At 70.2% G+C, this 55932-nt stretch carries 55 protein-coding genes and 4 pseudogenes (1 of these 59 only partly in view); 30 read left to right on the top strand and 29 right to left on the bottom strand.

Annotated elements, in window-relative coordinates; all coding sequences use genetic code 11:
• The first annotated feature begins 601 nt into the window (after positions 1-601).
• On the top strand, positions 602-1123 hold the full coding sequence (locus ACWDAK_RS27780) for a hypothetical protein (RefSeq protein ID WP_344638738.1): 522 nt from the start codon (positions 602-604) through the stop codon (positions 1121-1123).
• A gap of 201 nt (positions 1124-1324) precedes the next feature.
• Here ACWDAK_RS27780 and ACWDAK_RS27785 read toward each other — a convergent pair whose 3' ends face one another.
• The 5 genes from ACWDAK_RS27785 to ACWDAK_RS27805 form a co-directional block, all read right to left on the bottom strand.
• The gene (locus ACWDAK_RS27785; RefSeq protein WP_427395142.1) at positions 1325-2398 is read right to left on the bottom strand and encodes a glycosyltransferase family 4 protein; all 1074 of its coding nucleotides are present in this window, start codon (positions 2396-2398) and stop codon (positions 1325-1327) included.
• Between the two features lie 173 nt (positions 2399-2571).
• Positions 2572-3678, bottom strand: coding sequence for a radical SAM/SPASM domain-containing protein (locus ACWDAK_RS27790; RefSeq protein ID WP_344638740.1), 1107 nt, complete (start codon positions 3676-3678; stop codon positions 2572-2574).
• Complete coding sequence (locus ACWDAK_RS27795) at positions 3678-3938, bottom strand: hypothetical protein (RefSeq protein ID WP_344638741.1); 261 nt, start codon at positions 3936-3938, stop codon at positions 3678-3680. Before ACWDAK_RS27795 ends, ACWDAK_RS27790 begins: the two co-directional genes overlap by 1 nt.
• Positions 3920-4291: a hypothetical protein gene (locus tag ACWDAK_RS27800; RefSeq protein WP_344638742.1), complete on the bottom strand. Its 372-nt coding sequence runs from the start codon at positions 4289-4291 to the stop codon at positions 3920-3922. The genes ACWDAK_RS27795 and ACWDAK_RS27800 overlap by 19 nt, the downstream gene beginning before the upstream one ends.
• 315 nt (positions 4292-4606) lie before the next feature.
• Positions 4607-4984 carry a winged helix-turn-helix transcriptional regulator gene (locus ACWDAK_RS27805; protein ID WP_344638743.1) on the bottom strand — a complete coding sequence of 126 codons (378 nt, stop codon included), beginning with the start codon at positions 4982-4984 and terminating at the stop codon, positions 4607-4609.
• A gap of 140 nt (positions 4985-5124) precedes the next feature.
• On the opposite strand from ACWDAK_RS27805, the gene ACWDAK_RS27810 reads away from it, so the two are divergent.
• The 10 genes from ACWDAK_RS27810 (at position 5125) to ACWDAK_RS27855 (ending at position 13660) form a co-directional block, all read left to right on the top strand.
• Positions 5125-6093 (top strand): NADP-dependent oxidoreductase, encoded by a 969-nt coding sequence (locus ACWDAK_RS27810; RefSeq protein WP_427395141.1) that lies wholly within the window; start codon positions 5125-5127, stop codon positions 6091-6093.
• Positions 6094-6123: 30 nt separating this feature from the next.
• On the top strand, positions 6124-6444 hold the full coding sequence (locus tag ACWDAK_RS27815; RefSeq protein WP_344638745.1) for an NIPSNAP family protein: 321 nt from the start codon (positions 6124-6126) through the stop codon (positions 6442-6444).
• Positions 6445-6850: 406 nt separating this feature from the next.
• Positions 6851-7294 (top strand): GlcG/HbpS family heme-binding protein, encoded by a 444-nt coding sequence (locus ACWDAK_RS27820; RefSeq protein WP_427395140.1) that lies wholly within the window; start codon positions 6851-6853, stop codon positions 7292-7294.
• 542 nt (positions 7295-7836) lie between these two features.
• Entirely contained in the window at positions 7837-8694 is an 858-nt protein-coding gene (locus tag ACWDAK_RS27825; RefSeq protein ID WP_344638747.1) for an alpha/beta fold hydrolase, read from the top strand.
• 490 nt (positions 8695-9184) lie between these two features.
• Positions 9185-9367: an aldehyde dehydrogenase family protein gene (locus tag ACWDAK_RS27830; RefSeq protein WP_344638748.1), complete on the top strand. Its 183-nt coding sequence runs from the start codon at positions 9185-9187 to the stop codon at positions 9365-9367.
• Entirely contained in the window at positions 9331-9681 is a 351-nt protein-coding gene (locus tag ACWDAK_RS27835; RefSeq protein ID WP_427395138.1) for an aldehyde dehydrogenase family protein, read from the top strand. The genes ACWDAK_RS27830 and ACWDAK_RS27835 overlap by 37 nt, the downstream gene beginning before the upstream one ends.
• 88 nt (positions 9682-9769) lie before the next feature.
• Positions 9770-10687 (top strand): NAD(P)-dependent oxidoreductase, encoded by a 918-nt coding sequence (locus tag ACWDAK_RS27840; protein ID WP_344638750.1) that lies wholly within the window; start codon positions 9770-9772, stop codon positions 10685-10687.
• Positions 10688-10724: 37 nt separating this feature from the next.
• On the top strand, positions 10725-11522 hold the full coding sequence (locus ACWDAK_RS27845) for a maleylpyruvate isomerase family mycothiol-dependent enzyme (RefSeq protein WP_344638751.1): 798 nt from the start codon (positions 10725-10727) through the stop codon (positions 11520-11522).
• 396 nt (positions 11523-11918) lie between these two features.
• Positions 11919-12614, top strand: a complete 696-nt coding sequence (locus ACWDAK_RS27850; RefSeq protein ID WP_344638752.1) for a type 1 glutamine amidotransferase domain-containing protein — start codon at positions 11919-11921, stop codon at positions 12612-12614.
• A gap of 350 nt (positions 12615-12964) precedes the next feature.
• Positions 12965-13660 carry an alpha/beta hydrolase gene (locus tag ACWDAK_RS27855; protein WP_344638753.1) on the top strand — a complete coding sequence of 232 codons (696 nt, stop codon included), beginning with the start codon at positions 12965-12967 and terminating at the stop codon, positions 13658-13660.
• 35 nt (positions 13661-13695) lie between these two features.
• Here ACWDAK_RS27855 and ACWDAK_RS27860 read toward each other — a convergent pair whose 3' ends face one another.
• Complete coding sequence (locus ACWDAK_RS27860; RefSeq protein ID WP_427395137.1) at positions 13696-14376, bottom strand: DJ-1/PfpI family protein; 681 nt, start codon at positions 14374-14376, stop codon at positions 13696-13698.
• A 212-nt stretch (positions 14377-14588) separates the two neighbouring features.
• Positions 14589-15542 (bottom strand): GlxA family transcriptional regulator, encoded by a 954-nt coding sequence (locus ACWDAK_RS27865; protein ID WP_344638755.1) that lies wholly within the window; start codon positions 15540-15542, stop codon positions 14589-14591.
• Between the two features lie 348 nt (positions 15543-15890).
• On the opposite strand from ACWDAK_RS27865, the gene ACWDAK_RS27870 reads away from it, so the two are divergent.
• Together ACWDAK_RS27870 and ACWDAK_RS27875 are read left to right on the top strand one after the other, a co-directional pair.
• A complete protein-coding gene (locus ACWDAK_RS27870) occupies positions 15891-16883 on the top strand; it encodes a sigma-70 family RNA polymerase sigma factor (protein ID WP_344638756.1) in 993 nt (330 codons plus the stop codon).
• Positions 16884-17180: 297 nt separating this feature from the next.
• Positions 17181-17528: pseudogene (locus ACWDAK_RS27875) on the top strand (GNAT family N-acetyltransferase); the annotation flags it as partial.
• A gap of 289 nt (positions 17529-17817) precedes the next feature.
• On the opposite strand, the gene ACWDAK_RS27880 reads toward ACWDAK_RS27875, so the two are convergent.
• The gene (locus ACWDAK_RS27880) at positions 17818-18408 is read right to left on the bottom strand and encodes a TetR/AcrR family transcriptional regulator (RefSeq protein ID WP_427395136.1); all 591 of its coding nucleotides are present in this window, start codon (positions 18406-18408) and stop codon (positions 17818-17820) included.
• Positions 18409-18544: 136 nt separating this feature from the next.
• Here ACWDAK_RS27880 and ACWDAK_RS27885 point away from each other — a divergent pair, with 136 nt between their 5' ends.
• Complete coding sequence (locus ACWDAK_RS27885; protein WP_344638758.1) at positions 18545-19279, top strand: SDR family oxidoreductase; 735 nt, start codon at positions 18545-18547, stop codon at positions 19277-19279.
• A 103-nt stretch (positions 19280-19382) separates the two neighbouring features.
• On the opposite strand, the gene ACWDAK_RS27890 is transcribed toward ACWDAK_RS27885, so the two are convergent.
• A complete protein-coding gene (locus ACWDAK_RS27890) occupies positions 19383-21245 on the bottom strand; it encodes a peroxidase family protein (RefSeq protein WP_427395135.1) in 1863 nt (620 codons plus the stop codon).
• A gap of 229 nt (positions 21246-21474) precedes the next feature.
• Between ACWDAK_RS27890 and ACWDAK_RS27895 the strand changes: the two genes are divergently transcribed.
• The 4 genes from ACWDAK_RS27895 (at position 21475) to ACWDAK_RS27910 (ending at position 25211) form a co-directional block, all read left to right on the top strand.
• A complete protein-coding gene (locus ACWDAK_RS27895) occupies positions 21475-21855 on the top strand; it encodes an SDR family NAD(P)-dependent oxidoreductase (RefSeq protein ID WP_344638760.1) in 381 nt (126 codons plus the stop codon).
• Positions 21856-21934: 79 nt separating this feature from the next.
• Positions 21935-22702 (top strand): alpha/beta fold hydrolase, encoded by a 768-nt coding sequence (locus tag ACWDAK_RS27900; protein ID WP_427395134.1) that lies wholly within the window; start codon positions 21935-21937, stop codon positions 22700-22702.
• Positions 22703-23495: 793 nt separating this feature from the next.
• Complete coding sequence (locus ACWDAK_RS27905) at positions 23496-24269, top strand: pirin family protein (protein ID WP_344638762.1); 774 nt, start codon at positions 23496-23498, stop codon at positions 24267-24269.
• Positions 24270-24821: 552 nt separating this feature from the next.
• Entirely contained in the window at positions 24822-25211 is a 390-nt protein-coding gene (locus tag ACWDAK_RS27910) for a VOC family protein (protein WP_344638763.1), read from the top strand.
• A 653-nt stretch (positions 25212-25864) separates the two neighbouring features.
• On the opposite strand, the gene ACWDAK_RS27915 is transcribed toward ACWDAK_RS27910, so the two are convergent.
• On the bottom strand, positions 25865-26800 hold the full coding sequence (locus ACWDAK_RS27915) for a LysR family transcriptional regulator (RefSeq protein WP_427395133.1): 936 nt from the start codon (positions 26798-26800) through the stop codon (positions 25865-25867).
• A 133-nt stretch (positions 26801-26933) separates the two neighbouring features.
• Between ACWDAK_RS27915 and ACWDAK_RS27920 the strand changes: the two genes are divergently transcribed.
• The gene (locus ACWDAK_RS27920; protein ID WP_427395132.1) at positions 26934-28202 is read left to right on the top strand and encodes an MFS transporter; all 1269 of its coding nucleotides are present in this window, start codon (positions 26934-26936) and stop codon (positions 28200-28202) included.
• A 286-nt stretch (positions 28203-28488) separates the two neighbouring features.
• Here ACWDAK_RS27920 and ACWDAK_RS27925 read toward each other — a convergent pair whose 3' ends face one another.
• The 6 genes from ACWDAK_RS27925 to ACWDAK_RS27950 all read right to left on the bottom strand — a co-directional run bounded on the left by ACWDAK_RS27925 (position 28489) and on the right by ACWDAK_RS27950 (position 31579).
• Positions 28489-29253 (bottom strand): YqjF family protein, encoded by a 765-nt coding sequence (locus tag ACWDAK_RS27925; RefSeq protein ID WP_427395131.1) that lies wholly within the window; start codon positions 29251-29253, stop codon positions 28489-28491.
• Positions 29254-29337: 84 nt separating this feature from the next.
• Positions 29338-29598 carry a hypothetical protein gene (locus ACWDAK_RS27930; RefSeq protein WP_427395130.1) on the bottom strand — a complete coding sequence of 87 codons (261 nt, stop codon included), beginning with the start codon at positions 29596-29598 and terminating at the stop codon, positions 29338-29340.
• 69 nt (positions 29599-29667) lie between these two features.
• Positions 29668-29913: a hypothetical protein gene (locus ACWDAK_RS27935; protein WP_344638767.1), complete on the bottom strand. Its 246-nt coding sequence runs from the start codon at positions 29911-29913 to the stop codon at positions 29668-29670.
• Positions 29910-30149 carry a hypothetical protein gene (locus tag ACWDAK_RS27940; protein ID WP_344638768.1) on the bottom strand — a complete coding sequence of 80 codons (240 nt, stop codon included), beginning with the start codon at positions 30147-30149 and terminating at the stop codon, positions 29910-29912. Before ACWDAK_RS27940 ends, ACWDAK_RS27935 begins: the two co-directional genes overlap by 4 nt.
• Positions 30150-30626: 477 nt before the next feature.
• The gene (locus tag ACWDAK_RS27945) at positions 30627-31133 is read right to left on the bottom strand and encodes a GNAT family N-acetyltransferase (RefSeq protein ID WP_344638769.1); all 507 of its coding nucleotides are present in this window, start codon (positions 31131-31133) and stop codon (positions 30627-30629) included.
• Positions 31134-31171: 38 nt separating this feature from the next.
• Positions 31172-31579, bottom strand: a complete 408-nt coding sequence (locus tag ACWDAK_RS27950) for a lipase family protein (RefSeq protein ID WP_344638770.1) — start codon at positions 31577-31579, stop codon at positions 31172-31174.
• Between the two features lie 168 nt (positions 31580-31747).
• On the opposite strand from ACWDAK_RS27950, the gene nadE reads away from it, so the two are divergent.
• Complete coding sequence (nadE, locus tag ACWDAK_RS27955) at positions 31748-32578, top strand: ammonia-dependent NAD(+) synthetase (RefSeq protein ID WP_344638771.1); 831 nt, start codon at positions 31748-31750, stop codon at positions 32576-32578.
• 527 nt (positions 32579-33105) lie between these two features.
• Here nadE and ACWDAK_RS27960 read toward each other — a convergent pair.
• The 8 genes from ACWDAK_RS27960 to ACWDAK_RS27995 all read right to left on the bottom strand — a co-directional run bounded on the left by ACWDAK_RS27960 (position 33106) and on the right by ACWDAK_RS27995 (position 39688).
• Positions 33106-34572 carry an IPT/TIG domain-containing protein gene (locus ACWDAK_RS27960; RefSeq protein ID WP_344638851.1) on the bottom strand — a complete coding sequence of 489 codons (1467 nt, stop codon included), beginning with the start codon at positions 34570-34572 and terminating at the stop codon, positions 33106-33108.
• A gap of 141 nt (positions 34573-34713) precedes the next feature.
• Entirely contained in the window at positions 34714-34995 is a 282-nt protein-coding gene (locus ACWDAK_RS27965; protein WP_449806509.1) for an aromatic-ring hydroxylase C-terminal domain-containing protein, read from the bottom strand.
• A 112-nt stretch (positions 34996-35107) separates the two neighbouring features.
• The gene (locus ACWDAK_RS27970) at positions 35108-35392 is read right to left on the bottom strand and encodes a hypothetical protein (protein ID WP_344638856.1); all 285 of its coding nucleotides are present in this window, start codon (positions 35390-35392) and stop codon (positions 35108-35110) included.
• A gap of 49 nt (positions 35393-35441) precedes the next feature.
• Positions 35442-36860, bottom strand: a complete 1419-nt coding sequence (locus tag ACWDAK_RS27975; protein ID WP_427395128.1) for a WXG100-like domain-containing protein — start codon at positions 36858-36860, stop codon at positions 35442-35444.
• Between the two features lie 578 nt (positions 36861-37438).
• Positions 37439-38503, bottom strand: a complete 1065-nt coding sequence (locus tag ACWDAK_RS27980) for a ferritin-like domain-containing protein (protein ID WP_344638774.1) — start codon at positions 38501-38503, stop codon at positions 37439-37441.
• Positions 38504-38665: 162 nt separating this feature from the next.
• Positions 38666-38839, bottom strand: coding sequence for a hypothetical protein (locus ACWDAK_RS27985; RefSeq protein WP_344638775.1), 174 nt, complete (start codon positions 38837-38839; stop codon positions 38666-38668).
• Between the two features lie 117 nt (positions 38840-38956).
• The gene (locus ACWDAK_RS27990) at positions 38957-39280 is read right to left on the bottom strand and encodes a hypothetical protein (RefSeq protein ID WP_427395127.1); all 324 of its coding nucleotides are present in this window, start codon (positions 39278-39280) and stop codon (positions 38957-38959) included.
• A 33-nt stretch (positions 39281-39313) separates the two neighbouring features.
• A complete protein-coding gene (locus ACWDAK_RS27995) occupies positions 39314-39688 on the bottom strand; it encodes a hypothetical protein (RefSeq protein ID WP_344638776.1) in 375 nt (124 codons plus the stop codon).
• Positions 39689-40198: 510 nt separating this feature from the next.
• On the opposite strand from ACWDAK_RS27995, the gene ACWDAK_RS28000 reads away from it, so the two are divergent.
• From ACWDAK_RS28000 to ACWDAK_RS28010, 3 genes are all read left to right on the top strand, one after another.
• The gene (locus tag ACWDAK_RS28000) at positions 40199-41098 is read left to right on the top strand and encodes a Crystal protein ET79 (protein ID WP_427395126.1); all 900 of its coding nucleotides are present in this window, start codon (positions 40199-40201) and stop codon (positions 41096-41098) included.
• 4 nt (positions 41099-41102) lie between these two features.
• The gene (locus ACWDAK_RS28005) at positions 41103-41645 is read left to right on the top strand and encodes a hypothetical protein (protein WP_427395125.1); all 543 of its coding nucleotides are present in this window, start codon (positions 41103-41105) and stop codon (positions 41643-41645) included.
• A gap of 133 nt (positions 41646-41778) precedes the next feature.
• A complete protein-coding gene (locus tag ACWDAK_RS28010) occupies positions 41779-44448 on the top strand; it encodes an AfsR/SARP family transcriptional regulator (protein ID WP_427395124.1) in 2670 nt (889 codons plus the stop codon).
• A gap of 94 nt (positions 44449-44542) precedes the next feature.
• Here the strand turns inward: ACWDAK_RS28010 and ACWDAK_RS28015 are convergent, their stop codons facing one another.
• Entirely contained in the window at positions 44543-45634 is a 1092-nt protein-coding gene (locus ACWDAK_RS28015) for an ArsR/SmtB family transcription factor (RefSeq protein WP_427395123.1), read from the bottom strand.
• A gap of 464 nt (positions 45635-46098) precedes the next feature.
• Between ACWDAK_RS28015 and ACWDAK_RS28020 the strand changes: the two genes are divergently transcribed.
• On the top strand, positions 46099-47214 hold the full coding sequence (locus ACWDAK_RS28020; protein WP_344638781.1) for a PP2C family protein-serine/threonine phosphatase: 1116 nt from the start codon (positions 46099-46101) through the stop codon (positions 47212-47214).
• A 287-nt stretch (positions 47215-47501) separates the two neighbouring features.
• Here ACWDAK_RS28020 and ACWDAK_RS28025 read toward each other — a convergent pair.
• Positions 47502-48355: pseudogene (locus tag ACWDAK_RS28025) on the bottom strand (FAD-dependent oxidoreductase); the annotation flags it as partial.
• A gap of 525 nt (positions 48356-48880) precedes the next feature.
• Between ACWDAK_RS28025 and ACWDAK_RS28030 the strand changes: the two are divergent.
• The gene (locus tag ACWDAK_RS28030) at positions 48881-49228 is read left to right on the top strand and encodes a hypothetical protein (RefSeq protein WP_427395122.1); all 348 of its coding nucleotides are present in this window, start codon (positions 48881-48883) and stop codon (positions 49226-49228) included.
• Between the two features lie 391 nt (positions 49229-49619).
• Here the strand turns inward: ACWDAK_RS28030 and ACWDAK_RS28035 are convergent, their stop codons facing one another.
• Positions 49620-49832 (bottom strand): GNAT family N-acetyltransferase, encoded by a 213-nt coding sequence (locus ACWDAK_RS28035; protein WP_425557759.1) that lies wholly within the window; start codon positions 49830-49832, stop codon positions 49620-49622.
• Between the two features lie 271 nt (positions 49833-50103).
• Between ACWDAK_RS28035 and ACWDAK_RS28040 the strand changes: the two genes are divergently transcribed.
• A complete protein-coding gene (locus tag ACWDAK_RS28040) occupies positions 50104-50757 on the top strand; it encodes a DUF4232 domain-containing protein (RefSeq protein ID WP_427395121.1) in 654 nt (217 codons plus the stop codon).
• Positions 50758-50933: 176 nt separating this feature from the next.
• Here ACWDAK_RS28040 and ACWDAK_RS28045 read toward each other — a convergent pair whose 3' ends face one another.
• Positions 50934-51695: an aspartate/glutamate racemase family protein gene (locus tag ACWDAK_RS28045; RefSeq protein ID WP_427395120.1), complete on the bottom strand. Its 762-nt coding sequence runs from the start codon at positions 51693-51695 to the stop codon at positions 50934-50936.
• 103 nt (positions 51696-51798) lie between these two features.
• Between ACWDAK_RS28045 and ACWDAK_RS28050 the strand changes: the two genes are divergently transcribed.
• Entirely contained in the window at positions 51799-52686 is an 888-nt protein-coding gene (locus ACWDAK_RS28050; RefSeq protein WP_427395119.1) for a LysR family transcriptional regulator, read from the top strand.
• Between the two features lie 82 nt (positions 52687-52768).
• Positions 52769-53167 (top strand): annotated as a pseudogene (locus ACWDAK_RS28055) (ATP-binding cassette domain-containing protein); the annotation flags it as partial.
• 617 nt (positions 53168-53784) lie between these two features.
• Here the strand turns inward: ACWDAK_RS28055 and ACWDAK_RS28060 are convergent.
• A complete protein-coding gene (locus tag ACWDAK_RS28060) occupies positions 53785-54648 on the bottom strand; it encodes an alpha/beta fold hydrolase (protein WP_344638852.1) in 864 nt (287 codons plus the stop codon).
• Between the two features lie 568 nt (positions 54649-55216).
• Between ACWDAK_RS28060 and ACWDAK_RS28065 the strand changes: the two are divergent.
• A pseudogene (locus ACWDAK_RS28065) lies at positions 55217-55705 on the top strand (ATP-binding cassette domain-containing protein); the annotation flags it as partial.
• Between the two features lie 226 nt (positions 55706-55931).
• A protein-coding gene (locus ACWDAK_RS28070) for an ABC transporter substrate-binding protein (protein WP_344638786.1) crosses the window boundary here: on the top strand, position 55932 shows a 1-nt sliver of it. 1148 nt of this gene lie beyond the right edge of the window; only 1 of the gene's 1149 nt is visible here; only part of the start codon is in view: it crosses the right edge, with 1 base visible at position 55932; its stop codon lies off the right edge, out of view.

Below are 55932 nucleotides of genomic sequence, written 5' to 3' on the forward strand. Positions count from 1 at the left end.
AAGCGGCGCCAGGCGCTCCCACTGGGCATCCGTCAGATCACTCCTACACCCCATAGTCGTATCAACGACTCAACTGATCGCCAGGACACTGCCTAAGCCGACCCACAGGCCCCAGTGACCCGAAGGGGGCCCGGTGCACACGCACCGGGCCCCCATCGGCCTGTCCACCCCCTCCCGGCAAAGCCGGGAGGGAACGGAGCGTGGCCGTGCAACGCCGGGGCCGCCGACATCGTGATGCCGGTCGGCGGAGCCTCGAAATCCTTCGCCTGACCGTCGCTGCGGTCCGCACCCCGGCAACCCCGGCCGCCGCGGCCCTGGCCATGTGCCTGACCCCGGGGCCGCAGGCGGGCCTGTCCGCCTTCGGCGCCGCGCTCGCGCTCAGCACCCTGCCGGCGTACGAGGTGAAGGGGCACCCGCAGGTACGGCCTGATCTGCACGGCGCCGGGCCGACGGCGGGCACCAGGCATATCTGTGATCGCCGGGGGAGGACGGCCTCCCCCGCGCGGGGGAGCGGGTGGTGCGGATCTCCGTCCGAGGCTGGCGACGAGGCCGGTCCTCAGGGACGATTCCGGGGCGAGGACACGCCGGGACGATGGTGCACATGACTGTCACGCAACTCGACCCCTCCCTTCCGCCCCCGCCCCGCTGGGCCGTCCGTGCCGCCCACGCCGCCGCGCTGGTCACCCTGCCATCCGGGATCTGGCGCCTCCTGCTGGCGGCCGGTTCTACCGCCGGGTACACCGAGGCCGGGTACCAGGCGATGGGCTTTGCCGGCTGGGGTGCGGTGTACGTGGTCGGGCTGAGCACGGCCGGAGAGCTACTGGCGCTGCTCACGCTCGGGCTGGTCAGGCCGTGGGGCGAGGTGCTGCCGCGGTGGATCCCCCTCGTCGGCGGGCGCCGTCCGAACCCGCGCGCGGTCACCGTGGCGGCGGGCCTGGGCGCCGGGGTGCTGACACTGGTCCTCACCCAGTTCGCCTTCTGGTGGGCCTTTCCCCATCCGAACATGACTCCTTTCGGCAACACCGTCGCCGGATTCCTCTACCTGCCCCTCGTGGCCTGGGGGCCACTCCTCGCTGCCGTCACCATCGCCCATCACCGCCGGCGGCGCGTCGCAGGAGCCTGACCGGTCCGGCATCGCCCCGCTCTGTCCGCGGCCCGTACGGCCACTTTGGACGTGGGAACCGAACCGGCCGACATTGACCAGCGAGAACACATGGTCGATGCTCCCCCTTCGGTCGCAGAACTCGGCTCGGCGACTATTGCTCACGATCGGTCACCATCGGTGTCCTGCAGAGCCGAAGGCCGTATAGACCCCTCGTCCCGGTCAGACGATGATCCGGCCGCCGATCCGTGCCGTGCAGCGCTGCCCGCTCCAGTGGCAGATCTGTTCGGGCCACTCGATGACCGGTCGGTCGCCTTCTCCGGGCGTGTGGTCGCAGCCCGGGTCGGACCCGAGAGCGGCGGCCTGCGCGTACACCGCGGCGAGCCGATCGTTGCGTCGCCGGAGGGACAGCTTCCCGTGGCCGGTGAGGGCACGGTTGTTCATGGCAAGGCGTCTGCGCAGCTGCTCATTGTCGATCAGATCGGACACCGCTGCGGTGTAGCCGGCCACCCGTTGTGCCACCGGGTCGGCATTCGAGACGAACAGGGCGTTGTCGCCGGGCGTGAACAACTCGCCGATGTGCTCCATACCCGGTCCGGCCGAGCAGACGATGGCCAGTCCCGCGGCGGCGGCTTCGACGAGGCCCATGCCGAAGCTCTCGAACGTGGTCGGGGAGAGGAAGATGTCGGTCCGACCGAGCAGGTCCAGGTAGGGCGATCGGGGCAGTACGGGCACCAGTTCCGTTCCGATCGCGGTCAGCCGGTCGGTGAGGCCGCCCGGGCAGGGCCCGAGGAAGACCAGACGTACCCCGGCCTGGTGATGCGCCCGCAGTCGGATGAAGACCTCGGCCGCCACGGAGGCACCCTTGTCCGCTGCGGTTCGGCCCATGTAGAGCACGCTCACCGGTGATGCGGTTCGACGGACCGCAGGGGTTGCCGGGACGGCGGGATACACCACCTCGGATTTGGCGGTCAGCCTCTCGACCGTCTCCGGCGGGTGCCCACGATCGCGGAGGTGATCGAGGAACCTGCGCCGGGCGTGCTCCGTGCGGAAGAGGATGCGGGCGCAGCGTCCGTCGGCGTAGCGCGCCGCCATCGCGCTCTCCCGGCGGGCCACCGCACCCGGGCCGGGAATCGGCGGGTCGCCGCGGGCTGCCGCGCCCAGTGCGAAGAACCGGCCGACCTGAAGCGGCGTCAGCAGGGAGTCCGCGTCGACCACCCAGGGCAGCGGTGTCTGGACCGGCAACCGGGACGAGTGCACCACCTCCACGTCGGCGGGTACGTCGGCAAAGCGCACCCACTCCGCGACTGCCGGATCGTGCAGTGGGGAGAACGGCCGGCAGGCCTCGCGATCGGGCCGGAAACACAGCGTGTACGTGCACTGGACGTAAACCGCCTCGTCAGGCGGCACGGTTAGGAGTGAGCCGTGCACCCCGACGTGTAGTTCGTGCGCCGGCCCGAGCAGGACCTTCACGGCGCCGACGCGGTGACCGCAAGGCGCTCCCGCATGTGCTGGACGAGTTCGCGCAGCCCGCAGCAGTCGCCGGTGAATCCGGGGTCGTGCCGGGAGGCGATGTACCGCTCGTGTGGGCACCAGCCGTTGCACACCCCGAACTCGGGACAGTCGCGCATCGCGGCGAGCGCGCGGTCGTTCGAGTCCCGCAACCGGACGAGGGCCGGCCCGTGCCGGAACGCGGTGAACGAGTCGGTCAGCACGTTGCCCAGCGTGTACGCGGGGTCTCCGACGAACAGGTCGCAGTGGGCCACCTCGCCGTCGGGTTCGACGAGGTAGTAGCGGCCGAAGCAGTCGCCGGCGAGCGTGCAGACGTTGGAGCGACGGTCCGACAGCCGGTTCAGTAGCCCATCGAACTCCCTCACCCGGATGGCGGGGTCACCGTGGGCCAACCAACGGTCGAAGTACGCTCGCAGGAAGCGGCCCATCTCCGCCGGGGTCACGTAGTGCGCCGTCGGTGTGCCCGGCGCTGCGTCCGGCTGGTTCGTGGGTTTGGCGGCGAGCAGGCCGTAGCTGGTGATCCCTTCCGCCGCGAAGAAGTCGAAGATCGGATCGGGTCCCAGTTCGAGCGCCTTTCTGTCGATGACCATGAGCACGCTGACCGGTACACCGTTGTCACGCAAGGCGTCCAGTCCGCGGCGTACGTCATCGAAGGACGACCGGCCGGAGACGTAGCGGCGGTAGCGGTCGTGCACCGCGGGCGGGCCGTCCAGGCTCACGCTGACCGTGAACTGGAACTCCCGGAAGAACCGCGCCCAGGATCGGTCGATCCGGGTGCCGTTGGTCTGCAGCGAGTTGCGGATCGTCTGGCCGGGCCGGCGCAGGCGGGCTTGCAGATACACCGCCCGCTCGTAGAACGACTGCGGCAGCACGGTCGGCTCGCCGCCGTGCCAGATGAACTCGACCGCCTGATGGGCCGGATCGGCGAGCGCCCGGGCGGTCAGGTGGGCCAGCACCGGGAAGCTCATCGTCTGGTTCGGTCCGCTTCGCCAGTCGTGGCAGTACGCGCAACGCAGGTTGCACAAGCGCGTCGCCTTGACGATCAGGCCGAGATAGCGGCCCACTAGGCCTCCCTCTGGTGGGCTCGCTCCACCAGCCGTTCCACCAGCTGGGCGTCCGACGGATCCAGCAGCTCCTCTGCCGGCCGCGCGGCCATCCGCTCCCAAGGCCCCATTGCGGCGTTGAGCACGGCGACCAGAATGTCGTGCTCGGAACAGGACAGTTCGGCAGCGAACCGGTCCAACGCCACGACAAAGGAGTCGGCGGCTGTCGCGTCGATCTCCCTACGGGCGACGATGTCGCCGTTCACAGTGTGGGCGTCCACTTTTCCGGCCGGAAGTAGGTCCACTGGACGATCTCCTGCTCCTCCCGTCCCGCGGTTTGATTGGCCTTCTGCCAGATCGGTCCGATCTCGACCCATCCTCCACCGTCGGGTTCTTCGGCCCACCGCCTCTTGGCGGTTTCGACGACGGCGCGCGTCGCATCGGAGAGGCCCGCGACGAGCTGGCCGCGGCGGATGTCGTCCGGCCGGAGGTCCCGTGTGTACTGGACCAGCACCTGGGCCAGCGACCGCTCGGTGGGGGAGAGGGATTCACTCCAGCTCGCGAGCCGATCGGCAAAAGCCGTGATGTCGGTACTGGAAACCGGGGGTTCCGAGGGGTTCGTCGGGTCGGGCATTGCCAGCCTCCGTGCCGCAGATGGGTGCGCCCTCAGCATGGTAACTTTCAGTAAGGCGCTGGATGCTCTTAGCGTTGCGCGAGTGTCGCGGTGACGCAATCCGGCAGCCAGACCCACGGATGTCTCCGGTCCAGTACATGGTCAGGCTGCCGTGGGGCCTTCCAAACGGTGCGGGTCTCGCGCCGATCGCCGGCCTCCGTTGTGGGGCCGCCGCCCCACAACGGCCGAGCGGGCCCTGCGCCGGCATGTGACAGTGCCGCGCGGGCCGGCCTGGCGGCCCGAGTCGGACGCGGGCATCACATCGAGGTGACAGTCTCAGGACGCGACCGGTTCCGGTCGGTACGCGTGGTCGATGTTGTCCTCGACCCAGGAGCGGAGTGCGTTGAGCGGAATCGCGGCGCTCTGGCCGAGCGCGGTGAGGGAGTACTCGACGTGCAGCGGTACGGCGGGGTAGACCGTGCGGTCGAGGATGCCGAAGTCCTCCAGGCGGCGCAGGGTCTGGGTGAGGACCTTGGGGCTGACGCCCTGGAGGCGGCGCTGGAGTTCTCCGAACCGCTGGGGGCCCTGTTCGAGGGCGCCGATGGCGAGGGCGGACCATTTGTTGGCGAGCAGGTCGAGCAGGGTGCGGCAGGGGCACTGGGCCGCGTAGACGTCGTGGCGCGAGTGCTGGCCGCTGGGGCAGGTGGTGGTCATGCTCGCTCTCCTCACCAGGATACTTCCCGATGGGAAGTAATAGACCTTGAAGGTAACTATACCCACGGGGATAGCGTCGTCGACGTCAAGGGGGAGGCCGCCAACGGCCTTCCCGGGAACGTCGTTTCAGGAGATGACGCATGTCCGCAGACATGATGCGCGCAGTGGTCCAGGACGGTTTCGGCGGCCCGGAGGTGCTGCGGGTCCAGCAGGTGGCGCGGCCGGTGCCGCTGCCGACCGAGGTGCTGGTGCGGGTGCACGCGGCCGGGATCAACCCGGTGGACTGGAAGACCCGGGGCGGCACCGGAATGGCCGGCCTGCTGGGTGAGCCGCCGTTCACGCTCGGTTGGGACGTGTCGGGCGTGGTGGAGGAGGTCGGCTTCGGTGTGACCACGCTGAAGGTCGGCGACGAGGTGTACGGCATGCCGTGGTTCCCGCGCGTCGCGAACGCCTACGCCGAGTACGTGACCGCGCCGGCCCGCCAGTGGGCCCGCAAGCCGGCCGCCGTCGACCACGTGCACGCCGCCGCCGTGCCGCTGGCGGCACTGACCGCCTGGCAGGCCGTCGTCGACACCGCCAACGTGCGGGCCGGCCAGCGCGTCCTGGTCACCGCCGCGGCCGGCGGGGTGGGCCACTTCGCGGTCCAGTTCGCCCGGCACCTGGGCGCCCACGTGATCGCCACCGCCAGCGCCGCCCGCCACCCCTGGCTCAAGGAACTCGGCGCCAACGAGACCATCGACTACACCACCACCCGTTTCGAGGGCGCCACCGCCGACGTCGACGTGGTGATCGACCTGGTGGGCGACGCCCACGATCAGACCAGCACCCGCTCGCTGAAGGTGCTGCGTCCCGGCGGCCTGCTGGTCGCGATCCCGGCCGGCGTCTCGCCGGAGCTGGCACAGGCCGCCGAGGCGGCCGGCGTGCGGGTGACCCCGTTCCTGGTCGAGCCGGACGGCGCCGCGCTGAGGACGATCGCCGACCTGATCGACGCCGGCGAGGTCGCCGTCGAGGTGGAGGAGACCTTCCCGCTCGAGCAGGCCGGCGCGGCCCACGCCCGCGGCGAGGCGGGCCGAACCCGCGGCAAGCTCGTCCTGACCCTCACCAACTGACCGCCCCGGCAACCGTTCTGGAGTGACACCGTGTACTACGAGATCCGCCGCTACCAGGCCCAGCCCGGACGCCGCGAGGAGTGGGTCCGCTACATGGAGGACGTGGTCATCCCGTTCCAGGCCTCGCTGGGCATGGACGTGACCGCCTCCTTCGTCGACGACCGGGACGAGGACGGCTACGTGTGGATCCGCCGGTTCGAGGACGAGGCCCAGAGCGAGGCTCTGAACGCGGCGGTCTACCACCACGACCGCTGGAAGAACGAGATCGGCCCGGTCGTCTACGGCCTGCTGATCCCCGAGAAGTCCGTCGTCAGCCGCGTCACACCCACCCCTGCCTCACCCCTCCAGTAACCCGCGACACCCGCAAGCCGGCGGTCTGGTACCGGCTTCCGCGCAACCCACGGGGACCGGCCCTCGCCGTATCCGGCCGGGCCGGGGTGACCGGGCGGTGCCACCCCTGGGCGGGCGCCGGCGACGATGCCTCCCACGTCGACGGAGTCCGGATGCCCACCGGCGACCGCAGCCGGTCAGGGCTCCGCTGCGGCGCCTTCCGGTCCGTCAGCATCGCCGCAGCCTTGCTACTTCCCAGCGGGAAGTGCCTGCCCTTGCGGGTAACCACTCCCTCGGCCCTGCGGTCGCAACCACGACGGGATGAACCCAGCGGATCGGGTCCCCGGGTTCCCGTACGGACACCGGCCACCACGACCCCTCGTCACCGGCCGGCGCGATCACGCACCACAACACCCAGAAAGCAGCCATGACCAACGCACCCCTCACCAAATCCACCTCCGCCTCCTCCATCACCCTCGAGGCCGCCAATGCCCTCATCCAGGCGGTGCGGACCGCCGCCACGGAGATCGGGTTCGAGGCGTCCGTGGCCGTCACCGACGCCGGCGGACACCTCAAGGCGTTCCAGCGCACCGACTCCACCCCGTTCCTCGCCAGCGAGGTCGCCGTCGACAAGGCGTGGACGGCGGCGTCCTTCGGCTACCCCACCCACGTCTGGAACAACTACCTGGGCGACCCCAACGTCGCGCCCCTCGCCCACCACCCCCGCCTCATGGCCGTTGGCGGCGGCTACCCGATCCTGGAGGACGGCAAGCTCCTCGGCGGCCTGGGCATCTCCGGCGGCACCTACGAGCAGGACCAGCAGGCCGCCGAGGCGGCCCTGAAGGCGCTCGGCTTCGAGCTCCCCGCCTGACGAAGGCCCCATCCGGTGGCCCTGGCCGAGCGTCCGCAGCCGGCGCCGCAGCCAGGGCCGCCGAACTCACCTCCACAGGTGCGTGCGTAGGTACGTAGGTACGACGCCCGGTGTGCTGCGGGCGGGGTGGCCTGATCATCACGGAGGGCACGTACATCGGCCACCCGGCGGCCGGCGACAACGACCGCGTGCCTGGGTTCCTCGGTGACGATGCGTTTCATGGCGCAGTTGGCGGCGTTCACCAGGGCCCGGTGGGCTGTGGCCGCCCGGGGGCGGGCGAGGTCGAAGACCGTGGTGGTGAGGACGGCGACGGTGCGTCGGTCGGTGTAGATGACGCGGCGGACTCACTACGGGTGGGTGTGGGGGATGTCGTGGTGCAAACCGTGCGGGTCGGTCCTGGCCGAGGGTGCTCTGGAGGATGGAGGACTCCAGACCTCTGACGTGCGTTCACTCGGATGGCCCGTACGCGGAGACGAGCCGACAGGTGTCCTCGACCCTGGAATCCCGGGTGTCGCCTGACGCCCTCGCACCGAAGGAGTGGCATGCGAATATCCTGCAAGTCGCGCCGCAACTTGAACATCGTCCGTTGGGGGGCGGCATTTCTGGCGGTATCGGGAACCACCTCCGTCCTGGCGGCCGTAACGGTGCAGGCTGGTGGTCCGAGCGGTGATCCCGGCGGGGAGAAGCCCACCATCGTGCTCGTACACGGCGCCTTCGCCGACGCGTCGAGCTGGAACGGTGTCGTGGAGCGGCTCCAGAAGAACGGCTACAGGGTGGCCGCACCGGCCAACCCCCTCCGCGGCATTCCCCAGGACTCGACCTACCTTGCGAGTTTCCTGAAGTCCGTGAAGGGACCGATTGTCCTGGCTGGTCATTCCTATGGCGGAGAGGTGATCTCGCAGGCTGCCGTCGGAAACGACAACGTCAAGGCCCTTGTGTACATCAATGCGATCATGCCCGATGTGGGAGAGTCGTTTTCCAGCCTCTCGGCGAAGTTCGCTCCCCCTGAACTCACCACGGCTTTGAAGCAGGTGCCCTTCCGGAACGGCGACGGCACTACCGGCACGGACGTTTATGTACAGCCGGACAGACTGCACACGGTCTTCGCTGCGGACCTGCCCACGAGTCAGACCGATGTTCTGGCAGCTACACAGCGTCCGATCGCGCTGTCGGCGTTCACGGATAAGCTCACCGGTGCCGCATGGCGGAACAAGCCCGTTTACGCCCTTGTCGGCAAGCAGGACCGGGCGATCAACCCGAGCCTGGAGCGCTTCGAAGCGAAGCGGGCGAATGCGCGCAAGACAGTGGAGATCGACTCCTCGCACGTGTCCCTAGTATCCCAGCCGCAGGCGGTGAAAAATCTGATCGTCGACGCCGTCGAGGACTACATGCGGAAATAGGGCAACCGCTCGAACTGGCCAGGGGCGCCAAGACCTCGGCGGCAGGTGGCCAGATTCGCATCCTCAAGGAGGGGAATTTCTTTGCGAGTTGGCTCGGATGCCAGGAACCTCTTCGATCTGAAGCGGTTCCTGGTGTCCGTACATCCGGGCTGCTCGCACCTGCATCACAGTTCCTCGCTCTCGCTGGCAAGCAGGAAAGCGGCTTGGGCCGTGCAGTGCGGGCAGGAAATGGGCTCTGGCGTCGGTCGGCGCGGCCGCCGCTCCGGGTATCACCATGTTCGCGTGCCTGCACTTGCCGCGAATCTGGTGCCGTGGCGCGTGATCGGCAGCGGGTGTGGTGGCCGTGTGGCGGGTCGCTCGCTGTAGGACAGAGGGGTTCCGGCTGGCCGGGAAGGTAGGGCTCCCGACGATGAGCGCGCCGCTTCGCGGGACGAACGAGAGCGCAAACGGGTGAAGTGCGGGTCTTTTCAGGTGGTCATACCGTGGATTCATGGCTATCGCAACGACGAGTCCCGTGACAGGTGAGGTCCTCAGGAGGTTCGACGAACTGACTCCTGAGGAGCTGGAGGACAAGCTCGCCCGTGCGGCGGCCGCGGCCGCCTCGTACCGGCTGACGAGCGTCGAGGAGCGGGCGGGATGGCTGCAGCATGCAGCGGCATCACGCCGGAGATGAACATGTACCACGAGGAGGTCTTCGGCCCCGTGGCGCAGGTGTGGACGGTGCCCTCCCTGGAGGAAGCCCTGCGGGAAGCCAACGGGTACCCCTACGGCCTCGGGTCGAATCTGTGGAGCGAGGACGAGGCCGAACGCGAACTGTTCGTCCGCGAGGTGCAGTCGGGCATGGCCTTCATCAACGGCAACACGACCAGCTACCCCGAGATCCCCTTCGGTGGTGTCAAACGCAGTGGCTACGGACGTGAGCTGTCCGACCTCGGGATGCGGGACTTCATGAACGCCAAGACCGTCTGGATCGGCCAGGACGCCTGAATTCCCGGTACCGGGCGGCAAGTCGACACCACTGGCACGCGCGCCGGCCGTCGCGGCGCGGGCCCACCGAGCGGATGGAGGCGCGACGATGAGCGGAGCGAACCAGCCCCCGTCGTCCGGGCAGAGAAGGCCCGTGGTCGCAGTGCTCGGCACGGGCACCATGGGGGAGGCCATGGCGCGCAACATCGCGGCGGCGGGCCTGGGACTGCGCGTGTGGAACCGCAATCGCGCCGCCGCCGAACCGCTGGCCGACGCCGGCGGCGCGGTGTGCGACACGCCGGCCGAGGCATGCCGCGGCGCCGACGTCGTACTGACCGCGCTTGCGAACGAGAAGGTGGTCGCCGACGTGATGGACCGGGCTCGCGACGGCATGGGCGGCCACACGGTGTGGGTGCAGACGTGCACGGTGTCCCCGGACGGGGGCCGCCGTCTCGCGGACCAGGCGGCCCGCCTGAACGTCGCGTACGCCGAGGCACCCCTCCTGGGAACCAAGGAACCGGCTGTGGCCGGTACTCTGACCGTCCTGGCCGCGTCCCCGCAGCAGGAGGCACGGGAAGAGGTGCGACCGGTCCTGGAGGCAGTGGGTTCACGCACCGTGTGGCTCGACGAGGTCGGCCAACCGAGCAGCCTCAAACTCGCCTACAACGCCTGGGTCCTGACCACCGTCGAGGGCATCGCGGAGTCCCTCACCCTCGCCCGCACCCTCGGGGTGGATCCCCACCTGGTCATCGACGTCATCGACGTCATCGACGGCAGCGGCCTCAACAGCCAGTACGTCCAGAGCAAGGGCCCGAAGATGATCGACGACGACCTCGACACCCCCTCCTTCCCCCTCGAAGCCGCGGCCAAGGACGCCGACCTGATCACCGACACCGCCCGCGCCGCCGGCCTGCACCTGGGCATCGCGGAAGTCGTACGCGAACGCCTCCACCTCGCGGCCGACGACGGACTCGGCCGCGCGGACGTCGCCGCGACCTACCGCATGCCCCGCCAGGCCGCATCCTGACCGGGCCGTCCCGTCGAGAGAGGGCCATGGAGGAACGATGACCCGTGCCGGCATCGCCGCCGCGCGCTCGAGCACAGCGCAACTGGCGGAGATCATCCCCCAGGTCGACGACGAGCAATGGGACCTGCCGTCCGCGTGCGACGGCTGGCGCGTCATCGACGTGGTGGCCCACCTTGCGGCCCTCGCCTCCGAGGCGGTGGACCCGCCGCCACCCAACCCCTCACTGCCGAAGAACCGCGAGCGCTACCACGACCTGCGCGTCGACGAGCGCCGTGGCTGGAGCCATGCCGACGTCCTCGACGAGTGGCGGCGCAGCACCCCCCAGCAGCTGGACCTCCTGGAAGCGGCCCAGGAACCACCCGGGGCCGACGCGCCCGTCGAGGTGCCCGGGCTCGGGACGTATCCGCGCCACCTTCTGGCGAACACCATGGCGTTCAACGTCTTCTGCCACCTGCGCAACGACATGCTCGCCCCCGACGGCCCGCTCCCGTTCACCCTGCCGGAACCGACCGACGACCTGGTCGCCCCCGCCGTCGAGTTCATGCTCGCCGGCCTCCCCCAGATGCAAGGGCCCGAACTCACCGCCACCGTCCGCCGGCCCCTCGTCCTCGACCTGACCGGGCCGGGCGCCACCACAGTCACCATCCTCCCCGCGACCTGGCCGGACGGGCAGCTGACCGTGGCACCTGGTGCGGACGCCACCACCCGGGTCCACAGCACGGCACTCGACTTCATCGCGTGGGCCACCACCCGCAAACCCTGGCGCGACCACTGCCGCATCACGGGGGACGCATCCGCCGCGACACCGTTCCTCGACTGCCTCGACATCATTTAGCAGAGGACTGCTATGTCCGAGGAAGGCCAGGCGTTGCGGGGATTTCCGTTCGTATCGGGTGGTTGATCCCTGTTTCCTACCACGCTCGGCTGACCAGCTCCGTGGGTTTGCAGCTCGCCCCTTTCGGGCGCCTTCTGCATCATGTGTCCAGTCCGCTGCTCAATCAGATTTCTGCACCTCAAGATGACTCATCACCGAAAAGAAGACGCGTTCATGTCGTCCAGCCTCTATAGGGCGGGTGTCGAGATTCTATAGACGTTTCACGATGTCGATGTATACACGCCCCGATCGGCCACGACTTGCAGCTTCCAAGGCTCCTGCTCACACTTGCGGTGTACGTTTAAAGGGGTCATCCCACGCCCTTTCTGGGGCGGCGTCTTCCAGCAGGAGCGTCCTATGGCCAAGATCCTGTGCGTGCTGACCGGCGCGAGCTACTGGACCCTGAAGGACGGACATCGACACCCCACCGGATACTGGGCCGAGGAGTTCGTGGCGCCCTACAGCGTGTTCACCGACGCCGGACACGAGGTCACCGTGGCAACGCCGAACGGGGTCGTCCCCGTCGTAGACACGATGAGCCTGGAGCCCCGCATGGCGGGCGGCGAGGAGAACGCCCTCCGGGAGGAGGCCGTCATCGAGTCGGCGGATGAGCTGCGGCATCCCATCTCCCTCACGGAGGTGCGCCTTGAGGACTATGACGCGGTCTATTACCCCGGAGGGCACGGCCCGATGGAAGACCTCTCTGTCGACCCCGACTCCGGGGCACTGCTGCGAAAGGCGCTCGCTTCCGGCAGGCCGCTCGGCATCGTCTGTCACGCCCCGGCTGCTCTCCTCGCGACCCGTGACGCAAACGGCGACACACCCTTCGCGAACTACCGTGTGACGGGCTTCTGCAACGAAGAGGAGGCCGGCGTCGGTTTCGCCGACAAAGCCAAGTGGCTCCTGGAGGACGAGCTGAGGAAGCTGCCCACCCGGTATTCGCGAGGTCCTGCCTGGGAGCCCTACACGGTCGTGGACCGCAACCTCTTCACAGGCCAGAACCCCGCTTCCTCCGGCCCTCTCGCCAAAGAGCTCGTCAAGGCTCTGTCCTGACCGGGGTGAGTCCAGGGGGCGTCACCGTCCGTTGCGTCATCCAGGCGGCCCGCCACACCCACCGCTGGGACACCCGCCCTTCCACCCGCCGCCTCAAGTAACCCCTCTGCTGCCAGAGCCTCTGAAGCGCACGAAGTCAGCTATCTGGAGTGTCAGTTCCGGGCCATAGCGCCAACGTCAACTTCGGATCAGGTTCCTCGACTATCAGCAGCGGTAGCGCCGGTCACCACGATCATGATCAGCTCCTGCTCCGTGATTGCGAGCCAAGAGCCGCGCCCGTGACCTTCGGCAATGGTGGTCGACGCAGCACTATGTGCAAGGGGGCAGTCGAGGCCGACGTGGAGGTGCCGATGAGAGTCGTGTTCGTGCACGGGGCGTGCGTGCGGGACGGGTCGTGGTGGTGGCACCGCACCGCCGAGCTGCTGCAGGAGCGGGGGGTGCCGAGCGTGGCCCCGGCGCTACCGAGCTGCGGCGAGGCGGGCCTGCCTGGCGGCGTCGGCGGTCCGGGGCTGCCCGAGGATGTTGCCGCGGTGCGGCAGGTGCTGCAGGCCGGCGACGAGCCGACCGTCGTGGTCGCGCACAGCTACGGCGGTGTCGTCACCGCGGAAGCCGCTGCGGGAATCGGGTCGGTGCGCCATCTGCTGCTGGTCTCCAGCTATCTGCCCGAGGTCGGGCAGAGCCTGTCGGAGTTCGGGGACGGCGGCCCCGCCCCGTTCCTCGACGTCGACCCCGATGCCGGCACGTTCGGGGTCCGCCCCGAGCTGCTCGTGGACACGTTCCTGCAAGACTGCGACCCCGAGGTCCAGGCACTGGCGGTGAACCACCTCGCCCGGCAGAGCGTGCAGGTGACCGGGCAGCCGGTCGGGGCGGCCGCATGGCAGCAGTTGCCCTCGACGTACCTCGTCTGCGCTCAGGACCGGGGCACCCCGCCGCCGCTGCAGCGCGAGTTCGCCCGCCGAGCCGGCAACGTCGTTGAGCTCGACGCCGGCCACCACCCGTTCCTGTCCCAGCCCGCAACGGTCCGGGACCTGCTGCTGAGCCTGTGACGGCAGTTCGTAACGTGCGGGGCGGTGCGGGGCGCTCAGAAAGCGGCCGGCTCGGGCCCGTCGGGGCGCCAGGTGGTGCCGCGGCGTTCATGGGCGAACAAGTCCTCCACGGCGTGGGCGATCTGCGGACCCACTTCGCGCTCCAGCAGGTACAGGCCGAGGTCGAGGCCGGAGGTGACCCCGGCGGCGGTGATCAGGTCGCCGTCGTCGACGACGCGTGCGCGGACGGCGTGGACGCCGGTCGCGTCGAGCAGGTCCAGGCCCAGGTGGTGGGTGGTGGCGTGGCGACCTTGGAGGAGGCCGGCCATGGCCAGGACGAGCGAGCCGCCGCAGACCGTCGCCACGGTGATCCGCGCGTCCTCGATGGCGGCCTTGAGCAGCACCGGCAGCTCGGTGTCCAGCACGCGGGCCAGCCGGAGCGCGATAGCGTCCTCCTGCGCACCGTCGTCTTCGAAGTCCGCGGCGTCGCCGGGATCGCCGACGCGCCCGGAGCCACCGGGGACGAGGACGACGCCGGGACGACCCGGGTCGAGGGCGCCAGTGGCTCGCAGCGACAGGCCGCCGGTGCCACTGACGACCTCCCGCGGGCCCTCGGCGCTGACCAGCTCCACGCTGACGGCGCCCCCGGAGGCGGTCCCGCCGGCATGGAGGACCTCGAACGGCGCGATGGCGTCAAGCGGGTCGAACCCGTCGAACAACACGATCTGGACGTGCATGTGAGTGTCTTTCGTCGGACTGGGAGCCGGCGGTCGCCGACTTCGCCTCGATGCTAGGAGCCGGTGCGCTAAGCGGGGATGGGCTCGAATGACACATTCCAACGGGATCTCGCCACGAGTCGCCTGTCGTCGCTCAGAGCTGCGCGTCGGCGGCGTCCGGACCACCCCGCGTGGCTGCAGCAGTGATCCGACAGCGTTCGAGGCAGAGTTCCTCAGCCGTGCTCGCTGCTGCGGAAGGTGGCGCGGTAGCTCTGCGGCGTGGTGCCGGCGACCCGTTTGAAGCGCTCGCGGAAGGCCGTCGGGGAACCGAAGCCGGCCTGGTCGGCGATGCGCTCGATGGTGTGGTCGGTGTTCTCCAGCAGGAACTGCGCCCGCCGCACCCGGGCCCGCAGCAGCCACTGCAGCGGTGTGGTGCCGGTCTGCTCGCGGAACCGACGGCTGAAAGTGCGCGCGCTCATGCCGCTGCGCCGGGCCATGAGGTCGAGCGTCAGCTCCTCACCGAGGTGCTGCTCCATCCAGGCGAGCACCGGTTCGAGCGTGGAACCCTGCGGGACCGGTGGTTGGGGATGGACGATGAACTGGGCCTGGCCCCCTTCGCGTTCCAGCGGGGTGACCGCCAAGCGGGCCGCATCGGCGGCCACCGCGGAGCCGAAGTCGCGGCGGATCATGTGCAGGCACAGGTCCAGCCCCGCCGAGGCCCCTGCGGAGGTGAGCAGTTGCCCGTTGTCGACGTAGAGGACGTCGGGCCGCACTTCGACCGCGGGGAAGCGTCGGGCCAGATCGGGGGCGGCGACCCAGTGCGTGGTCGCCGCCAGCCCGTCGAGCAGTCCGGTCGAGGCGAGGTCGAAGGCGCCGACGCAGATCGAGGCGATCCTGGTGCCCCGGGCCGCCGCCGCGCGCAACGCCTCCAGCACCTCCTCACCCGGCGGGGGCGCGCCCTCCGCACGACCGGGAACGATCACGGTGTCGGCGTCGGCAAGCCCGTCCAGGCCCCAGGGGGCGGTGATCACGAATCCGGCTGCCGGGATCTGCGCACGAGGCGCGCACACGCGCACTTGGTAGGGGCGGCGCCCGTCCGGCAGCCGGACCCGGGCGAACACCTCCAAGGGCGTGGACAGGTCGAAGGGGATGACCTGGTCGACTGCCAGAACCGCGACGGTGTGCACCTATGACTCCTCAGCTTCCGGACACCACGACGACCCTCTCTGTCCTACGGTTCGCGATGGCGCAGGTCAAAGGATTGGCGAGATTCCGGTGACTTCTGTCATTCCAGCCGCTGGGAGTCGGTGGCTCTCCGTTCCTAGGCTCCGATGCCGGTTGTCCCTCTCTCGGGACTCCACCGCTTCCCGCCCAGCACGTGAGAAGGCGTACCAAGATGCCAACCCTGCCCCTTTGTCCCTTGCCCGACGTCCACCCGCACCGTGGTGAGGGCGCGGCCCGATGACCAGCTCGTGCTCGTTCTCCAAGACGTTGAAGTGCTGATCTTGGTCGGCTTCGGCGGCTAGGGTGATGGCGTGTCTGTGACCCAAGATCGTGACGATGTCGTCGAGCAGCTCGAACCCTTCCGCCGGGAACTGACGGCCTACTGCTACCGGATGCTTGGTTCGGCGTTCGAGGCTGAGGACGCCGTGCAGGAGACGATGGTCCGGGCCTGGTCGAAGTTCGACGGTTTCGAGGGCCGTTCGGGGCTGCGTACCTGGCTGTACCGGATCGCGACCAACGTCTGCCTGGACATGGCCCCGGCCGCTCAGCGTCGTGCCCGGCCGATGGACCTGTCCCCGCCGGGCTCGGCCACCGCGCCGAACCTCGCGCAGTTGGAGGAGCGGATCTGGGTGGGGCCGATCCCGGACGAGCGGGTGCTCTCCGGCGACCCCGCCGAGGCCGCGGTGGGCCGGGAGACGATCCGGCTGGCCTTTGTCACGGCGCTGCAGAGGCTCCCGGCCCGCCAACGCGCGGTGCTGATCCTGCGTGAGGTGCTGGCCTGGTCGGCGGCCGAGACCGCCGAACTGCTGGAGACCTCCGTCGCCTCGGTGAACAGTGCCCTGCAGCGAGCGCGGGCCACGCTCGCCGACAACGGCGGCGTGCCGGAGAGCGACACCTTCAAGCCGCTGGATGAGACGCAGCAGGCTCTGCTGGCGAGGTACGTCCGGGCGTTCGAGGCGTTCGACATCGAGGGGCTGCAGAGGCTGCTGCACGAGGATGCAGTTCTCAACATGCCGCCGTACCAGATGTGGGTGCGGGGAGTGGTGGAGCTGGGCGAGTGGTGGCTCGGCGCCGGCTGCGGATGCCGGGGATCGCGGATGATTCCCGTGGAGGCGAACGGCACGCCCGCGTTCGCACAGTACCGGCCGGCCGAGGACGGCAATGGGTGGACTCCGTGGGGCATCACACTGTTGGAGATCACCGACGGGCGGATCAGCACCATGACCAATCACATGGACACCGAGCGGTTGTTCCCGTTGTGGGGACTTCCCATGCGGCTGACCGCCGACGGCACGGGAACGTGACTCACCGGCCTCGGGCTCGAACACCTCACCTGGCCGGTCAGCGCCAGCACTCTCGTCCGCGGTCCGACACCGCGCAGCACCAGGTACCGTGCGGGACTCTGCGCGGTAAGCCGCAGCCGGACCAGGTGGATGAGGCCGGCATGGGCCACTCGACGTCGGACACGTCGCAGGCTACGACTGCCACGTCCGGACGGTGTATCAGCAGCACGGCCGGCTGATCGCACAGGAACGGCCCAGTGCGGGGAGGGGGCGGGCTGGGGGTGAACTCCACGGGCTCCGTATCAGCTCAGACCGCCGGAACGGGTCGGCTTCACCGCTGCACGCCGCGAGTGGGGCTATGTCGTGCCCACCGATCCGCAGGTCACCGGGCTCGGTTCGGTGCGGCCCCCGTCGGGTGTGACGATCGTGCCCGCCGGTGAGGCGGAGGAGGGCCCGCTGCGCGCCCTGGACCGCATCATCCGCGACGAGGTCGAGGCCGCCGCCGGATGGCAGATGATGCCGGCCGAGGTGCTGCCCCGCCCGGTGGGGACCACCCTGCTCGACCCGTCGAAGTACGCGGTGGCGCGGCAGTTGGGCCAGTACGTGGGACTGGTCCGGGTGGCATCGCTCGCCCGGCAGCCGCGGATCGGGCTGATCGCCGTCCGGGACAGGTAGCGCGAGAGCTCTGAAGTCGATGTCGGGGCGGGCGTCGTGGTCGTCGGGTGCGATGCCGAGCGGGTCGATGATCCACCCCCCCGGTCCGTAGTCGGCGCACGACGTCGTCACCGACGCGACAGCTGTCTGTCGATGCCGATGGCCAGGCCCCGGCACGAGAAGCCGGAGAACGTCCGCCGCTACTTCAGTCCTCCCCGGAGGCGATTGCCGAGCTCACCAGCCTGCTCGCCCCCGGCGACAGGCGGCGCTGAGTCGGGACACGGCCGTGCGTGCCCTGCCGTCAATTGTCGGAAAGTTGCGCAGGGACGGGTTTCAGTCCGTCCAGGGTGAGGTCGAGGAGGCGTTCGGCCTGCTCTCGCTGTTCGGGCTTCGCCGAGGTGAGGGCGATGCCGGCGAGGGCGGCAAACATGTCGGTCGGGCTGATGTCCGTCCGGATCGTTTCAGCAGCGGTGCAGGCGTCCATCAGAGAGGTGATGGCGGTTTGGATCATGTTGTGGCTGTGGGCGTGGGGGTTGCTCCCCGAGGCGGCCGCGGCTCGCAGGGCGTCGGCCATGCCGAGTTTGGCAGTGGCGTAGTCCATGAAGAGGCGGGTCCATGCGCGCAGGGCTTCGAGGGGCGGTTTCGTCGCCAGGAGGTCCGGGACGACATTGCACAGCTGGGCTACTTCGTTGCGGTAGGCCGCCTCAACCAGAGCCTCCCGGGTGGGGAAGTTGCGGTACAGGGTGGCCGTACCCACGCCGGCTTCCCTCGCGATGCGCTCGAGGTGCGCATCCAGTCCTTCCTCCGTGAACACGCGTACCGCGGCGGTGAGGATCTTGTCCCTATTGCGTTGTGCGTCGGCTCTCAACGGGCGTCCGGCGTCTCGAGCCATCGGTGCGTCCCTTCCTCTTCCGTTTGCTAAGTGGAGGGGCGCCCACTTAATCTGCAACAAGTGGCGGCGCCTCCACTTTCACTGTAGGGCATGGCCTGGCCTGCCCGAATTCCTCCACTTGGAAGGACTGACGATCATGTCGGGAATCGAGGGCAAGGTCGTGGCAATCACGGGTGCCAGCAGCGGCATCGGCGAGGCGACCGCTCTGCTGCTTGCCGAGCGAGGCGCCAAGGTCGTCCTCGGAGCACGCCGACCGGAGCGGCTCGAAGCCCTGGGCGCCCGGATCGCCGAAGCCGGCGGCGAAGCCGCGTGGGCTCGCACCGACGTCACGCTGCGCGAGGACCTGTCCGGACTCGTCGAACTGGCGCGTGACCGGTTCGGCAAGATCGACGTCCTGGTCAGCAACGCCGGGATCGGCCTGATCTCTCCGCTGGACGACCTCCGGGTCGAGGACTGGGAGAAGATGATCGACGTCAACTTCAAAGGCGTCCTGTACGGGATCGCAGCCGCACTGCCGGTCTTCAGGGAGCAGGGCTTCGGACACTTCATCAACACCGTCTCCACGGCCGGACTGCGCATCGTCCCGCTCCAGTCGGTGTACGCCGCAACCAAGAACGCCGTGCGAACCCTCTCGGAGGGGCTGCGCCAGGAAGCCGGTGACAGCCTGCGAGTGACCGTCGTCTCACCCGGCGTCACGCGCACGGAGTTCACGGATTCGATGGCACCCGAGATGAAAGCCCGGATCAACGACTCCATGGGCAAGATCGCGATCTCTCCGGACGCCATCGCACGTGCCATCGCCTTCGCCATCGAACAGCCGGACAGCGTAGACGTGGGCGACATCGTCGTCCGTCCTACCGCGCAAGGCTAGAGTCGCGCGCGCCGCCACCCCCTGGGGGTGGCGGTCTCGGTGCTGACGACCTGGCGTTTCCCCGGTGGGCCAGACTTCCGGTCGATGGAGCCGGAGTGATGGTTCAAGCTCCCGGCCCGGTGGTCTGCCAGGGGGCGAAGGCGTTGGCCACCGAGGCCATCGCCGGGCGCAGGTCCGGGAAGTGACGCAGCAGTACCGAGCTCATGGTGTTGTCCTCGATCCAGTCGAGTCCGGCCTGCGTGTAAACCTGGGGGGTGAAGTCCCTGGTGAGGAACCGGTCGCTGTTCAGCCGGCGCGAGGCCATCAGGATGAAGATGCGGAAGGCGGTGTCGCTGAAGGCGAAACCCTCGGGGCGGCGCTCGGCGAACATTCCGACCATCAGGTCCACCCGCTCGATGTCGCCCTGGTAGACGAGGCTCAACTCCCTTGCCAGGTCGGGATCCTGGGCCAGCGACTCGAAGTCCTTCGCGGGGCTGAGGTGGAGCAGGCGTCGGAACTCGTTGTACCTGGGCACGCCCAGTTCACGGATCCGCAGGATGTCGACGGCGCCCAGGTCGACCAGCTTCCCGTCGGGCCGCTCGAACTCCTGCATGAACCTTGGGTAGTTGTGCAGCGTCACCAGCCCGGGATGGGCCGTGCCGAACGAGTAGAAGAGATCGGTCAGCGAGTGCTTCGCCAGCAACTCGTAGGCGCGCGGCCCGGCCAGCTCCCGGAACGTCGCCTCCTGCAGCACGGTGTCGTCGCCGGCGGAGCGGAAGGACCAGTCGTCGCGGATCAGCGGATGCATCCGGTAGACCGCGGTGAACTCCTCGGTGAGCGCGTACGGGACACCGAAGTGGTCGGTCCGCCCTCCGACGATGCCGCTGAGCACCTCGCTGCCGCTGATCCGGCCGAAGAGCCGGTGCACGCGCTCACCGAGGACTCCGTACCAGTTGGCCCGCAGTGCGGCGACCGTCGTCGGATGGCTGACCACCGCCGGGGTCCACTCGACCGTGTGGATCTTCGCGAGCAGGGCGGCGATGACCAACCGGGCCCGCTGGAAGAGCTGTTCGTCCGTCCACTTCGGGAACTCGTCCTGCAGTCGGCCGCAGACGGCGTTGTGCTCCAGGACGAACAGCCGGTGCATCATCGCCAGGCCCAGCCAGAACCCCGCGGTGTTCGCCGGATCCTGCTCGGGGTCGTCGAAGAACATCGCGCCGTTCTCGGGCTCCCGCAGCCTGCCGCCGTCACCGGTGCGCAGGCGCCGCTGCGCCTCCAGGCTGTCGCCGTAGAGCTGGGAGGCGTCCCACCAGTGGGTGCTCTGGTTGAGGTAGCTGGGCGGAAGACCGTCACCCGGCTGCCTGGTCGGGTCGGGGATGGTCCTCGGCACCAGCATCGGGCGGGTGGGCCAGGGATCGTCGTCGACCAGCTCGATCCGCCATGGATCCGCCATGGTGCCCGGCCCGTGGGTGAACCAGTCCCGGATCATGAACTGCAGCCAGGCCGCGACCAGTGAGTTGACCGACTCCGCAGGCACGAACTCGCGCCGGGTGAGCAGCGCGCGACTCACCTCGCGGGGGCTCGGCGCCAGCAGCTGCGGCTCGGGCTCGGGGAAGGTCCGCTCGGGCGGGACGTTGCGGCCGAAGCGCGAGTCGGCCATGCCCATCCGCGGGCTGCCCAGGTCGTTGTGAGTGCCGTCGGCCGAGCGCTCGATGGTGTCGCGGGCCCGGCGCGGCTCGATCGGCGGCAGATCGACCGCCGGATAGTCGGTGGTGTCGAAGAGGTTCTCGCGGCGCAGCAGATCCCGCAGGCCCTTCAGCACCGCCAGACCGAGCGGGGTGGGCAGCCGGTCCCAGCCGATCCGGTGGTCCACGGTCACCGCCAGCCGTTGGTACGCCTGTCGGTACGCTCGCAGGAAGGCGGCCTCGGGGCGGGAGGCGGACGCGGCCAGCCGGCGGCCGCTCCGGGGACTGCGCTGTTCGACCATACCGGCCTCCTCGTCTCGGGCGCACAGGTGCACAGGTGCGCGGATGCGTGGCTGCGCCGGGTGCGGGTCGCCCGCGCGCCGGCCAGGTCCTTCGTGGACAACACTGTTTGCGGTGCGTCAGATGCGCAAGGCGCGGTGTGAGCCGAAGGGTGCGGGGGAGTGGTGAGTGCCGGCGCCGCTTCGGAGCGCCTGGCGGCGACCGAGGAGCGCGAGCGTTGGAGGCACTGTGGTGGACACGGCGGACGATTCCCCGAACCCGGCGGACGGCCAGGAGGGTGACACCGACTTCGACAGTCAGGAGATCCGCCTCGCCGTCGTGCTCGTCGGCGACGTGACGAACGGACGGGACGCCGCCCGCCTGGTCCGCGAGACCGTCGAGCGCTTCGGCACCCTGGACGTCGCAGTCAACAACGCCGGCGTCCTCGGGGCATTCGGCCCGGCCGCCGACGTGGACGAGGACGAGTGGCGCCGCGTCATCGAGGTCGACCTGACGGGCACCTGGCTCGCCATGAAGTACCAGATCGGCCACATGCGCACCCATGGCGGCGGTGCCATCGTCAACATCGCTTCCAACCTCGGATCAGACATCCGGGCCGGGGGGATGGTGTAGTACCGGGGCCGGGGTGCTGCTCCTCCGGCTGTCTGTAAAGCCGTTGGGGATCGCCGGGGGTGTCGCTAGCATCCAGCAGATGATCATCTCTCATGACGTATCCGGCAGTGGGCCCGCCGTGGTCCTGCTGCACTCCGCGGTGTGCGACCGGCGGATGTGGGACCCGCAATGGCAGTGGCTGGTCGACGCGGGGTACCGGGTGGTGCGGTGCGACTTCCGGGGCTTCGGTGACTCGCCGCTGGCGGACGGCCCGTACAGCGACGCCGGAGACGTCCTGGCCCTGCTCGACCACCTGGGCATCGCCTCCGCCGCGCTGATCGGCGCCTCGCACGGCGGGCGGATCGCCCTGACGGTGGCCGCGCTGCGACCGGACGCGGTCACTGCGCTGGCCCTGCTGGGGGCGGGCATGCCCGGACACGAGCCCAGCGAGACGATGCGCGCCTTCGGCGCGCGCGAGGACGAACTGCTCGAGGCCGGGGACGTGGCCGGGGCCGTCGGGCTGAACGTCGAGACCTGGCTGGGGCCGGAGGCGGGCGAGGAGGCCCGCGAGAGCGTCCGGCGGATGCAGCGACACGCCTTCGAGGTGCAGGCGGAGGCGACGTTCGGGCCGGACCGGGAGGAGGTCGACCTCGCCCGGATCACCGCCCCCACCCTGGCCATCGCCGGTGCGCACGACCAGCCGGACTTCCGCGAGATCGCGGCCGTCCTGCCCGCCCTCATCCCGAACGCCCGCCACGTCGAACTGCCCTGGGCCGGCCACCTACCGAGCCTGGAACGGCCGCAGGAGGTGGCGGGGTTGCTGGTGGGCTTCCTGCGGGAGACTGTTGGGGGCACAACAGAGGTTTAAGCGCCCGTCGGTGTCATGACCGGCCTGCTCCACGGGTGGCGGGCCCCGGTCCGGTCGGTCAGCTTCCGGCTCGTCCGGCGCTGGCTGTCTGGGCGGCTGGTTACCATCCCCGATCCTGGAACAGGAATTCGACGCGCGAGGAACCAAGGTCGAGCAGCGGGTGATTCCCGTGGGAGGTGGTGGAGCGCCGGGTTGCGCCACTGTCCCTGAGGAGGATGGCTTCGGCCCGGGCTGCCTGCGCCGGCACCGAGCGGTGCACCGCGCTCGCCCCGCAGTTGCTGCGGGAGTTGGCCCGGCCGGGGCAGGGGGCTCAGTGTGACCAGTACGGGTTGTCGACGGTCGTGTCGGCGGGGTCGCCAGGGCGGGAACAGGATACGTGGTCGGCGGCCAGGTCGCCGTAGTCCTCCCGCCTCCCCGGCTCACTTACTTCGGTCGCCCAGGCGCATCGACCTGGTTCCGGCAGGCCGCCGCTCACGCCGGCCTGTAGCGGCAGGCGGTTGGCATCGGTCGAACCGAACGGCCGCCGGCCGTGTCGGGTGGCCCCGGGTGCGGCTTGGCTCGTGATGTGGAACCCGGCCAGTTCCCCGGCTGCCTCGACGGTGCTTCTCGCTCTCGGGAATAGTTGAAGGTTAAATTTGCTTGTTGTGACCGACGACGGCTGACAGCGAGGACGTTCATGAGCGTCTCCCGGCGGGGTCTGACCCAACGGCTCGCCGCGCATTCACGCCGTGCGTCCGACCGGCACCCGCGCGACAGTACCCGTCGCGCGCAGCGACCTTTCGAAGGAGCGGACATGGCCTACCAGACCGGACTGGCGCCCAGGATCGACGTGCGGCGCGCCGGAGAACGCTTCGCCACCAGGATCGACTGGCTCGACTCCAAGCACTCGTTCTCCTTCGGTCGCCACCGCGACCCCGCCAACACCCACCACGGACTGCTGCTGGTCAACAACGACGACATCGTGCGGCCCGGCAGCGGCTTCGAAACCCACCCCCACCGGGACATGGAGATCGTCACCTGGGTGCTGCAGGGCTCGTTGGTCCACCAGGACTCCACCGGCCACTCCGGCGTCATCTACCCCGGGCTCGCCCAGCGGATGAGCGCCGGAAGGGGCATCCTGCACTCCGAGAAGAACGACTCCTGGCGGTTGGACGGCGGCGAGGCCCACACCGAACCGGTCCACTTCGTCCAGATGTGGGTCGTCCCCGACGAGAGTGACATCACCCCCGGCTACGAGCAGTTGGAGATCGAGAACGAGTTGCTGGCCGGGGGCCTGGTCCCGGTCGCCTCCGGGATGGCCAAACACGACGGCGCCAGCGCCATCCGCATCAAGAACCGCTACGCGGCCCTGCACGCCGCCCGGTTGCGCCCCGGCCAGAGCGTGGAACTCCCGGATGCGCCGTACCTGCACCTGTTCGTGCCTCGCGGTGACGTGGCCCTGGAGGGCGTCGGACCACTCGGCCCCGGTGACGCCGTCCGCTTCACCGGCGCCGGCGGCCAGAAGGTCACCGCCGTCGAGCCCGCCGAGATCCTCGTCTGGGAGATGCGCGCCGCCATCGCCCGCTGAACCTGCCACCCATGCCCTATCGGGCCGAGCTGTCCCAGGCTCGCCGACTGATCGGTGTCACCAGGCTGCCGACGATGACCGGCGCTGGCGGGTTCGGCGAGACCCGCCTGGCGTAACGGGCTGCATGCGACATCGGACGCTCCTTCCCCGGAGGGGCCTGGGCGGTGGCCCGGGTGCGCCGGTCGTCGTCGGCCGGCGTGTTGCGCGGCATCCGGGTGTAGCGGGAGTCGGGCATGAGATCGAGCAGTTCGGCCTTGTCGGGGGCCTAGGTGGAGAGCGCCAGTGGTGAGAGGTCGAGCACCCTGGCGACTCGCCGCCTGGTGACGACTTCGACGCCCTCGGTGTCCGCGGGCTCGATGGCCACCGTGGCGGTCTCCGCTGTCGAGTGTGCCTGGCGCGGCCCCACGGGAGGGCGAGCGCGCGTGCAGGGTCTCCCGTTCGGCTCCGGTTCGTGGTCATGCGGAAATCCCGCCACGGCGATTCTCCGTACTATGTATAGTGTACATTGTACGGAGAATCGCGAACCGGATCCCGATCGGAGAGGACCCACTCTTGAAGATCAACAGCTCTGCCGTCTCGCTGACCGTCGAGGACGTCCCGGCCTCTGCCGCGTTCCTCACCGAGCACTTCGGCTTCCAGGAGCAGATGGCGGCCGACGGCTTCGTCTCGCTCGGCCGCGAGGATGCCGGACTGAACGTCATATACCTGCGCCGAGGCCTCGAGGTACTGCCGGAAGGCTTCCGTGACCAGCACGCCGCAGGCCTGATCCTGGTCTTCACCGTCGACGACCTGGCCGGTGAGGAGGCCCGACTGCAGGCGGAGGGCGTGGAGATCACCATGCCACTGCGTGAGGAGCCCTGGGGTGAGCGGCTGTTCCAGGTGACCGATCCCAACGGGGTGGTGATCGAGCTGGTCGAGTGGGCCGTCCCGGCCGCGAAGTGACCTGATCGAGAGCCGAGTCGTCGAGAACGACGGTGTCCCCGGCCTGAGTGGAAGGAATTTCTGTCCGTCTGTCGATCCACGCCTGTGAGGCCTCGGCCGGCAGCGAGGACGAGGTGCACGAGCGGCCGCTTCAGCCGGATGACGTCGATGCCGTGCTGCGCACCGGGTGCGCCCCCGCTCGTCGAGGCGGCTGGCGTCCGCCTTCGGCCCCTGTCTGTTGCTGTTCCCGCGCACTTTGAGAGATCCTCAGCCATGCCCGTGATCAATTCTGGCTTCGGCATGCTGTCCGAGGACTTCGCCAGCGCCCCCACCCCTACTTCGCATGGCTGAGGGAGCAGGCACCGGTGCACTACGAGCCGGCGATCGGCAGCTACTTCCTCTCCCGTTACCAGGACGTGAAGCGGGCGCTGACCGACCACGAGGCGTTCACCACCGAGACGCTGCAGGTGCGCGCCGAACCGGTGATGCGCGGGCCGGTCCTCGCCCAGATGACCGGGGCCGAGCACACCGCCAAGCGAAAGATCGTCGTCCGTGGCTTCACGGGACCGGCCCTGCAGGACCAGATACGCGCCATCCGCGCCGACGCCGCCGAGCTCATCGCGCCCTTCCTTCCTCGGGGCCGGATGGACCTCGTCGATCGCAGACGGCGGCGTTCAGCGCGGAATCACCCAGCCCGGCGCCCAGGTCCCGGCGGCGTCGTGGCCGGGCGATGTGGCGGCGAGGTGGGCGCGGAGAGTGGCCAGCGCTGGGCGTGGGTTGTCGCGGTGCCAGAGGAGCGAGTGCGGGTAGACGGGCGTTGGTTCGGTCACCGGGATGCGGCGCAGGCCGTGGTCGGCGGGCCAGACGAGGCGGGTCTGCTCGCCCATGAAGGTGGCCAGGGCCGGGGTGTCGGCGATGGTGTCGAGGAGCGCGTCGGAGCCGAAGTTGGGGCCGGTCGCCTCGATGGTGAGGCCGAACTCGGCGGTGAGGTCGTCGTAGTAGGCGGCCCACTCGGTACCGGGGACGATGCCCGGCATCCAGATCCGGTGCCCGGCGAGCTGGGCGACGGTCACCGACCGGGCGTCCGCCAGCGCGTGGGCGGGGCCGGTGAGGAGCTGGAGCGGCTCGTCGAGCACCCGGACGGACTCGATGTCCTCGGGGAGGGGTTGGCCGGGCACGGCGACGGCGCGGAAGGACGCGTCGATCGCGCCGGACCGGATGGCGGCGACGGCCGTCTTGACGTCGAACAGCATCACCACGTCGAGGTCGATGTCGGGGTGCGCGCGGTGGAAGCCGCGCATCAGGCCCGACGCCGCGACGCGCGAGGCGATCACGTCGACGCGCAGCGGACGGCGGCCGGTGCGCACGGACGCGGCCGCGCGCTCGGCGACGCGCAGCAGTTCGCGGGCGTGGGGTAGGAACGCCTGCCCGTCGATGGTGAGCTCGGCGCCGCGCGGGGTGCGGGTGAGCAGCCGGACGCCGAGGTTGCGCTCCAGCGCGGCGATGCGCTTGGAGACGGCCTGCTGGGTTACCTCCAGCTCGGCGGCGGCCTCCTGGAACTGCCCCGCGTCGGCGGCGGCGATGAAGGTCCGGACAGTGTCGAGGTCCATGCCGATACCCTATGGCCACAACCGTTGGTTGTGGCCGGTGGCCCTTCGGTTGTTTGATCCCCGGGTACGGTCCTCGCTTTGATGCTTCCGATCGCGGATCGGTTGTGCGGGTGAGTGGCGAGGGGCGTCGGGTATGAGGAACGGGCACCGGCTGGGACATCTGCTCGGACATCGGCTGGGGCGGCGGTTCGGGTGGCTCTGGGGAGCGTACGGGACCAGCGCGCTCGGCACGTGGCTCGCCTTCGGCGCGTTCCCGCTGATCGCCATCCGGGTGCTGCACGCCGGACCGGCCGAGGTCGCCGCGCTCTCCTCCGTGGGGGCTGCGGTGGGCGCGGCCGTGGCGGTGCCGCTCGGCCCTTGGGTGGAGATCCGCCGCAAGCGGCCGGTGCTGATCGCGATGGACCTGGTGCGGTTCGCGGCGCTGCTGACGATCCCCACCGCGTTCGCGTTCGGCGTGCTCACCTTCCTTCAGCTCCTGCTGGTCTCGGTCGTCGTCGCGGCGGCCGACATCACCTTCCGTGCCGCCTCCGGCGCGTACCTGAAGACACTGCTGCCGGCCGAGGACCTGCTCGTCGCCAACGCCCGGTTCGAGTCCACGGCCTGGACGACCACGATCATCGGACCGCCGCTGGGCGGCGCGGCGATCGGGCTCCTCGGTCCGGTGGCGACGGTGGTGGCCGACGCGGTCAGCTACCTGCTATCGGCCCTGGGCATCCGCGCGACGGGCGGGCACGAGCCGCGGCGCGAGCGGCGGGAGGCCGCGCGCATGCGGGCCGGGGACCTGCTCGACGGCTGGCGGTACATCCTCACCGACGCGACGCTGCGCCCGCTGTTCTTCAACACCGCCCTGTTCAACGGCCTGGTGATGGCCGCCGAGCCGCTGCTGGCCGTACTGATGCTCGGCCGATTCGGGTTCGCACCGTGGCAGTACGGCCTCGCCTTTGCCGCGCCCTCGATCGGCGGCCTGCTCGGTTCGCGGCTGGCCCGACCGCTCGTCACCCGGTTCGGGCAGCACCAGGTCCTGGTCGTGACCGGCGCACTGCGCGCGATCTGGCCCGTGGGCCTGGCCTTCCTGGGGCCGGGCACCGGAGGGCTGCTGCTGGTTATGGGCGTCGAGCTCGGGCTCATCTTCTGCTGCGGGGTCTTCAACCCCGTCTACGCCACCTACCGCCTCGAGCGCACCGCGACCGACCGGGTCACCCGCACGCTGTCCGCCTGGGCGGTGACGACAAAGGCGTCGACCGCGATCCTGACTGCCGTCTGGGGCGTGCTGGGCGGCCTGCTCGGCCCGCGTACGGCCATCGGCCTGGCCGGCGTGCTCCTGCTGGCGACCCCGCTACTGCTCCCCCGTCGCGCGGCAGCGCCCCTGGCCGAGCCGGAACCGGCACCGAGCCGCGCCTGACGGGCCGCCACGGCCGTCACCGCGATCGGGCTGCGCAGCCCTTGTTCGGAGCGGTTCACCCCTCTGCGTGGAGCTCGGAGGTGAGCGCGGCGGCCTCCGCCGTGGCCGGTGGGGGTTGCATTCCTGGTGAGCGACGAGCCGTTCCCCCTGGGGGTTCGGCTCGCTGGGCAGGGCATGAACAAGCGCAGTTCTGGGCCGATGTCGGCTACACCGGCGGCCTCATCGAGTACTGCTCACCGCCCTCCGCGCCCAGCCGCTGGCTCCTGCCCGGCCGCGGATTTCGGTCTCAGGGGGTGGGCAGGCCGCCCGGGCGGGCGGGGCGGCCGAAGCGGACCGGCACACCGGGGGAGTACAGCACGCTCACCGGCGGACCGGCCGGCGACGGCAGCCCGGCGGCGGTCACCAACTCATCCTCGAAATGCAGGAGTTCGGCCCGGTGCAGCGGCCAGCGCGGGTGGGTGTTGGGCAGGTACACCGGCTGGCCGAAGAAGGCGTTGTGCATGCCCCAGCGGGCGGTCAGGAAGTGCTCGAGGGCGGTCGGCTCCTCGATCCGCTCGCCGATGTGCACCGCGATCCGGCAGCGCGCCCCGCGCGGCCCCGGCCAGCGCCGGCTGCTGGTGTAGCTGACGGTGTCCACGTCGCGGTGGATCGCCATCCGGGCCCACGCGTAGGGCAGCCGGAAGGCGCTGCGTGCGATGGCCACCGGCAGCAGCCGCGAGGCCTCCAGCGAGCGGAACACCACGCCCCGACGGCCGTGCCGGTCCACCGAGTAGAGCCGCACGTTGGTCTCCGGAAAGGTGCCGAGGTACGGGATACCCGGCATCCTGAACCAGCCCACCCGGTACATCCGGAACGCCACCAGGCCGATGTAGGTGAGCCCGTCGTGCGTGTCCGGCGCGGTTCCGGCCGGCAGTAGCGGCGCCACGTCGACGGGGTCGGCGGCCCAGTGCAGGAACGTCAGGTCGAGCCAGGACTGGGTGAGCAGCGTGTGCGGTACTTGGCGCACCGGATCGGGCGTTATCGGCTCCACGGGGGCAGGTGTGAGCGGCATCGCATCAGCGTCGCACGCCCTTACGGTCGTCGAACCAGTAACCCCCGTGGTCGACTTCGGACAGCATAGCCATCACGGGACTCCTCACGATCGGTGCCCGCCGCCCCGGTGGCGGCGGGCACCGTAGGAAAGCCCGCGGTTCTTACCGGATTTCTTCTGGTCGAAGGGCTGCGGGAGGCGTTCCAGCAGGGTGTGCAACACCGTGACAGTGTCGTAGACCGTCCTCGGGGACGGGAACGGCTCCCTGGGCCCGGGGTCATTGCCCCGCTGGGCGCGGTGGTTGAGCGCGCGGATCTTCTCCGCAGCAGCACAGGCGACCTCGACGGGAGTGCGATTCGACTTCATGCCGCTCATCGTGCGGCTGCCGGATGCCGCGAGGGAGCAATCTACGCCGGCCGACCGCCGACCGCTCGCTCAGCCCGCGTAGGTGACCTGCACGACCGTGACCGTGCCGGTCTTCTCCCCGACCAGAACCACGGCTTGGATGTGCCCCCGGGCGATCGTGCGCATCACCCCGTCGTCCGCCCCGTACGGCATGGAGGCACGCAGCGGGTCGGCGAGGCAGTCGAGGAGACACACGGCCAGGTCGGCCCGGCCGTGGTCCGGGAGAGCCTGGTAGATGGCGAGCTGATCAGGGCCGAGCCGAAGGTGCCAGGTCATGCCGCGCCCCGCGCGCGGGGGGCGGGCTGGGTACCCAGCGGTGCCTGGTCCAGCCAGCGCAGCAGCTCGCCGGTGATGTCCACGCTGCCAGCCTCAACCTCGGAAGGGAGCTCGCCGTGCGCAAGGTAGTGAGTACGCAGGCCCTCGAGACGGACCCGGTCGGCCTCCTGCTGCTCGACCACCGCGACCCAACGGCCGAGAACCGCCGGGAGTTCGTCGACCGGCGCCCGGTTCACGTCCCGAATGAAACTTCGCTGCGCCTCTGGATGCGGCAGCGCACCACGCAGAGCATCGATCGTCCACCTGCTACTCACCGCTACGCTCCCTCGGGCCGGGGTTGTTCGAGCACCGAGATTAGCGCACAACTCCTTGCTCCTGGGGGCGGGTTCGGGTCATCAGCGGCCGCTGATCGGCTGGCCAGCCCCAGCGCAGCACCGACGCACGACCTGCTGCGCCACTGTGGACTGGTTTCACGTTCCTGGGCGGGGAAGCGCTCCAGACGGTGTTCTCCGGAGCGCGGTCTCGTGCCGCATCAGACGGCGTTCACCTCGGTCCTGCTGATATGGGGCCTGGGATGGATGGCTGTTGTCAGGAGGCGCGTGGACTGGCACGGGAAGCAGTGGGGTTTCCGCAGTCTCGATGAGAGCCCTGTATGTGGCGGTGTTCAGGTCCCAGCAGATCCACGGCCCGCGCATCGCCGGGGAGATCGGGAGTCAGAGCTCCAACTCGTAGACCTGAGCGGTCAGACCGTCTCCGAAGTCGAATGGGCCTGGCTCCTCCGCCACCAAGCGGAAGCCGGCGGTGAGGTAGACGTGGCGGGCCGCCGCCAGCGTGTTCATCGTCCACAGCCGGATCCGCCGGTAGCCGGCCGCGCGGGCGAACTCCACGCAGATCTCGACCAGCCTGGTCCCCAGGTGGTGGCCGCGGGCGGCCGGATCGACCAGCAGGACCCGCAGTTTGGCGGTGGCGATGTCCTCGTCCTTGGCGTCGACGCAGAAGACGCTGCCCACCCGGCGCCCGTCCAGTTCGGCGATCCAGCCGGCCTCGCGCGCCGGATCGTGCTCGGCGGCGAAGTCGGCGACGATCCCGGCCACCATGACCTCGAAGGCGCTGCTCCAGCCGTACTCCGCCGCGTACATCTCCCCGTGCGCGAGGACCACCCAGCCGAAGTCCCCCGGCCGCCCGATCGGCCGGATGACGGCCTGGTGTGCGATCTCCACGTTCACCAGTAAAGCAGGAGCGGTGAACTGAGGACCATTCAGCCCGCTCGCCGCCCGCCGCCCGACCGCGGTGGTCCGCGCCCACGTTGCGGCGAGCCCTTCCAGGTCTGGGCCTGCAGGTACAGCGCGAGCATGGTCGCGATGCAGCCGCCCAGGCTGTGACCGATCACGTTGACCGTTGCCCCGGGCGCGTCCTTGAGGAGGGCGGTGAGCGCCTGCACGAGGTTGGCGCCCGTCGGCGAGGAGTCGTCGGTCATGCCGGCGATCTGGGTGAACGCCGCCATGGCGCCTTTCGAGACGGATACCGGCGATGATCCGCCGACGGTGAACGGCACCACCGTGCCGACGTCGAGGTCCTCGAGCATGTCGATCGCGTGGGCGACCGTCCCGCGGACGACCACGGCGAACTGGTTCGAGCCGGAGGAGTCCTTCGCGATGTAGGCCATGTGAGCTTCAGCTGTGCACGGTCCGGTGCGTGGGCGTGGGCCTGTCCTGAAGGCGACGTCGGAGTTGGCCCGCCACCCCGGGCGGTCCGACTCTGATCCGCCGGGCACCTTCTGGGTAGGGTGGCGCGACAGCACATCGCGAACAGCGAACAGGAACAAGGAGCAGACGTGAGCGAGCCGGCATCCATCGCCCTGCAGCAGGAGATCGCCCGGGAACTCCAGGTCGCCGAGACATTCGAGCCCGAGCGGGAGATAGAACGCCGGGTGGCCTTCCTCGCCGAGCGGCTGACCTCCACCGGTCTGCGCTCCCTCGTACTCGGCATCAGCGGCGGCGTCGACTCCACCACCACCGGCCGGCTGTGCCAGCTCGCTGTCGAGCGGGCCCGGGCCACCGGGCACGAGGCGCGGTTCTACGCGATGCGGCTGCCCTACGGCGTCCAGGCTGACGAGCACGACGCCCAGCTCGCGCTCTCCTTCATCCGGGCCGACCACGTGCTGACCGTGGACATCAAGCCCGCGAGCGACGCCGCGCTCGAGGCCTCGCTGGCCGCCGGCGTGAGTTTCCGCGACGCCCACCACCAGGACTTCGTGCACGGCAACATCAAGGCCCGGCAGCGCATGATCGCCCAGTACGCGGTGGCCGGCGCGGCCGACGGCCTGGTCGTCGGCACCGACCATGCCGCCGAGGCGGTCTCCGGCTTCTTCACCAAGTTCGGCGACGGTGCCGCCGACCTGGTTCCGCTGACCGGCCTGACCAAGCGCCGGGTGCGCGCCGTCGCGGACGTGCTGGGCGCACCCGCCGAGTTGGTGTGGAAGACCCCGACGGCCGATCTGGAGACCCTCGACCCGGGAAAGGCCGACGAGGACTCGCTCGGGGTCACCTACGACGACATCGACGACTTCCTGGAAGGCAAGCCGGTGGACGAGCGGACCTTCGAAACGATCGTCAGCCGCTACCGCCTCACCGACCACAAGCGCAGGCTGCCCGTCGCCCCCTAGAGAGCAGCCGCTCGCTCAGGATCGAGTTTCGCGCGGGCCGACTCTCACACCAGGTCGGGCCAACTCAATCGCTCAAAGACCAACCCGAACGCTCAGTCCCCAAAAATCGTGGTCGGGTATGAGGCGCATGCCCCGGGCCTGCGCGCCCTGGTGACCCGGTGGAGTGCGGTCCGACCGGCGGGGCTCGCCGCGGCCAACCGCAACGCCGTCCGCGGCGACCCCTACGGCGGCTCCGCCGATCGACCAGATCCTCATCTGGTGGCCGGGGCTGTCGTCGAGCCGCCACCGCGCCGCGGTACCCGGACTCTGGCACATCGGTGCCTCGGCTCATCCTGGCCCCGGTCTCTCCGGGGTTCCGGACAGCTGGTCACCCGGCAGCTGCTCGGCCGTGCCGCACAGCTCCGTGGCCTGCTCGCCGCAGGGCGGACGGTCCTGCGGCGATCCCTCGCCCGGGCACGGTTCGACCGGTCGGCGGCAAGGGCCTGGGGCTGCTCGAAGGGCCACCCCCGGAACGGGACGTGCGCACGCTACCGTCCGGTGTAGGTGAACTCGTCGGCCGGGCTGGTGGGAGAGGTGGCCTTGCCGACCGTCACGGTGATGTCCACCGTCTGGTGGTCGTCGAGCAGACCGGGCGCGGTTGCGATGATCTGGCCGGTGGACACGAACTTGACCGAATCGGATGCCTTGTCCTTGAAGTGCACGGTGGCGCCGGCGGCGAAGCCCGAGCCGCTGATGGTGACCGGGGTGCCGACCTTTCCGCTGGTCGGGCCGACCGCGCTGACCACCACAGGTGCGGGACCGCCATAGGCGAACTGCCCCATCGCGACGGCCGGGGAGGTGGCGAGGGTGTTGGTGACGCGGACGTGGACGACGCCGGTTCCGTTGGGGACCTGAGCGGTGATCCTGATGCCGGAAGGGTCGATGTCGCGCTTGGTGCAGGCGAAGTGGCCGAAGTCGACCATGCTGTCCGGACTGAAACCGGTGCCGTGGATGGTCACCGTGTCGCCCGGTGCGCCGAAGGTGGGGGTCACGTAGGTCACCACCGGCCCGGACGGGACGTCAGGCGCGTCCACCAGGTCCAGGTAGGTGGAGTTGGCGTGCTGGTAGGCGACCTGGCCCATGAAGTCCTGGGTGGTCTTGTTGACCAGGGTCTTGGCAAGGCTCGTGTATCCCGTGTTCATCAGGCAGAGGGTGCCGGGCTGGACGTAGACGTTGCCCTTGGTGCGCTGGGAGATCGCCTCGATGAGCAGCTTCACCTCATCGGTCGCCTGCGGTCCCGGGCTCGGGTACCAGCCGGCGGTGGTGTCGAGATCGGCCCACGCGTGCGGCACCAGGTCGTAGGCGTTGTTCTGGCGCTCGTCGATGACCCACGGCAAGGAGTCGAAGTAGTCGACGAAGCTCTGCACGCCGGCGGTGGGAGCGGCATAGGTGATCACCGCGAACTTCGGCTGTTTCGGCCAGGTCTGTGCCTGCAGGTACGGAGCGAGCATGGTGGCGATGCAACCGCCCAGGCTGTGACCGGTCAGATAGACGGTCGGCTGCGGCGAGGAGGGCGCCGACTTGAGCAGGGCGGCGAGCGCCTGAGCGAGCGTGACGTTCGGGGAGGGTGAGGCGATCGAGCGGGCGTTGACAACCCGTTTGAACGCATCCATCGCCCCCTTGGAAACGGCGATGGGCTTCGGCGATCCGCTTTCGGGGAACGGGACGACTGTGCCGACGTCGAGGTCCTCGAGGACGTCGGTCAGATCAGCGTCCGTTCCGCGAGCGACCACGGCGAACTCGTTCGAGCCGTTGGTGCTCCGTGCGATGTAGGCCATATTGGCGTTGGCCTCGCTCAGGGCGAGCCACACCAGCTGCCACTCGCCCTGCGTCGCAAGGCTGGGATCGCTCAGTTGCGCGTCGATGCCGGTGATGATTCGTTCGGTATGTTGCTTCGGGGTTTCCCCGGACGGACGCGGGGTGGCCCCGGTGGATGCAAGGGCAGCCAGGGTCATGGTCACCTGGGCGATTGTCGGATCGGGTGCCATCGTCGTTCCTGCTCCTCGGATGTTTTGCCGGTGCGTAGGCGGGACGGCCTTTCGGCAGCATCAGGGCAGATCTGTGCCGAACCGACCGTCAGAGTGGATCGCACACAATCAGACCTCCCCTCTGCGTTGTTCGATGCTTTTCCTGCCTGCAGGTTGACCAGGTTCACCTTGTTGGCCGTCCGTCATACGTGTGTGCGGTTCACCGAGCCAGGTGCGCAGCGCGCTCGCCAGAGCTGCGATGTCCGCGGGCAGCCTGGGGGCGGCGGCCCAGGCGACGATGCCGTCGGGGCGGATGAGCGCGGCCGGCAGATCGCCGCGGTCGGCAGGGGCGGCCGCCACGGTCGACAGGCGGTCCCGCCATCCGGCCGCATCCTCGAAGCGTGGGCACAGGTCTCCCCAGTGATCACAGAGCGTCGCAACTCCATGATCACCGGGACCTTTGTCCGTACTGTTGCCGACGTCCCCGACCGCGCCTATCCGCGCGACCTCTGATGCCGTGCCTCTATGAGAGAAGACCGCGTTTTCCGCGTGCGACGAGCGGGCGGCCGCCGTCTTCCGGTAGGACGACGATGAATCGCCGAGGGCCGTCATCGATGCGGGTCAAGCCGATCGTCGCAGCGGCATCGAGAGCATCGGCGACGGCCCCCGCCCCGTCGGTCAGCTCGTCGAGGCGCGGCGCGACCGCGTTCGCGGGCCCGATTCGCCGACCCGGACGCGCGGCGGGAAGAACGGCGGTGGCGCTGCCCGGAACCGGGCCGACATCGACCACGAAACGCCTGAGCTTCACAGGGCCGCTGTCCGGGGCGGCGTCGTCGGGAGACGGTGCGGCAAGGAGTTCAACGGGGCTCTTCGGCTGGATCGTCCTGGCGGGTGCGGAGAGTGCTGCGCTGCTGAGCGGCTGCTGCCTCTCGTATCTGGCCGGCAAATTCCTGGCTCCGGTGCCGGGTGCCGCCCACCCGACCGTACGGGACCGCATTGACCATCCCGGGCGCCTGCGTGGCCGGTTGGCGGCCGGGGCTGCTCGGTTCCGTACCCTGGTGACCGCCGACCAGTCCGGAATCGCCCCTGGGCGGAACCTGGCCGGTCACGGGAGGAGCGAAGGCCGGGCGTGGACCGGCGGCCGGTGCTTGCCGTGGCGAGGTGCCGGTGTGCTCGGCTCCTGCCGTGGGCTGGTCCGGCGCGAGCAGGCCCGAGGCCCGGCTCGTCTTCGCGTCGCTCCTGGCCAAGAACCCTGCCGCGCCGGCGAGGGCTTCGCTCCCGCCGGTGCCGATGCCGGCGTGGTCGAGCCCGGGGCGCGGTCCGTCGCCTACGGCGAGACCCGCGTGTTGGGGGGTGCCTGCGGTCACGTCGCCCACCCCACCCGCGAGTTGGAGCGAGCGGAGCGTGGACGGCGAGTTCTGCCCGGTCAGGATGCCGTGCAGCTGCCGGGTGTGCGCGTCCTCGCTCTCGGTGAGGTTGCGGGCCACCTGGTTCATCCCGTCGGCGGTGCCCCGGAACGAGCCGAGCAGCCGCTTGAGCACCTCCTCACCGACGATGGTGGCGATCTGTTCGGCGGCGGCGACGACCAGTCTGCCGAACGCGTCTTGGGGCTGGCCCACGTCCAGGCCGTCGACGATCCGCCGGAACGAGCTGCCCTGGGAGTCGATGTCGTCGGCGTGGCCCCGAAGTTCGAGAGCGCAGGAGGCCAACTGGTCCAAGTCCACCCCGAAACCGGGGCTGTTCGACGACCCCGCCCCTTGGCCGGTCACCTCCTTGACCACGGTCTCCACCAGATCGGCCACCGGTTGGGCCAGCGCATGGCCGAGGGCGGACACCGCCTCCTCCAGGATGCTGGAGACGATCTGCCTGCCGGCCGCGACGACGGCCGCGCTGCTCCACGGGCCAGTCGCCGACGCGGCTGCCATCTCGCCCTGAGTCGCCACCAGTTGGGTCACCGTGGCGCCCTTGCAGCCCTCGATGACCAGTGCCGCCGCGTTGAGCGCGGCCGCAGTGGCCCCGCAGGCCTCGACCACCATGCCGGAGTACTTGGAGACGGTTCCCCAGAATTCGGCCAGCTTGTCTGCGGAGGCGCCGTGGTACACCTCCTTCAGCACGGTGAGTGCCTTGTCGGCGTTCATCTGGACGGAGTCGAGCGTCGAGGCCAGCCTTCTGAGCTCGTCCGCGAGCCTGTTCACCTCGTCCTCGTTCGCTTGGGGCCAGTCCAGCCCGAGGAGATTGAGTACGGTGCCGAGTTCCGGCGGTAGTTCGAGTGCCATGCTTCCCCCGAAGTCGGTGTGCGGTCGAGCGCGGACGGAACACTTCCGGCCGGACTGATGCTGCTGTTCACGCTGCTCGGAGAACAGGACACGGGACCGGCCATCTATGACCGGTCGTCACCGTAGGCGCGTCGCGGGCCGTACTCGCGGGGGTGGAGAGGGCGCCGAAGTGTCGGGTCAGCTCGGCACGCTGTCGCGCCGACCGCTCAGTCGGTCGGGTTGACGTAGGAACGGGCAGCGGCGCGGCGGCAGGGGCGGCGGCGATGGGGCGGCCCGCCGCGACTTCGGCCTGGCGCAGTGGAACCTGGTAACGGTCGACGGCCGACATCGCCCGCCCGCCCCGTCTGGGCGCCCCGCCCGGTGCCGGCCGAAGTCCCCAGCCGGCCAGCACCGGCCGACGGGGGACCTGGGCGGCGCCGGCCCGGACTTGCTACTGGAGCGAGACATGATCCAGCTGTGCTGGAGTGGCCATGCCGGCCTCCCGGAGGCATGGGGCTGGACCGAGCGTGGCGTGTACGGCCTGGTCGGCCGGGCCACCCCTGGTCGCCGGCCGGCCCGGTCCTGGCGTGGGAGAGGGCCTACGGGGCCGTGTAGAAGTACTCCGGACAGTAGGTCTTCCCGCTGTTGTCGGGCAGTGGGATGGACACCAGGTCACGGGCGCTGCTGCGCATGCTGCCCATGGACCCGATCGCCTGGCCGACCAGCGGCATGGGGTTGTCGGTCTGCCAGGCCTGTTCGAGTGCGCGGAGCATGCTGCTGTAGTGCCCGTTGAAGGTCTGGAGTTTGGATGCCGTGTCGGGGGTGGGCTTGTTCGCGGGGTCGTTGGCCCAGCCGCCGTCCGGCACGCGTGCGGCCCGGTGGGAGTCGGGCATGGGGATCGGGTCTCCCTGGAAGTCCCATTTGGGGTGGGCGGAGTCAGAGATCTTGATCAGCTTCCGGCCGTGGTAGATCTCGCGGAAGCGGTAGTAGTGGGCGAGTTCTCCCGGCTTGCCGGGGAAGGGGTTCTCGGGGGAGGCGTCGGTGCCCTCGCCCTGGGCCTTGATGATCTCGATCGCGTTCAGGACGTCGGTGATCGTGTTCATCGGGACGATGTCGTTGCCGGCCCCGTGCTGTCCTGACAGCGGGAAGTCGACCTGTCGCCGGCCGGTGAGCAGGTGGGCGTAGTTCGGGAAGACCTCCGCGATCCGGCTGTAGAAGGCGCCGATCGAGGTGTAGGTCTCGGCGAGTGCGATCGGGTTGTCGGGCTTCTCGATCTCGGAGAACAGGTAGGCCGAGTCCTTGCTCAGTCCGCTGAGGTAGACCTCCAGTTCGGGCCGGACGCCGCCGGGTAGCGGGCCGGGGTATTTCGGGACGGTGCTCTGGCCGGTGAGCCGTGGCGTCCCGCCGATGCTGGTGAGCATGTTGCATACCAGGCCGAAGTGGGACATCTCATCGAAGATGATCTCGCGGATCGCGTTGGCCACGTCGCTCTGCTGGTCCTTGATCGACCAGAGGGCACTGGCGTACGGCGGGATGGTCGCCAGCTCCAGCATGATCGCCCGCTGTAGTGCGTCCTTGAGCCACTGCTCGTCGCAGTCCGCCACGGCCACCCGCATGAGCTCGACGATCGCGTTGCTTCGGTAGTCCAGAACCGCTGTGGTCACGATATGCACCTTTCATCCGGCTTGTGCCGGAAGGTACTCGGGCGGTTTTCGTCCGTATGCATGCGAGCCGGGCGTGGTGAGGGAGTCCATCCGGACGAGTGAACGCCGACGCCCCGTGGCGGCGCGAACGCCGAGTGGGGTGGCGGGGGTTGGTTCCACGTTTCAGGACAGCGGCCTGACCCGGTTGGAACCGATCACCTGGGGAACCGCGGGTAGCGCTGCTCCCACCCCATGGGCGCTGCACCGCGGCCACAGTGCTGCGGCGCGCTCCGGGCGGCAGCCGTACTGGTGCAGCGCGGCCACGACCTGGTGGTCGACCTCGGGCGGCATCGCCATCACGGGATGCGGGCGGCCGGCATGCGGGCGGGGTGCCGGCCGGGCGTCCTGGCGTCAGGAGCCGGAGGGCCTGCGGCAGCCGGGCGCTGTTGCCGTCCGGCGTGGGCCGTGCGGAGGTCAGGGCTTCTCGGTGGGCCTTGTCCATCTGGTGGTCACCTGGGGCTCCCGGCGGGGTGCGGGCCAGGCCCGCAGGCGGATGTTCTCGGAGGCGAAGCCCTCGGGGTCCGCGGCGGCGGCCGCCAGGCCGCTGCGGGATGTTCGGACACGGATCCAGCCAGGCGGGACGTCGAACCGGGCGGCGTCAGGGAGGTAGTCGCCGCACCCGAGGACGGCCAGGCACCCGGAGGGGACGTGCAGGCTGGCTTCCACCACGTGGTCGAAGTCGGTGCGGCCGCTCTCCGGCTCGCCGTCCAGGACGTCCACGGCGACGAAGACGTCCATGCTCCGGTCGGCCTCGGGACGGAGTGCGCGCGGCTATGCCTTCTCCGGCGCGTCGTCACCGAGCCTGTGGCCCTGGGCGCGGAGCCAGCGCCGGATTGCCTCCGTGTGCCGGACGGCGGTTGCGTGCAGGGCCGGACCGGTCCTCGCGGCGGCGGCCTCGCGGCCGATCCGGGCGGCGTCCTGCTCGGCGGCCTCGACGACGGCGCTGGCGACCCAGTCGTCGACGACCCCTCCGTTTCTCCACCGGGCGAGCCGGTCGCGCGCGGCCCGGTGGGCGGCCTGGGCTTCGGCCGCCTTCGTCTGTTGAGCGGCCCGCTCCCAGTACCGCGTGCGGTTGGTGAGGTACGCGTCGATGGCGCTCCGGGCCATGGCCTCGTCCCGTTCGGGGTCGTGCTGAGGGCTCGTCATGCGGAAAGAATAAGAGGGTGGCCGACGGGTCGGCCCGCTGTCCGGTCCGGATACCCCCTGGCGCTCAGCGGCCGTGCGCCGGCTCCTTCTCGTTCGCGGATGACCCGATAGAGGCTCAGGCCGGCGCCGTTCGGAGACACTCCTCGCACTCTGGGCCGGCGCCTGCCCAACCCGCCACCGCGACACACCGATCACCGCACCTGCCTGACCAAGCCCTACCAGGTGCACGTTCACATCCACGCGAGGTCAGGGTGACCGTCGTCCAGGGGAGGCGTGGACTCCGACGATCCGGACCCTGGTCCTCCACCAGGGCACGTTCACCGCAAGCTGGTGGCCGGTTCGCTGGACGGTCTGCTCCTGGACGTGACCGGCTGGAGCGAATGCCGAGCGCTGCCAACAGGTCCGGCTGCGCCGTCGTGCGGCCGCGCCAGCCGACCGGTAGCGAAGCGTTAGCGCCGTCGACGAGCCTAAGAGCACGCCGTACGGAACGGCGGACGACAAGGAGGCGCGATGTTCCGCAAGAGGAGTACCGGCGGTTCCGGGGTGACAGGCGTGCGTGCGATCGGTGGTGCCACCGTGCTGACGGCCGTCGGCGCGCTCGTGCTCGCCGTCGCCCCGGCGGCCGTGGCCGCCGACGGGCAGGACGCGGCTGCGGGGCCGGCCCTGATGCGGTCGGCGCGTAGCACCAGCGTGTCGCTCTACAACGGCACCACGGGCATGATCTACCGGAACTACAGCTCGCTGTCGCACGGCGTCTGGGACGACGCCACCCCTCCGGAGTCCATCGAGAAGGCCACCACGGCGTCCTGGGGTTCGCACTCCTCCGGCTTCATGACGGGGACCGAGGGTGAGGCGCGCTACAAGCTGGCGACGGATGAGGTGGTGATCCACTGGGACAACCCGTTCTCCGGCAGCAACAAGTACAGCTGCTCCGTCCCCGAGAGCTACACCTGTTCCTGGACCGGCGGCGGGGGTAACAACGCCTCGGTCGCCTTCACCCTGGGCGGCGGCCCGGCGAGCCTCGCCGCCGGCCCCGCCGAGCAGGCCCCCACGGCACTGGCCGCGGCCAGGAGCACCCATGTCATCCTTCAGAACCGTACGACGTCCACGATGGACCGCACGTCCTCCTCGCTGCAGCACGGCACCTGGAGCGAGAACATGCTGCCGCCGGACAAGGTGTACCCGTTCGCCAACGGAGCCTGGCAGTCGGAGTCCAACGGCTTCATGACCGGAACCGAGGGCAGGGCCGTCTACAACATGTTCGGCGTGGGGAACGTCGAGATCTGGTGGGACAACCCGTACTCCGGCAGCAACAAGTACAGCTGCGATGTTCCCGAGGGCTACACGTGCAGCCGTGACGGCGGCGGCGGCGACAACGCCTACGCCACCCTAACCGTGCAGAAGGGCTGATCCGATGGCGCGCACCCTCCGAATCCTCCCGGGCGTCAAGGCCCTGGCCGCGGCCGCCGTCGCCGCACTGACCCTGGTGCCGCTGGGGACGGCCGAGGCGGGCGCCTCTCCGATGCCGGCCACCGCCCGTGCCCAGACCGCGGCCGCACTGGCGGCGATCACCGACGGCCAGCACTACGTCCTCGCTCCGCAACAGGCGCCCGACCAATGGCTGGGCGAGAACAACTGGGACAGCATCGTCGCCCAGCCCAGCAGGCTCTGGTACGGGAACCAGTACCACCACGCCCTGTGGACCGCCCGCGACGCCGGCAACGGCGCCGTCGAGCTCCAGAACTACGACTTCGGCGGCAGCCTCCAGGACAGCGGGGCCGTGGAGGCGAACTGGGGCCAGGGCGGCACCTGGGACTGGATCGCCGTCGGCGGCCCCGGCGGCACCGTCGCGCTGAGGAACCGCGTCACCAACCGCTTCCTCGCGCTGAACGCCCAGAACGTCGCCGTGATGGCGACGGGCGCCTTCTACTGGTACCTCGTCAACGCCCACGTGTAGCGACCCCTGCGCACCCCGCCGCACCGCCCCGTCACACCCCCGATCGCCCTGTGCGATCGGGGGCGTGCGTATGGATACCGTTTCATCCGGGTAGCTCCCCACCGCTCAGCAGACGAACAGTGGGGAGGGCGTCTTGCTCGAATTCCGGCTGCTCGGACCGGTGGAGCTGCACCGCGACGGGGCGGGTGTCCACCTCGGGCCGCCCAAGCGCCGTACCGTGCTGGCGATGCTGCTCCTCGCCGACCACGCCCTCGTCACCACCGACCGTCTCGCCGAGGCCCTCTGGCACGAGCAGCCGCCCAAACACGCGAAGACCACCATCCAGGGCCACATCTCCCACCTGCGCCGCCTGCTGCACCCGACCGGTGACGCCACGATAGTGACGGCCGGTGACGGCTACCTGCTCCGCACGCCCGCCGACCGGATCGACGCCCGCCGGTTCCAGGCCGCCGTCCTTGAAACGCGGCTCGGCCACAGCACACCCGCCTCCACCGTCCCCGCGCTGCGCCAGGCCCTCGCGCTCTGGCACGGCCCCGCCCTCGCCGGGCTCTGCACCACGCCCCTGATCGCCTCTCTCGCGGCCGAGTTGGAGGAGGCGCGGCTGAACGCCGTGGAGGTACTCGGCCAAGCCCTGACCACCGAACACCTCGCCGAGGAGGCCGTCTTCCTGCTGCGCGGACCGGCCAACCGGAACCCGCTGCGGGAATCACTGGTCGCACCGCTGCTCGACGCCCTGCTCGCCACCGACCGACAGGCCGAAGCCATCGAGCTGTACCACCGCACGGCCCGCCTGCTGGCCGACGAACTGGGCGTCAACCCCGGCCCCGCGATGGCCCGGGCCTACGCCCGAATACTCGCCGCACCCGATGCCGCACCGCACACCGCAGCTCCGGTCGAGAGCCCCGGCCCCGCCACCGACGTGCTGCGGCCGCTCCTGCTGCCCCGCAGCCCGGCCGGATTCACCGGCCGGGAACGCGAACTCGCCGTCCTGGACGACGCCGTCAAGCCGACCAGGGACGCCCCCCTCTGCCTGGTCACCGGACCGGCCGGCGTCGGCAAGAGCGCCCTCGTGGCCCACTGGGCGCAGCACGCCGCCACGGCCTTCCCCGACGGCGTCCTCTTCGCCCGGCTCGGCGGCTTCGCCGGCACCGTGCCCGCCGCCGACCCCGCTTCCGTCCTGCGGGACTTCCTCGTCGCCCTCGGCACGCGACCCGACGACGTCCCGCAGAACACCGCCACCGCCGAGAGCCTCTACCGCGCGCTGCTCCGGTACCGCCGCGTCCTGGTCCTCCTCGACGACGCCCTGAGCTACGACCAGGTGCGGCCGCTGCTGCCCGGCGCCACCGGCTGCGCCACCGTCGTCACCAGCCGCAACCGGCTGGAGAGCCTGGTCGCCGCCGACTGCGCACGCCCGTTGCTGCTGGACCGGCTGGGACCGCGGCAGGGCGCCGCGCTGCTCACCGGCGTGCTCGGGTCGGACCGGGTGGACGCCGAGCCTGGGGCCGTCGGCTGTCTGGTCCGGCTGTGCGACGGCCTGCCGCTGGCGCTGCGGCTGACCGGGGCCCGGCTCGCGATGCGGCCGGAGCGGTCGCTGCGCGAGGCGGCCGAGGAACTGTACGACGAGCGGCAGCGGATCGCGCTCCTCGCCGTCGACGACGTCGACCTCGCCTCGGTCCTGCGGGCCAGCGTGGCACATCTACCGCCCGCCGCGGCCGACCTGCTGGGCCTGCTGGCACACCACTTCGGCCCCGACACCGACCTCGGCGCGGTGGCCGCGCTGACGGCTGCCACCCCGGCCGACGCGAGGGCGGCGCTGGAACGGCTCCTCGCCGCCAACCTGCTGGAGGAGCGGGCGCACGGCCGGTACGCCCTGCACGACCTCGTCCGGCTGTTCGCCCGCACGCTCGGCCCCGTTCCCGGCCCCGAGCGCGTCCTGCCGCTCCTCGACCACTACCTGTGCGGTGCCCTGGCCGCGTCCGCCGTGGCCGTCGCGGGCAGCCAGCCCTGCTGCCGACTCCCCGAGAACGCCCACCCGCCGGCGGTGACGCCCGTCTTCACGGACCGCGCCGAGGCGATGGCCTGGTACGCGCGGGAGCGGCAGAGCCTCGTCGCGGCGGTGGCGACGGCCACCTCCGCGGGCCATCACCACCGGGCCTGGCGCCTCGCCGTCCTGCTGTGGCCCCTCGTCGTACAGCAGCCGGAAGCGGAGTGGGAGGCCCCGCTGGGCCACGCCCTCGCCTCCGCGGCCGAACTCGCCGACGCCGACGCCGAGTCGAGGGTCAGGACTCTGCTCGGCTGGGTCCTCGGGGAGAAGGGCAGGCTCGAGGAGGCGGCCCGTCACCTCGAACTCGCCCCGGACCTCGCCCGGCGGGCGGGCGACAGTGAGGGCGAGGCCATCGCGACCGCCAACCTGGCGCAGGTCCACGAGCGACTCGGCCGGGTCGCGAGGGCCAGCCAGGGCTACGAGCGGGCCGCACTGCTCGCCCGCGACGCCGGCAGCCCGCAGACGGAGATGCTCACGACCTACTACCTGGCCCGGCATCACCTGCTGAACGGCCGGCCCTCGCAGGCGCTCGCGCTCGCCCGGCACGGGCTCGGCCTCGCTCCGGAGGAGCAGGTCCCCGCCCGCCGCGCGATGCTCACCGATCTCTGCGGGCAGGCCCTGGTGGCACTGAGCCGCCACGGCGAGGCATGGGAGCACTTCCACCGCGCCGGGCGGCTCGCCGAGCAGGACGGATTCGCCGCCGACGCGGCCGAGTACTACGCCCGCGCCGCCGAGACGAGAACCCCCGGACGTGCCTGACCCCGTGTGAAGTCGCGCTTCGAGGACGCGAACCGGGCGGCCGGGTGCTCAGCGGCCGCCGGAGCTGGTGGCCGGTGGCCGGCCGGGGTGGTGGTCACGGCGCTGTTCGCGCTGGCGTTCTGACACGGACGTCCGGGCGGTCGGTGACCGGACGCGGCGAGGGGGTGTCGGTCAGTTGGATGACGGTCGCGCGGGGCTTTTTGCGGCCGTTCGAGGCGGTCCCGTCGAGCAGGGCGAGGCCGAGCGGTGTGATCCGGTGCGTCACCGTACCGCCCTCGCGCACCTTTGTGGTCAGGCCCGCGTCGGCGAGGATGCTGGCGTGCTGGCTAGCTGTGGCCTGGCCGATGGCGAGGCGGGTCGCCAGCGCCTTGGTGGAGCAGGGGCCGTGGGCGGCGATCGCGCCGAGGGCGGCGGCGCGGGTACGGCCGAGGAGGGCGATCAGGGACGGGGTCGTCCCGGTGTCGTCGTCGGCGAGCAGCGGCGTGGCGACCTCTGCCGGGAAGATGAGCGCGGGCCGGCCGTCCGGTGTGTCGTGGCCCGCGAAGCAGACGGCCCCGAAGCCCAGTACGGCGGGTTGCAGCAGCAGACCGCGGCCGCCCAGACGGTGCTCGCACACGCCGTCACCGCATTGGGGGACGGTCAGCACGGGCGGTTCCCAGCGGACCCCGGGGACGAGCGAGGCCAGGACGCCGCCGATGCCGTAGGCCCGGCGGACCTCGTCACGCCGCCGCAGGTCGGCCTGCACCAGGGAGGCGATCTGCCCCCAGTACGGGGTGATCGCTGCGGCCTGGTACTCCGCCGTCAACTCGCCCAACAGGACCCGGGAACGGCGATCGCGCCCGGCGAGGCCGCGGGCGAGCGGCCCGAGCCTTCGGGCCCGGCCCAGGTCGTGCAGGTAACCGGTCGCGCGGGCGTCCAGCGACTGGGCGGTCTCGGCCGCGGTGTCCCGCCGATCCGGCAGCACGGCCAGGAACTCCGGCAGCGCGTGCGGACCGAACAGGTCGAGGAGCATGACGGTGCGCGTGTCGCGACGCGCGCGGATGCCGTGGCGCCAGCCGTCGAGCCAGGCGGAGTGCCGGCCGGTCATCAGGGCCCACAGGCTGAAAGAGAGTTCCGACGACATGTCGGCCCCGGTGGCCACTCTGGTCCGTGCCAGGTCCGCTTCGGTGAAAAAGATCCGCAGCACGCCTCCGATCCTCGCCCGTGGCCGCGGCCGGCTCAAGGGATTCGGCGGAAACCGAATCCCTTTCCCACCCGGCGTCGCGCGGCGATCGTCGAAGGCGTCGGACCGGCCCGCGCACCGATTCCCCTCATCGGGTTTCGGGCGGCGGGACGCCGCGTCATCGAGCACCCAGGGGCAGGAAGCCCCGGCGCCACCGCGATCCGTCGCGATGTCCGCTGCCCGTCCTGCCCGATTGGAGCGGGCCCGGCTGGCCGCCCGACCCAGCGTCGGAAGGCGGTCAAGGGCACGCGGGGCGACCCGCATCTGGTTCACTGGATTCGCCGCGAGCACCCCCACCTGACCTGGAAGCAGATCCGGCACCGCTTCTACGGAGCGGACCGCGTCGCCGAGGGCGGGACCGTTCTCTACAACCCGGACGCGTCTATCGTGGAATGAGACACCAGCGGCGGCGTTGAGGCGATACGCACATGACGGAATCTGAGATCGACTACAGAGCGGTGTTCCAGGCCCTTCCCGGGGCGATGGCGCTGCTGACCCCGCAACTGGTCTACGCAGACGTCAACGAAGAGTTCCTGCGCACGTTGGGCCGCACCCGCGGGCAAGTCATCGGCCGCTACCTGCCCGACGATTTCGCCCACAGCCAGAACGACCCCGGTGCGGCCGTGGTGCGCAACATCCAAGCGTCGATGCACCAGGTGCTCGGAAGCGGTGAGCCCGACATCATCGAGTTGCAGCGCTACGACATTGAGGACCCCGACCGGCCCGGGGTGCGAGGCGAACGCTACTGGAGCATGATCAACATTCCCGTCTTCGACTCGGACGGGCGGGTGGTGCTGCTGATCCACCGGGTGGAGGAGGTCACCGAACTCATCCGCGCCCGCGAAGTCGCGCTGAGCTTGCAAGAGGCGATGCTGCCCGCTCCCCGCCCGGTCGGACGCCACCCGGCAGCCGTACGCTACCGGCCCGCCGTCGACACGCTGAACGTGTGCGGTGACTGGTACGACCTGGTCGACCTGCCCGGCGACCGCATCGCGGCCGCCGTCGGCGACGTTGTAGGGCACGGCTTGTCTGCAGCCCAGGTCATGGGGCAGCTGCGCAGCGCGCTCAGCACTGCCTGCCGCGTTGCCGACGGCCCCGCCCAGACCCTGGAAGTCCTCGGCTTGTACGCCCGCTCCGTCGACGGCGCCGAGAACACCACAGTGGCCAACACGTTCATCGACTGGGACACCCACACCATCACCTACAGCAGCGCCGGCCATCTCCCGCCGGCCCTCCTGCAGGTCGACGGCACCGTCGAGTTCCTGGACCAGGCCACCGACCCCCCACTCGGCGCCAGCCCCGAACAAGTACCCCCGCCCCAGGCCGCAGTGCACTTCACCGACGGTGCCGTGCTCGTGCTGTACACCGACGGCCTGATCGAACGCCGCTGCGAAGACATCGACACCGGCCTCGCCCGGCTCGCTGACTCGCTGACTCGCCACCAGGTAACCGACCCCGAAACCCTCGCCGACGCCCTGCTCTCCGACTTGCTTCCGCCCGATGGCGTCACCGACGACACCGCCCTGGTCATCGTGCGCCTGTGATCTCGGCGGATCTCCTCGTCGGAGGGAGCGGCCTCGTGTCGGGGCGGGACCTGTCACCCTCGGTCCCGCCCGTGTGCCTCAGAGTGTGGAAACCCAGCCGGTGACACCGGAGAGCAGGCAGCCGCCGGCCGCCAGCAGGCCGTGCTGCCCCACCGGGCGAACCGCACCACCCTGCTGTTCTCGGCAGCAAGCCGGCCCGGATCCTGCCCCCCGGCCGGCGTGATGCGGAAGGACGACGTCCTCGACCGGGAGTTCAGCGATGCCCTTGGGGCCATACGGCGAGTGGCTCATTGGGTCTGCTCGTGTCCGGTGAGCATGTTGACCAGGCTGTGGGGTGTGTTGTCGCCGAAGAGGAGCTCGTGGAGGTGGGCGCCTTCGGTGGCGGCCGCGGCGCTGCGGGGGAACAGGGCCTGCTCGTATTCGGTGAGAGCGGCCTCGCAGTCATCGGGGTGCGCGGCGATGGCTTTGCCGAGTTCGGCGCCGTCGCACATGGCCAGGTTGGCGCCTTCGCCGTTCGGGGCAGAGAGGTGGGCGGCGTCGCCGAGCAGGGTCACCCCCTGCACGCGATCCCACTGGTGCCCGATCGGCAGGGTGTTGAGGGGGCGCAGGACCGGCGCGGTGTCACTGTCGGTGATCAGTGCGGTGAGCTCCGGTGCCCAGTCGTCGAACTCGCGTGCGATCCGCGCGACTGCCGCGGCGGAATCGGTGAAATCGATACCGCGAGCCATTCCTGCGGCTTGGAGAATGCCATGTAGGTGTGGAGGGTCCCGCTGCTCTCCCGGTGAGCCTGGATCCCCTTGTCCGGCGCGAGCGCGAAGAGCGACCCGCCACCGACCGCTTTCGCGCTGGCAGGGTGCCGGGTGTCGCCGTCGAACAGGTGGGTCTCGATGAACGACCTGCCGACGTACTCGGGTGCCGCATCGGAAAGCAGCGGCCGGACGCGTGACCACGCGCCGTCCGCGCCGACCAGCAGGCTCGTGGTGAGGGTGGTGCCGTCGGCGAAGGCCACCTCGTGGCGCCCCTCTCCGAGGGCACGGACGCCGCTGACCTTGTGCCCCCACCGGACGGCGCCGACCGGGAGCGAGTCGAGCAGGATCCGTCGCAGTTCCCCGCGCTGCACCTCGGGGGACGACGGCGGGCCCTACTACCGCGGCGACCACGACGACCCCGATGCCTATGGCGAGGACGGATACGACGCCGATCATGCCGATCGCGCCGGCCCGGAACCCGACCCTCATGGCACCTTTGCGGCCCTGGTACGGGTGCGTCAGTCGAGGGTCAGGCCGAGGACGGCTTCGGGGAGAGCGAGGCAGGCCACGCCCCACCGGCGCGTCCGCAGTGGCTGGAGTGGGCCAGATCGGGTGGTCATCAGACAGTATTGAACGCGTTCAAATGGTGAGATAATGTCAGCAGCAGTTCAGACCTGCCATCAGTGGTGGGAGGTCGGCCATTCAAGGGGGGTGGACGACGGAGGGGATGCGGCAGCGTCCAGCGCTGACGGACTGCAAAGCGGCACCAAGACGGGCGCTTCCCTGGTCTGCCACATGGAGTTCTTTGAGTGCCCCCTTCTTGTGGGTGGCGGGGCTGGTTGGCTCACGCGGCTCTGTGCGGAGCGGCGCTGACGGCCCCCGGGGAGCCTTTCCGCGGCTCTGCACCTTCGCTCTTGATGGCAGGTGAGTTCGGCCGCAACCCGGTGGTCCGCGCGATGGTGCCGCCACCCGCGGAGGTTGATCGTTGCCAGTGGCAGGGGCCGTACGAAGAGCGTTTCGTGCCCTGGTTCGATCATTTCGTCGAGGATGTTTTGCAGGGGGGAAAGGACGCCTGGACCCTGCACGGCAGCGGCTTCACCGGCTACGCCCTGCGCCGAGACGGTGTCCTGGTCACGGTGTGCGCCGATTCCGAGCGCGCCCGCGACGACCTGCCTGCCGTCGCCCGCGCCCTCCACCCACTCGACGACCACCAGCTGTGGACCCATCTCTCCCTGGGCTGGGCCCCAACCTGGCTGGCCATGTGATCAGCCTTCGACGGCCGCAGCGAGCTGGCCGGCAACGCCGCGAAGACCGGCTGCCGACGGCACGTGACGGTCATGGTCGAGCGCGTCACCGACCGGTGCGTGCGGATCAGCGCGTCCGCGACGGCTCCCGCATCCGCATCCTGCCCTGCCTGATCGACGCGGGCCCTGAAGCCGAGTCGGGCCGCGGCCTGGCCGTGGTCCACGAGCTCACCCGGCGGGCACTGGAGCGCCAGCTTGGAGACGTTCGGCAAGACCGACCACGCGGATCTGCGCACCCGCTCTCCCGGCCCGGCGCAGCCCCCAGCGCCGGGGCGCGCCCTCTACTCCTCTGGGCGTCAGAGGGGCCATCAGCTTCAGCTGAAGACTCGTCAGGTCGATCACTGTCTTCCGCTCACCTCGGTTCGCCGCCGGACCGCTCCACGCGGAGCATGGAGAAGATCACCTGATCGTGCCATTGCCCGCCGCGCCACTGCGCGGAGCGCAGTACGCCCTCCCTCACGAAGCCCGCCTTCTCCAACGCACGCCGCTCGCCGCCGACGCCGGGATCGCCACGGACGACCGCGGCCTCATCCAGGTCGACGCCACGCTGTGGTCGGTGTCCCACCCGGACATCCACGCCATCGGCGACGCCGCCGCCGTCACCAGCGCCGCGCAGCCGCCTGCCACCGCTGCTGGAACGAGATCACCGCGGCAGCGACCACATGACCAACCTCAAAGATCACGAACTACAGCTGCCGTGTCAGTCCGTCCTGAGGGCGTTTCAGAAAAATCTCATCCAGAGGCAACCGGGCGAGCCGTTCCGGTGTCTTCACCCCTGAGAACGCACAGCCCGGGCAGAGGTCGCCTGTCGGCTGTCCTGACGATCCGGGGGGATCATGCGCTCGCGCTTTGTGTTGACGGTTTCTTTATCCGCGCTGCTGGCCGGGCTCGGCCTGACGGCCTGCAGTTCCAGTTCCACGGCGAGCCCGCCGAAGGCCGGTGGGGTCGCGCCGGTGTCGGCCGTACCGGTCGCGGGTCAGTCCGCAGCTCCGGCCTCCGCCTCGGTTGCCGCCGGGATCACGGCGTCGACGGGCTCCGGCAGCTCGCAGACCGCCAAGTGCGGCACGCGGAACCTGAGGTGGACACTCACCCGCCTCACCGACGCGGGCGCCAGCGAGAAGGACCCGGCGAACGCCGAACTCGTCGCTGTCAACTCCGGCTCCCACAGCTGCTCCTTGGCCGGTTACCCGAAGCTCGAGTTCCACATGGGTAAGGGGCCGGAGGCCGTCGGGGTCGGGAAGGGTAGCCCTGCTCCGGTGACGCTGGGTGCGGGCAAGAAGGCGGTGATCGCCCTGCACTACTCCGAGTTGAACGGCAAGGGGCCGGACAGTGACAACTGCGGCCCCATGGTCACTGCCGGTAGCGCGGATGTGGCCGCGCCGGGTGACAGCACCGGAGTCCGGGTGCCGGTGGTGGATCAGAGCGGCAAGCCGGCGGAGGTCACCATCTGCGGTGACGAGGTCCGGATGAGCCCGCCCGTCGCCCGCTAGGAACCGTCCGGGAGCCACTCGGCCGGCGTCGGCAGCGGCGCTGGCCGAGTGGCCGCCGTTCACATTCCTGGTGAGCGACGAGCCGTCCCCCTGGGGGTTCGGCTCGCTGGGCAGGGTATGAACAAGCGCAGCTCTGGGCCGATCGCGGCTACACCGGCGGCCTCATCGTGTACTGCTCACCATCCGGGTGAGCGACGCAGAGGCTGCGATCGCCAGCTGTGCGACTGATGGTCCGTGTGTGATTCTGGTGCGGTCAGGGCCAGTTCGATGGCGTGTTCGATGTGCAGGCGGGTGGAGTCGAAGAGCGGCACCGAGGTGTCGGCCGGGCCGATCAGCAGCGGGATCTCGGTACAGCCGAGGATGACACCCTCGGCACCCTGTTCGGCCAGGGAGGCGATGATCCGGGCGTACTCCCGTCGCGAGGAGTCCTGGATCCGCCCCCGGGTCAGTTCGTCGTAGATGACGTCGTGGACGAGCACACGGTCCGGCCTGTCCGGAACGAGGACCTCGATCCCGTGCTCCGCCATCCGGGCCCGGTAGAACTCACCCTCCATCGTGAACCGCGTCCCCAGCAACCCAACAGTGCGCATGCCCGCCGTACGGATCCGCTGTGCTGTCGCGTCGACGAGGTCCACGAACGGGATCCGCACCGCGGCCGCGATCGCCGGCGCGACCCGGTGCATCGTGTTGGTGCACAGCACGACCAGCTCCGCCCCGGCCCTCTCCAGACCCACCGCGGCCTCGGCGAGCCGCTCAGCGGCACCCCGCCAGTCATCGGCCCGCTGCATCGCCTCGATCTCGGCGAAGTCCACGGTGACCATCACGCTCGGCGCGCAGTGGTGCCCGCCCAGCCGGTCGCGGGTGAGCCCGTTGAGTAGCCGGTAGTACTCCGCCGAGGACTCCCAGCTCATCCCGCCGATCAGTCCGATGGTCCGCACGTTTCCTCCTGATGTCCGTATCCGTGGGTACCAGCGTGCTTCGCACCCGGCACCCGCGATAGCCCCCTCTTCCTTGCCCGACCCCCAAGAGATACTTGGGGGCGTGGACACGCACCGACTGCTGATCTTCCGCGAGGTCGCCCGCACCGAGTCGATCGCTGCGGCGGCCCGCAAACTCGGCTGGACCCAGCCCGCCGTCAGCCAGCACCTGCGCCAGCTCGAACGGCAGGCGGGCCTCCCGCTCGTGGTCCGCCACCCCCGCGGCATCAGGCTCACCGAGGCCGGCACGACGCTGCTGCGCCACGCCGACGCCATCGCCACCCGCCTGCATGCGGCCGAGGACGACATGGCCGCACTCGCAAACCTCAGCGCCGGCACCGTACGCCTGGCGGCCTTCCCCTCCGCCTGCGCCACCCTCGTGCCGACCGCCATGACGAACCTGGCACGTCACCACCCCGGGCTCGAGATCCGCCTGACCGAGTGCGAACCCCCCGAGGCAGCCCACCTGGTGACCAGTGGAGAGGCCGATCTCGCCGTGCTCTTCTCGCACGACAACCAGCCGCCGGACCACGGCCCCGACCTACGGCTGGTCCCGCTCACCAACGACCCCGTGAGCCTGGTCGTCCCCACCGGCCACCCCGCCGCGACCGCCACCGAGCCACTGACGTGCCTGACATCGACCCCGTGGATCGCCGGCTGCCCGAGCTGCGCCGCCCACCTCACCCGCACCTGCGAGGCCGCCGGCTTCACCCCCGACATCCGCCACAGCACCGATGACTACGTCGTCATCCAGAACCTGGTAGCCCGCGACCTGGGCGTCGCCCTCCTACCGCAGCTCGCCCTCGACGCCTACCGCCACCCCGACGTGCAGGTGCTCCCGCTCGGGATCACCGGCCGGGCCCTGTACCTGCTGTGCCACCGCGAAGCCCTCCAGATCCCCGCCGTCACACAGGCCACCCGCGCCCTCCAGCAGGCAGCAACCGCACGCTAGCCGTGGTCGTGTCAGTCCCGCCGGGTGCAGCACCATCGCAGCTACACCTCTCGCGGCGCGTGAATCGCCCTGGCTGAGCGCGGACGTCTGGGCCGAACCGCAGCGGGCGAAGGCGCTGCTCGGCGTGCTGCCGGACGGTCTGGCGCTGCCCGAGCGGCTCACCGGCCGCGAACTGCTGCGGTTCATGGGGCAGTTGCGCGGACTGCCGACCGGCGAGGTCGAGCGGCGAAGCGCCGAACTGCTGGCGGTACTGGACTTGGACCAGGCCGAACGGACCCTGGTCCTGGACTACTCCACCGGCATGCGGAAGAAGGTCGGCTTGGCGGTCGCCCTGCTGCACGCGCCGCGGCTGCTGGTACTGGACGAGCCATTCGAGGCGGTCGACCCGCTCTCCGCCGCGACCATCCGCGCCATCCTCCGCCGTTTCGTGGCCGCGGGCGGCTCGGTGGTGCTCTCCAGCCACGTGATGGCACTGGTCGAGCGACGGGAGCGCGCGGGCCGCACGGCGCGGGCGAGTGTCGGCAGCGCGGCGGGTGCTGGGCACTGGCCCCATCCGGGCGGTTGCGGCGAAGGAACTGCATACCTGGTGGAGGGACCCGCACCGGGGCCGCTTCCTGCGAATGGCGTTGTGGTGTCGGCGGCCGGGGCCGTCGCGGTGTGGCGGCGGGCCGCCCGGCGGACGCGCGGGTCCGGTCGAACCCTCACCGATGCGTAGCCTCGGCTTCGGAGACGACCGCCGGCTCACCAACGGTCGTGCACTGCGTCCGGCCCGCATCCGCCAGATTGGAACCGGTGTCGTGATTACGGGGCGTCAAGCACTGGTTCCTCGCGTACGCCTTCCCGTCTCGCTGGCCGGGCCCGAACCGTCCGGCAGTGCCAGTCCGTCCCGACGGTGTCAGGGCTGCTTACCACCCGCCTCGCCATCCCCCGGGACGAACTGCCCTCAGCTTCAACCAGGTTGCTGCGACAACCCGGCGGTGCAGACCTCTCACCTCACTCGACTCCATGGCGCCTCGTGGTGCACCTACCCGATATGGCGAGCGAGGGTACGTCTACCTCGGCACTGTCACCGCCGCCGCTCTCCTCATCTGGCTCCGATCATGATTCGGCAGGCAGGAGCGCGGCGATTTCACCCAGAACTCGGGCCGCCGGTGCCGGGTCGACCAGCCACTTCAGGTGGCTGCTGATGAGCGTACGGACGTCGTAGGGGTTCTCCGGCGTCAGCGCGTCGCCCTCGCGGATCATCCGGTCCTGCATGGCGAGCGGCACGCTGGTGTCCTCAGCCAGCCGGACGTACGTCTTGGGGATCCGCCCCCAGGTGTCGGGCTGCGCCCGGTCATCGGGTGTGCCGGCGTCGAGGTTCTCGTCGGGCTGGAAGGTGTTGAGGAAAACCATGAACTCCTCGTCCGTCCCGTCGGCGAGGAAAGCCGCCTTGAAGGCCGCGAGGACGCCAGGGTCGGCGGTGCGGAAGTTGGAGCGCAGCAGCCCGAGCTCGGCAGGGTTCCCGACCATCGCCGATGCCAGCCCCGTGGCGTCGACCGTGGCCATCTCGGGCTCGGCATAGTAGGAGCTGACGTCGAGGTCGACGGGGCACCAGGCGGAGACATAGACGATGCGGTCGATCAGGTCGGGCCGCTGGTTGGCTGCGACGGTGGCCGTCATGCCGCCGCGGCTGTGTGAGACGAGGATGACGGGCCCGTTCCGCTTGGCCCGCTCCAGTATCCCGATGAGGTGCGCGGCGTTGTCGGCGAGCGTGACGCCCTTGATGGCCCCGGGCGTGGTGGCGAGCCCTCCGAGATCCTGTGGTGCCTGATAGGCCCGCGGGTACGTCGCGGCGAACCCGTGCCCCGGAAGATCGACGGCGACCGAACGGTGTCCGAGGAGGCCGAGTTCGGCCTGGAGCGGTGCGAAGGAGAAAGAGTTCGCGAAAGCTCCGTGAACCAGTACGAACGTCGGTTGCATCTGTCTACACTCACTTTCTGGTTCCTCTACGGCGTCGGCGGCACGCGCGTCGCTCTTCCCGATGCCGCGAACGACCTCGCGGCCGAGGAACGAGACGTCGTCCTGCGGCGCACCATCCAGCCGCAGAGACGTCTTCGTGCATGGCAAGCGTCAGCGGTCAAGCGCGGAGTCACGAGGGCAGCGTGCGAACGGCTGCCCACTATCCGATGAGTCACACTACTCAGTGAAAGATCATCCGCACTACCCGGACGAGCCTTTCCACCTGAGCACTTCGCCACCCACCCCCGCACGGCCTCGGCCTCGCAGAACGCGCCACCGACCCGCCACTGGCGACTTCCTCCACGAGGTGTTCCACCGCCCGCGCCATCGACGAAGTCCTCGTTGAGCGGCGACGGATCGGCGAACTCATGGGCCGGGTCCGCGACTTCGACCAAATGGTCCCCGATGAGTCACTTCGGTCCCTGACCACCGAGATCACCACCCTCAACCACCGCGTCCAGCAACTGACCCGCGAACACCGCACCCTGCAAGAACGCCTCGAAGGCGCCCGCTCGAACCGAACGGCGCGGGCAACAGCACGCCGTTGCATCTCACGGTCGTCCTGCTGCGGCCGGATGATGGACGGGAGCGGGTCTTCGGGCAGGAGCCGCGCGGAAACCCGTGCGTTGGCGGAGATCGGCTTCGCCGCTCAGGACGCCCGCTGTTCCGGGACTTCACCGCTGCCGAGCTGATCGCCATGGGGCGCAAGCTCAACCGCCGTCGGGACGCGGACTTCGCCCGCGAGCGCCTGGTTGGGGCCGGCACTCCGCTCGGCGAGCCGGTCGGCACGTTGTCCGGCGGGCAGCGCGCCCAAGTCGCGCTGGCCCTCGCGCTGGCCGAGCGGCCGCGGTTGCTGCTGATCGATGAGCCGATCGCGGCGCTTGATCCGCTGGCCCGGCACGAGTTCATGCGGCCGCTGATGGGCGGCCCCGCCAACCGCACCGGCGGCGAGCAGGATCCCACCTTCCGCTATCAGGCAAGCGACGACGTCGAAATGCTCGCCCTCTCCCTACGATGAACGGTTGACCTGTTCGTCCACGTGCAGCCGCACCCACCAGTCGGCGTCAGCGTCCACGGCCGGAGCCGCAGTCGATCTGTGGTCAGCAGCACGGTCGAATCCCTGCGTCAGAACGCCAGCTCGCTACAGAGAAACCGGCAACCGCGGAGCGATCTCGGCTTCCGCTTGACGCCTACTCATCTCGGCTGGGGAACCGCGAGGATGATCCGAAACGTAGTCAACTGACA

Source organism: Kitasatospora sp. NPDC001175 (assembly GCF_053598215.1).

Excerpts from the sequence above, each read along its gene's own strand:
- ACWDAK_RS27885 (WP_344638758.1), top strand. The coding sequence starts at position 18,545 with ATGTCGGGAATCGAGGGCAAGGTCGTGGCAATCACGGGTGCCAGCAGC.
- ACWDAK_RS27995 (WP_344638776.1), bottom strand. The coding sequence starts at position 39,688 with ATGACGAGCCCTCAGCACGACCCCGAACGGGACGAGGCCATGGCCCGG.
- ACWDAK_RS28040 (WP_427395121.1), top strand. The coding sequence starts at position 50,104 with ATGCGCTCGCGCTTTGTGTTGACGGTTTCTTTATCCGCGCTGCTGGCC.
- ACWDAK_RS27985 (WP_344638775.1), bottom strand. The coding sequence starts at position 38,839 with ATGGCGATGCCGCCCGAGGTCGACCACCAGGTCGTGGCCGCGCTGCAC.
- ACWDAK_RS27800 (WP_344638742.1), bottom strand. The coding sequence starts at position 4,291 with ATGCCCGACCCGACGAACCCCTCGGAACCCCCGGTTTCCAGTACCGAC.
- ACWDAK_RS27920 (WP_427395132.1), top strand. The coding sequence starts at position 26,934 with ATGAGGAACGGGCACCGGCTGGGACATCTGCTCGGACATCGGCTGGGG.
- ACWDAK_RS27830 (WP_344638748.1), top strand. The coding sequence starts at position 9,185 with ATGGCTATCGCAACGACGAGTCCCGTGACAGGTGAGGTCCTCAGGAGG.
- ACWDAK_RS27880 (WP_427395136.1), bottom strand. The coding sequence starts at position 18,408 with ATGGCTCGAGACGCCGGACGCCCGTTGAGAGCCGACGCACAACGCAAT.
- ACWDAK_RS27925 (WP_427395131.1), bottom strand. The coding sequence starts at position 29,253 with ATGCCGCTCACACCTGCCCCCGTGGAGCCGATAACGCCCGATCCGGTG.
- ACWDAK_RS27975 (WP_427395128.1), bottom strand. The coding sequence starts at position 36,860 with ATGGCACTCGAACTACCGCCGGAACTCGGCACCGTACTCAATCTCCTC.
- ACWDAK_RS28000 (WP_427395126.1), top strand. The coding sequence starts at position 40,199 with ATGTTCCGCAAGAGGAGTACCGGCGGTTCCGGGGTGACAGGCGTGCGT.
- ACWDAK_RS27845 (WP_344638751.1), top strand. The coding sequence starts at position 10,725 with ATGACCCGTGCCGGCATCGCCGCCGCGCGCTCGAGCACAGCGCAACTG.
- ACWDAK_RS27950 (WP_344638770.1), bottom strand. The coding sequence starts at position 31,579 with ATGGCCTACATCGCGAAGGACTCCTCCGGCTCGAACCAGTTCGCCGTG.
- ACWDAK_RS28005 (WP_427395125.1), top strand. The coding sequence starts at position 41,103 with ATGGCGCGCACCCTCCGAATCCTCCCGGGCGTCAAGGCCCTGGCCGCG.
- ACWDAK_RS27890 (WP_427395135.1), bottom strand. The coding sequence starts at position 21,245 with ATGGTCGAACAGCGCAGTCCCCGGAGCGGCCGCCGGCTGGCCGCGTCC.
- ACWDAK_RS27855 (WP_344638753.1), top strand. The coding sequence starts at position 12,965 with ATGAGAGTCGTGTTCGTGCACGGGGCGTGCGTGCGGGACGGGTCGTGG.
- ACWDAK_RS27810 (WP_427395141.1), top strand. The coding sequence starts at position 5,125 with ATGTCCGCAGACATGATGCGCGCAGTGGTCCAGGACGGTTTCGGCGGC.
- ACWDAK_RS27900 (WP_427395134.1), top strand. The coding sequence starts at position 21,935 with ATGATCATCTCTCATGACGTATCCGGCAGTGGGCCCGCCGTGGTCCTG.
- ACWDAK_RS27805 (WP_344638743.1), bottom strand. The coding sequence starts at position 4,984 with ATGACCACCACCTGCCCCAGCGGCCAGCACTCGCGCCACGACGTCTAC.
- ACWDAK_RS28020 (WP_344638781.1), top strand. The coding sequence starts at position 46,099 with ATGACGGAATCTGAGATCGACTACAGAGCGGTGTTCCAGGCCCTTCCC.
- ACWDAK_RS27930 (WP_427395130.1), bottom strand. The coding sequence starts at position 29,598 with ATGAAGTCGAATCGCACTCCCGTCGAGGTCGCCTGTGCTGCTGCGGAG.
- ACWDAK_RS27935 (WP_344638767.1), bottom strand. The coding sequence starts at position 29,913 with ATGACCTGGCACCTTCGGCTCGGCCCTGATCAGCTCGCCATCTACCAG.
- ACWDAK_RS27780 (WP_344638738.1), top strand. The coding sequence starts at position 602 with ATGACTGTCACGCAACTCGACCCCTCCCTTCCGCCCCCGCCCCGCTGG.
- ACWDAK_RS27905 (WP_344638762.1), top strand. The coding sequence starts at position 23,496 with ATGGCCTACCAGACCGGACTGGCGCCCAGGATCGACGTGCGGCGCGCC.
- ACWDAK_RS27860 (WP_427395137.1), bottom strand. The coding sequence starts at position 14,376 with ATGCACGTCCAGATCGTGTTGTTCGACGGGTTCGACCCGCTTGACGCC.
- ACWDAK_RS27820 (WP_427395140.1), top strand. The coding sequence starts at position 6,851 with ATGACCAACGCACCCCTCACCAAATCCACCTCCGCCTCCTCCATCACC.
- ACWDAK_RS28060 (WP_344638852.1), bottom strand. The coding sequence starts at position 54,648 with ATGCAACCGACGTTCGTACTGGTTCACGGAGCTTTCGCGAACTCTTTC.
- ACWDAK_RS27990 (WP_427395127.1), bottom strand. The coding sequence starts at position 39,280 with ATGGACGTCTTCGTCGCCGTGGACGTCCTGGACGGCGAGCCGGAGAGC.
- ACWDAK_RS27825 (WP_344638747.1), top strand. The coding sequence starts at position 7,837 with ATGCGAATATCCTGCAAGTCGCGCCGCAACTTGAACATCGTCCGTTGG.
- ACWDAK_RS27835 (WP_427395138.1), top strand. The coding sequence starts at position 9,331 with ATGGCTGCAGCATGCAGCGGCATCACGCCGGAGATGAACATGTACCAC.
- ACWDAK_RS27960 (WP_344638851.1), bottom strand. The coding sequence starts at position 34,572 with ATGACCCTGGCTGCCCTTGCATCCACCGGGGCCACCCCGCGTCCGTCC.
- ACWDAK_RS27915 (WP_427395133.1), bottom strand. The coding sequence starts at position 26,800 with ATGGACCTCGACACTGTCCGGACCTTCATCGCCGCCGCCGACGCGGGG.
- ACWDAK_RS28030 (WP_427395122.1), top strand. The coding sequence starts at position 48,881 with ATGGCAGGTGAGTTCGGCCGCAACCCGGTGGTCCGCGCGATGGTGCCG.
- ACWDAK_RS27850 (WP_344638752.1), top strand. The coding sequence starts at position 11,919 with ATGGCCAAGATCCTGTGCGTGCTGACCGGCGCGAGCTACTGGACCCTG.
- ACWDAK_RS27840 (WP_344638750.1), top strand. The coding sequence starts at position 9,770 with ATGAGCGGAGCGAACCAGCCCCCGTCGTCCGGGCAGAGAAGGCCCGTG.